49 protein-coding genes, 1 pseudogene and 1 CRISPR repeat array (2 of these 51 cut by a window edge) are annotated in these 57296 nt (G+C 71.3%); of the genes and pseudogenes, 27 read left to right on the forward strand and 23 right to left on the reverse strand.

Annotation, left to right across the window (positions count from 1 at the left end; translation table 11 throughout):
* Both ACZ4LX_RS12920 and ACZ4LX_RS12925 read left to right on the forward strand, forming a co-directional pair.
* Nucleotides 1-495, forward strand: the 3' portion of a protein-coding gene (locus ACZ4LX_RS12920; protein WP_467643168.1) for a lasso peptide biosynthesis B2 protein. The gene continues 237 nt to the left of window position 1, outside the view; 495 of the gene's 732 nt are visible here — the last part of the coding sequence; the start codon falls outside the window, past its left edge; the stop codon is at nt 493-495.
* Nucleotides 496-502: 7 nt separating this feature from the next.
* On the forward strand, nt 503-1063 hold the full coding sequence (locus ACZ4LX_RS12925) for a GNAT family N-acetyltransferase (RefSeq protein ID WP_467643474.1): 561 nt from the start codon (nt 503-505) through the stop codon (nt 1061-1063).
* Between the two features lie 15 nt (nt 1064-1078).
* On the opposite strand, the gene ACZ4LX_RS12930 is transcribed toward ACZ4LX_RS12925, so the two are convergent.
* The 4 genes from ACZ4LX_RS12930 to ACZ4LX_RS12945 form a co-directional block, all read right to left on the reverse strand.
* Nucleotides 1079-1285, reverse strand: coding sequence for a hypothetical protein (locus ACZ4LX_RS12930; RefSeq protein ID WP_467643165.1), 207 nt, complete (start codon nt 1283-1285; stop codon nt 1079-1081).
* A gap of 30 nt (nt 1286-1315) precedes the next feature.
* The gene (locus ACZ4LX_RS12935) at nt 1316-1540 is read right to left on the reverse strand and encodes a hypothetical protein (protein ID WP_467643162.1); all 225 of its coding nucleotides are present in this window, start codon (nt 1538-1540) and stop codon (nt 1316-1318) included.
* A 215-nt stretch (nt 1541-1755) separates the two neighbouring features.
* Entirely contained in the window at nt 1756-3132 is a 1377-nt protein-coding gene (gene gdhA, locus ACZ4LX_RS12940; RefSeq protein WP_467643159.1) for an NADP-specific glutamate dehydrogenase, read from the reverse strand.
* Between the two features lie 347 nt (nt 3133-3479).
* Nucleotides 3480-3650, reverse strand: a complete 171-nt coding sequence (locus tag ACZ4LX_RS12945; protein ID WP_467643156.1) for a hypothetical protein — start codon at nt 3648-3650, stop codon at nt 3480-3482.
* Between the two features lie 240 nt (nt 3651-3890).
* Here ACZ4LX_RS12945 and ACZ4LX_RS12950 point away from each other — a divergent pair, with 240 nt between their 5' ends.
* On the forward strand, nt 3891-4535 hold the full coding sequence (locus ACZ4LX_RS12950; RefSeq protein ID WP_467643153.1) for an RDD family protein: 645 nt from the start codon (nt 3891-3893) through the stop codon (nt 4533-4535).
* A gap of 185 nt (nt 4536-4720) precedes the next feature.
* On the opposite strand, the gene ACZ4LX_RS12955 is transcribed toward ACZ4LX_RS12950, so the two are convergent.
* The 4 genes from ACZ4LX_RS12955 to ACZ4LX_RS12970 form a co-directional block, all read right to left on the reverse strand.
* Nucleotides 4721-5404 (reverse strand): ABC transporter ATP-binding protein, encoded by a 684-nt coding sequence (locus ACZ4LX_RS12955; protein WP_467643150.1) that lies wholly within the window; start codon nt 5402-5404, stop codon nt 4721-4723.
* Nucleotides 5405-5515: 111 nt separating this feature from the next.
* On the reverse strand, nt 5516-6976 hold the full coding sequence (locus tag ACZ4LX_RS12960) for an ABC transporter permease (RefSeq protein ID WP_467643147.1): 1461 nt from the start codon (nt 6974-6976) through the stop codon (nt 5516-5518).
* A 158-nt stretch (nt 6977-7134) separates the two neighbouring features.
* Nucleotides 7135-8406, reverse strand: coding sequence for a L,D-transpeptidase (locus ACZ4LX_RS12965; protein WP_467643145.1), 1272 nt, complete (start codon nt 8404-8406; stop codon nt 7135-7137).
* A 289-nt stretch (nt 8407-8695) separates the two neighbouring features.
* Nucleotides 8696-9133 (reverse strand): hypothetical protein, encoded by a 438-nt coding sequence (locus tag ACZ4LX_RS12970; RefSeq protein WP_467643142.1) that lies wholly within the window; start codon nt 9131-9133, stop codon nt 8696-8698.
* 138 nt (nt 9134-9271) lie between these two features.
* Here ACZ4LX_RS12970 and ACZ4LX_RS12975 point away from each other — a divergent pair, with 138 nt between their 5' ends.
* Nucleotides 9272-9559 carry an LPXTG cell wall anchor domain-containing protein gene (locus tag ACZ4LX_RS12975; protein WP_467643139.1) on the forward strand — a complete coding sequence of 96 codons (288 nt, stop codon included), beginning with the start codon at nt 9272-9274 and terminating at the stop codon, nt 9557-9559.
* Between the two features lie 106 nt (nt 9560-9665).
* On the opposite strand, the gene hutH is transcribed toward ACZ4LX_RS12975, so the two are convergent.
* The 5 genes from hutH to ACZ4LX_RS13000 all read right to left on the reverse strand — a co-directional run bounded on the left by hutH (nt 9666) and on the right by ACZ4LX_RS13000 (nt 15827).
* A complete protein-coding gene (gene hutH, locus ACZ4LX_RS12980) occupies nt 9666-11216 on the reverse strand; it encodes a histidine ammonia-lyase (RefSeq protein WP_467643136.1) in 1551 nt (516 codons plus the stop codon).
* Nucleotides 11217-11251: 35 nt separating this feature from the next.
* On the reverse strand, nt 11252-12481 hold the full coding sequence (locus ACZ4LX_RS12985) for a GGDEF domain-containing protein (protein ID WP_467643134.1): 1230 nt from the start codon (nt 12479-12481) through the stop codon (nt 11252-11254).
* 132 nt (nt 12482-12613) lie between these two features.
* Nucleotides 12614-13426, reverse strand: a complete 813-nt coding sequence (locus ACZ4LX_RS12990; protein ID WP_467643131.1) for an enoyl-CoA hydratase/isomerase family protein — start codon at nt 13424-13426, stop codon at nt 12614-12616.
* Nucleotides 13427-13639: 213 nt separating this feature from the next.
* The gene (locus ACZ4LX_RS12995) at nt 13640-14824 is read right to left on the reverse strand and encodes an adenylate/guanylate cyclase domain-containing protein (RefSeq protein WP_467643128.1); all 1185 of its coding nucleotides are present in this window, start codon (nt 14822-14824) and stop codon (nt 13640-13642) included.
* 139 nt (nt 14825-14963) lie between these two features.
* Nucleotides 14964-15827: a biotin--[acetyl-CoA-carboxylase] ligase gene (locus ACZ4LX_RS13000; protein ID WP_467643126.1), complete on the reverse strand. Its 864-nt coding sequence runs from the start codon at nt 15825-15827 to the stop codon at nt 14964-14966.
* 157 nt (nt 15828-15984) lie between these two features.
* Between ACZ4LX_RS13000 and ACZ4LX_RS13005 the strand changes: the two genes are divergently transcribed.
* The 4 genes from ACZ4LX_RS13005 (at nt 15985) to ACZ4LX_RS13020 (ending at nt 18804) form a co-directional block, all read left to right on the forward strand.
* Nucleotides 15985-17568, forward strand: coding sequence for an acyl-CoA carboxylase subunit beta (locus ACZ4LX_RS13005; protein WP_467643123.1), 1584 nt, complete (start codon nt 15985-15987; stop codon nt 17566-17568).
* A 14-nt stretch (nt 17569-17582) separates the two neighbouring features.
* Entirely contained in the window at nt 17583-17789 is a 207-nt protein-coding gene (locus tag ACZ4LX_RS13010; protein WP_467643120.1) for an acyl-CoA carboxylase epsilon subunit, read from the forward strand.
* Nucleotides 17790-17990: 201 nt separating this feature from the next.
* Complete coding sequence (gene mmpB / locus ACZ4LX_RS13015) at nt 17991-18119, forward strand: morphogenic membrane protein MmpB (protein ID WP_359078709.1); 129 nt, start codon at nt 17991-17993, stop codon at nt 18117-18119.
* Nucleotides 18120-18186: 67 nt separating this feature from the next.
* The gene (locus tag ACZ4LX_RS13020; protein ID WP_467643117.1) at nt 18187-18804 is read left to right on the forward strand and encodes a Maf family protein; all 618 of its coding nucleotides are present in this window, start codon (nt 18187-18189) and stop codon (nt 18802-18804) included.
* Between the two features lie 70 nt (nt 18805-18874).
* Here the strand turns inward: ACZ4LX_RS13020 and ACZ4LX_RS13025 are convergent, their stop codons facing one another.
* The gene (locus ACZ4LX_RS13025; RefSeq protein ID WP_467643114.1) at nt 18875-19339 is read right to left on the reverse strand and encodes a hypothetical protein; all 465 of its coding nucleotides are present in this window, start codon (nt 19337-19339) and stop codon (nt 18875-18877) included.
* Nucleotides 19340-19747: 408 nt separating this feature from the next.
* Between ACZ4LX_RS13025 and ACZ4LX_RS13030 the strand changes: the two genes are divergently transcribed.
* Entirely contained in the window at nt 19748-21502 is a 1755-nt protein-coding gene (locus ACZ4LX_RS13030; protein ID WP_467643111.1) for an acetyl/propionyl/methylcrotonyl-CoA carboxylase subunit alpha, read from the forward strand.
* Nucleotides 21503-21675: 173 nt separating this feature from the next.
* Nucleotides 21676-22290: a TetR/AcrR family transcriptional regulator gene (locus tag ACZ4LX_RS13035; RefSeq protein ID WP_467643108.1), complete on the forward strand. Its 615-nt coding sequence runs from the start codon at nt 21676-21678 to the stop codon at nt 22288-22290.
* 359 nt (nt 22291-22649) lie between these two features.
* Here the strand turns inward: ACZ4LX_RS13035 and ACZ4LX_RS13040 are convergent, their stop codons facing one another.
* Nucleotides 22650-23600, reverse strand: coding sequence for a DeoR/GlpR family DNA-binding transcription regulator (locus tag ACZ4LX_RS13040; RefSeq protein ID WP_467643104.1), 951 nt, complete (start codon nt 23598-23600; stop codon nt 22650-22652).
* A 206-nt stretch (nt 23601-23806) separates the two neighbouring features.
* Nucleotides 23807-25246, reverse strand: a complete 1440-nt coding sequence (locus ACZ4LX_RS13045) for an NAD(P)H-quinone dehydrogenase (protein ID WP_467643100.1) — start codon at nt 25244-25246, stop codon at nt 23807-23809.
* A gap of 295 nt (nt 25247-25541) precedes the next feature.
* Between ACZ4LX_RS13045 and ACZ4LX_RS13050 the strand changes: the two genes are divergently transcribed.
* From ACZ4LX_RS13050 to ACZ4LX_RS13065, 4 genes are all read left to right on the forward strand, one after another.
* The gene (locus ACZ4LX_RS13050; RefSeq protein WP_024490113.1) at nt 25542-25979 is read left to right on the forward strand and encodes a gamma-glutamylcyclotransferase family protein; all 438 of its coding nucleotides are present in this window, start codon (nt 25542-25544) and stop codon (nt 25977-25979) included.
* Nucleotides 25980-26114: 135 nt separating this feature from the next.
* Entirely contained in the window at nt 26115-26939 is an 825-nt protein-coding gene (locus ACZ4LX_RS13055) for a purine-nucleoside phosphorylase (protein WP_467643096.1), read from the forward strand.
* Between the two features lie 185 nt (nt 26940-27124).
* A complete protein-coding gene (locus ACZ4LX_RS13060; protein WP_467643092.1) occupies nt 27125-28768 on the forward strand; it encodes a phospho-sugar mutase in 1644 nt (547 codons plus the stop codon).
* Between the two features lie 646 nt (nt 28769-29414).
* Entirely contained in the window at nt 29415-30311 is an 897-nt protein-coding gene (locus tag ACZ4LX_RS13065; RefSeq protein ID WP_467643089.1) for a choice-of-anchor K domain-containing protein, read from the forward strand.
* A 360-nt stretch (nt 30312-30671) separates the two neighbouring features.
* Here ACZ4LX_RS13065 and ACZ4LX_RS13070 read toward each other — a convergent pair whose 3' ends face one another.
* Nucleotides 30672-30950 carry a hypothetical protein gene (locus ACZ4LX_RS13070; RefSeq protein ID WP_467643086.1) on the reverse strand — a complete coding sequence of 93 codons (279 nt, stop codon included), beginning with the start codon at nt 30948-30950 and terminating at the stop codon, nt 30672-30674.
* 1260 nt (nt 30951-32210) lie between these two features.
* Here ACZ4LX_RS13070 and ACZ4LX_RS13075 point away from each other — a divergent pair.
* Complete coding sequence (locus ACZ4LX_RS13075) at nt 32211-33284, forward strand: (+)-(1(10)E,4E,6S,7R)-germacradien-6-ol synthase (RefSeq protein ID WP_467643083.1); 1074 nt, start codon at nt 32211-32213, stop codon at nt 33282-33284.
* Nucleotides 33285-33463: 179 nt separating this feature from the next.
* Here the strand turns inward: ACZ4LX_RS13075 and ACZ4LX_RS13080 are convergent, their stop codons facing one another.
* Nucleotides 33464-34102, reverse strand: a complete 639-nt coding sequence (locus tag ACZ4LX_RS13080) for a PH domain-containing protein (protein WP_467643081.1) — start codon at nt 34100-34102, stop codon at nt 33464-33466.
* Nucleotides 34103-34349: 247 nt separating this feature from the next.
* Between ACZ4LX_RS13080 and deoC the strand changes: the two genes are divergently transcribed.
* The 3 genes from deoC to ACZ4LX_RS13095 are packed head-to-tail and all read left to right on the forward strand — an operon-like array spanning nt 34350 to nt 37631.
* Entirely contained in the window at nt 34350-35297 is a 948-nt protein-coding gene (gene deoC / locus ACZ4LX_RS13085) for a deoxyribose-phosphate aldolase (protein ID WP_467643471.1), read from the forward strand.
* A 5-nt stretch (nt 35298-35302) separates the two neighbouring features.
* Nucleotides 35303-36739, forward strand: a complete 1437-nt coding sequence (locus tag ACZ4LX_RS13090; protein ID WP_467643078.1) for an aldehyde dehydrogenase family protein — start codon at nt 35303-35305, stop codon at nt 36737-36739.
* Nucleotides 36732-37631, forward strand: coding sequence for an aldehyde dehydrogenase family protein (locus ACZ4LX_RS13095; protein WP_467643075.1), 900 nt, complete (start codon nt 36732-36734; stop codon nt 37629-37631). Before ACZ4LX_RS13090 ends, ACZ4LX_RS13095 begins: the two co-directional genes overlap by 8 nt.
* 153 nt (nt 37632-37784) lie before the next feature.
* Here ACZ4LX_RS13095 and ACZ4LX_RS13100 read toward each other — a convergent pair whose 3' ends face one another.
* A complete protein-coding gene (locus tag ACZ4LX_RS13100; protein WP_467643072.1) occupies nt 37785-38201 on the reverse strand; it encodes a hypothetical protein in 417 nt (138 codons plus the stop codon).
* A 141-nt stretch (nt 38202-38342) separates the two neighbouring features.
* Here ACZ4LX_RS13100 and ACZ4LX_RS13105 point away from each other — a divergent pair, with 141 nt between their 5' ends.
* Nucleotides 38343-39005: a uridine kinase family protein gene (locus ACZ4LX_RS13105; RefSeq protein ID WP_467643069.1), complete on the forward strand. Its 663-nt coding sequence runs from the start codon at nt 38343-38345 to the stop codon at nt 39003-39005.
* Between the two features lie 254 nt (nt 39006-39259).
* On the opposite strand, the gene ACZ4LX_RS13110 is transcribed toward ACZ4LX_RS13105, so the two are convergent.
* Entirely contained in the window at nt 39260-40021 is a 762-nt protein-coding gene (locus ACZ4LX_RS13110; RefSeq protein WP_467643066.1) for a SigE family RNA polymerase sigma factor, read from the reverse strand.
* 192 nt (nt 40022-40213) lie between these two features.
* Between ACZ4LX_RS13110 and afsQ1 the strand changes: the two genes are divergently transcribed.
* The 5 genes from afsQ1 to ACZ4LX_RS13135 all read left to right on the forward strand — a co-directional run bounded on the left by afsQ1 (nt 40214) and on the right by ACZ4LX_RS13135 (nt 44185).
* On the forward strand, nt 40214-40891 hold the full coding sequence (gene afsQ1, locus ACZ4LX_RS13115; RefSeq protein WP_199884271.1) for a two-component system response regulator AfsQ1: 678 nt from the start codon (nt 40214-40216) through the stop codon (nt 40889-40891).
* A complete protein-coding gene (locus ACZ4LX_RS13120) occupies nt 40888-42426 on the forward strand; it encodes an ATP-binding protein (RefSeq protein ID WP_467643062.1) in 1539 nt (512 codons plus the stop codon). Before afsQ1 ends, ACZ4LX_RS13120 begins: the two co-directional genes overlap by 4 nt.
* The gene (locus tag ACZ4LX_RS13125) at nt 42423-43040 is read left to right on the forward strand and encodes a hypothetical protein (RefSeq protein ID WP_467643060.1); all 618 of its coding nucleotides are present in this window, start codon (nt 42423-42425) and stop codon (nt 43038-43040) included. Before ACZ4LX_RS13120 ends, ACZ4LX_RS13125 begins: the two co-directional genes overlap by 4 nt.
* Before the next feature lie 297 nt (nt 43041-43337).
* The gene (locus tag ACZ4LX_RS13130; RefSeq protein WP_467643057.1) at nt 43338-43886 is read left to right on the forward strand and encodes a VanZ family protein; all 549 of its coding nucleotides are present in this window, start codon (nt 43338-43340) and stop codon (nt 43884-43886) included.
* 92 nt (nt 43887-43978) lie between these two features.
* On the forward strand, nt 43979-44185 hold the full coding sequence (locus tag ACZ4LX_RS13135; RefSeq protein WP_467643054.1) for a PspC domain-containing protein: 207 nt from the start codon (nt 43979-43981) through the stop codon (nt 44183-44185).
* 73 nt (nt 44186-44258) lie between these two features.
* Here ACZ4LX_RS13135 and ACZ4LX_RS13140 read toward each other — a convergent pair whose 3' ends face one another.
* Complete coding sequence (locus ACZ4LX_RS13140) at nt 44259-44573, reverse strand: hypothetical protein (protein ID WP_467643051.1); 315 nt, start codon at nt 44571-44573, stop codon at nt 44259-44261.
* Nucleotides 44574-44708: 135 nt separating this feature from the next.
* Nucleotides 44709-45863 (reverse strand): adenosine deaminase, encoded by a 1155-nt coding sequence (locus tag ACZ4LX_RS13145; protein WP_467643048.1) that lies wholly within the window; start codon nt 45861-45863, stop codon nt 44709-44711.
* Between the two features lie 113 nt (nt 45864-45976).
* On the opposite strand from ACZ4LX_RS13145, the gene ACZ4LX_RS13150 reads away from it, so the two are divergent.
* A complete protein-coding gene (locus tag ACZ4LX_RS13150) occupies nt 45977-46738 on the forward strand; it encodes an alpha/beta hydrolase (protein ID WP_467643045.1) in 762 nt (253 codons plus the stop codon).
* Between the two features lie 66 nt (nt 46739-46804).
* Here ACZ4LX_RS13150 and ACZ4LX_RS13155 read toward each other — a convergent pair whose 3' ends face one another.
* A complete protein-coding gene (locus ACZ4LX_RS13155; RefSeq protein WP_467643041.1) occupies nt 46805-47587 on the reverse strand; it encodes a GbsR/MarR family transcriptional regulator in 783 nt (260 codons plus the stop codon).
* Between the two features lie 226 nt (nt 47588-47813).
* Between ACZ4LX_RS13155 and ACZ4LX_RS13160 the strand changes: the two genes are divergently transcribed.
* Both ACZ4LX_RS13160 and ACZ4LX_RS13165 read left to right on the forward strand, forming a co-directional pair.
* Complete coding sequence (locus ACZ4LX_RS13160; protein WP_467643038.1) at nt 47814-48485, forward strand: DUF4097 family beta strand repeat-containing protein; 672 nt, start codon at nt 47814-47816, stop codon at nt 48483-48485.
* A 267-nt stretch (nt 48486-48752) separates the two neighbouring features.
* Nucleotides 48753-49133 (forward strand): annotated as a pseudogene (locus tag ACZ4LX_RS13165) (alpha/beta fold hydrolase); the annotation flags it as partial.
* A gap of 502 nt (nt 49134-49635) precedes the next feature.
* Nucleotides 49636-57296: direct repeats of the CRISPR family, unit length 29 nt; unit sequence GGGACCATCCCCGCAGGCGCGGGGAGCAC (it continues 1517 nt past the right edge of the window).

Here is a 57296-nt window from a genome sequence, read left to right on the forward strand (position 1 = left end):
CCCGTCCCCGTCATTGCCCCGCCGTCGCCGCCGAGCTGGGGAGGAGCCGAGCACCCCGCCGGGACCAGCCGCCCCCAGGCGCCACGCGGCCACGGCACCGCCGCAGCCGCAGCTCTGGCGTCCGTCCTGGCGATCAAGACCGTGGGACCCGCCAGGCACGCGATGCAGCGCATCACCACCGCGCTGAACACCACCGCGTCAAGGTGCCGCCGCCCAGCCACCCCAGCTCAGGCGACGGCCGCAGTCCTCGCCGTGCGCCACGCCTGCTGGTACTCCCCGGCCCGAACGGCCTGTCTGGAGGAGTCCGCCGCCACTGTGGTCCTCCTGGCGGCGCGGCGGCTGTCCGTCACCTGGTGCCACGGCGTCGCGCCGGATCCCGTGCGGCTGCACGCCTGGGTGGAAACTGAGGACGGCACCCCCGTCGCCGAACCGCCCTCGACGCTTGCCTACACGCCCGCCCTCACCATCGGAGGCCATCATCAGCACCAGCCCTGAGCCGCCCCTGTGGCTCAGCACCGACACCTGCGCTCTCGGCCCCTACCACTCCGACCTGGTCGAAACGTACTGGCGCTGGGAGCAGGACCCCGCCCTCCTCGTCGGCTACGGCCGCCAGAGCCCCGAGTCCCTCGAAGCCCGCACCGAGGGCATGACCCACCAGCTCCGCGGCGAGAACATCCGCTTCACCATCTACGACCTGAGTACCGGGATCCCCACGCCCGCCGGCGTCGCCACGCTCCTGCCGGACCACTCCGTACGGACCGCCGAGTACGTGATCATGCTCGCCGCTGAAGTCCGCGGCCACGGCCTCGGCACCGCGGCGACCCAGCTCGCCCTCGACTACGCTTTCCACATCACCAACCTGCGGATGGTCTGGCTCAAGGTCCTCGCCCCGAACACCGCCGGCATCCGCGCCTACGAGAAGGCCGGATTCCGCACAGTCGGGGTGATGCGCGAGGCCGGATACTGGCTCGGCCAGGTCTGCGACGAGGTCATCATGGACGCCCTCGCCAAGGACTTCACCGGCCTGTCCACCGTCCGGGCGGCACTGGGCGATAGCCACTGACCGGCAGGCCAGACTTCAGACCACGACGGCCAGGATGCCCGTGAACGTGTCGTCGCTGTCACGGACGCCGTCCGGATTGCCGAATCGGTGACGCTTGAGGCGGATGGCGCCGAGGTGCCGGGCTTCGTAGATCTTCGAGCGCCGGACTGCGGCTTCGGACTGGTCCAAGGAGCAGTAAGTCTCCCAGAACGCCGTGCGTTCGTCAGGCTTGGCCGTGACCATACGGATGGTCCAATCGGCTGCCGGATCGCCCTACAAGGTCCGGTCGAAGTCGTACGCGCCGGTGATCACGGGCTCCGGGGCCTGATGATCAAGCTGTGTGTTGGGGAGCCACAGATCCCCAGCCAGCATCCGGTGCTCGGTGATCTCGTCGAGGACGGCGTGGTGGCGGCGTGCCGCCGTGATGACCTTGCGTACATCGGATGTGTCGAGGCCGAGGCCCTCCAGGTCCGTGGCGATGGTCTCCAAGGAAGCCATGACCGCCTCGCTCCAACTGTCGTACGCGGGCCCGGTGATGGGGCCGAAGGCAGGACCGCGGACGTCGTGGATGCGCCGTGCGATATCGCCGAGCTGCCGGCAGTACACAGCGACCGCGATCAGGCTGCGCAGCCCCGGACCCCGAGGAGTAGCACGGACACGGGCCCGGGACGCTTTGCGCGTCCCGGGCCCGTGTCAGCACACCGGGGACCCGGTCAGATCAGCCCCTGGGCCAGCATCGCGTCCGCGACCAGCTCGAAGCCGGCGATGTTCGCGCCGACCACGTAGTTGCCGGGGCTGCCGTAGCGCTCCGCCGTCGTGTAGCAGGAGTCGTGGATGTGGCGCATGATCTCCGCGAGCCGCTCCTCCGTGTGAGCGAAGGTCCAGGAGTCGCGCGAGGCGTTCTGCTGCATCTCCAGGGCGCTGGTGGCCACACCGCCCGCGTTGGCCGCCTTGCCGGGAGCGAAGGCCACACCGGCCTCCTGGAACACCCGGACGGCCTCGGGGGTGGTGGGCATGTTGGCGCCCTCGGCGACGGCCTTGACGCCGTTGCGTACGAGCGTCAGCGCGTCGGCCTCGTGGAGTTCGTTCTGCGTGGCGCAGGGCAGGGCCACGTCCACGGGGACGTTCCACACGCCCGGGCCCTCGACGTACTTCACGTGCGTGCCGCGCCGCTCGGCGTACTCGGAGATACGGCCGCGGCCCTGCTCCTTGATCTCCTTGAGCAGGTCGAGGTCGATGCCCTTGTCGTCCACGACATAGCCGCCGGAGTCCGAGCAGGTCACGACGGTCGCCCCGAGCTGCTGCGCCTTCTCGATCGCGTAGATCGCGACGTTGCCCGAGCCCGAGACCGCGATGCGCCGGCCGTCGAGGCTGTCGCCCTGGCTGCGCAGCATCTCGGCGGTGAACATGACGCAGCCGTAGCCGGTCGCCTCCGTACGCACCAGGGCACCGCCCCAGCCGAGGCCCTTGCCGGTGAGGACTCCGGACTCGTAGCGGTTGGTGATCCGCTTGTACTGGCCGAAGAGGTAGCCGATCTCGCGGCCGCCCACGCCGATGTCACCGGCGGGCACGTCGGTGTACTCGCCGAGATGGCGGTGGAGCTCGGTCATGAAGGACTGACAGAACCGCATGATCTCGGCGTCCGAGCGGCCCTTCGGGTCGAAGTCGGAGCCGCCCTTGCCGCCGCCGATGGGCATGCCGGTGAGGGCGTTCTTGAAGATCTGCTCGAAGCCGAGGAACTTCACGATGCCGAGGTTGACCGAGGGGTGGAAGCGCAGCCCGCCCTTGTACGGGCCCAGCGAGCTGGAGAACTCGACCCGGAAGCCGCGGTTGACGTGGATGTCGCCGGAGTCGTCCGACCACGGCACCCGGAAGATCAGCTGGCGCTCCGGCTCGCATATGCGCTCGATGACCCGGGCGTCCACGAACTCCGGCCGCTGGGCCAGCACCGGGCCGAGCGTCTCCAGGACTTCCCGTACGGCTTGGTGGAACTCCTTCTCGCCCTGGTTGCGGCGGAGGATCTCCGCGTACAGCGGCTCGATGACGCGGTCGGCGGCGTGCGGAGTTGCGGAGTCAGGGGTGGCCGTCATCTGATCAAGACCTTCCATGGTTCGGCTCATGCGCGAAGGCGCCCCCGTCCCGAGGGGCACCAGGTCCCCCCTCGCCGTTGAGGGCGTCGCCCGACATCACGCATACCGTGCTCACGAAAGCGACGTACAGGACCGTTGTGGCGTATCGAGTGTCCCAGCGGGACGGCTCGATGCTCCACGGGCATCCACATGGTGATCCCTCCTCGCCCCGCACGGGAAGGGCACAACCGCCCGGCCCCTGGCGGGTTCCGGGGAGGATTGGGCCGGTTGCGGACAGGTCGCACATCATTCGAAGTGGTGAACCTCACAAGGGCATACGGGTGGGTGTGAGGTCCGTCCGGCCGCTCTCAGTCCTCGCGCGGGCTTCTGCGCATCCACAGACCCGCCGCCGACCCGAGCAGGACCACGCCCGACACGACGCTGAGGGCGATGTGCAGCCCTTCCTGCCCCACCATGAAGTTGAGCGAGAGGTTCGCGACGAGGGCGACGAGTGCGACGGTCCACAGCAGCGGCTTCACGGGTTCCTCCAGGGTGCGGGGCGGCGCCGGGCCCTTGCCCGGCCGCGTCCCCCATGCTTCCCGCCGCCGGACCCCGGCACGAGGGACCGGCCTCCCGGACCGATGGTGGAGCGGGCTGCACCATGGCGCGCGAACGGACGGGCGCGCGAACGGACGGGCCCACGGCCGGCCGGAAGAGTGCGCGGCGGGGAGGCGCGTCGGAAGGGGCTCCGTCGACAGGCGATCAGACATGATTCAGTCATGACAACTTCACAGGGCAACCGCAGGGTCCGTGCTCCTCGAACTCCTGACGCGTCGAGGCCGTTGACCCCGGGCCCCCAGTACGGCCACCGGCGGCCGGGACCCTCGTGCGTCCCCGGCCGCACCGAGCGGCCCGCACCGCGCACACCGCCCCGGGCAGGCGAGACCCGCTGCTACCTCGCCGTGGGGCTCGACTGCTATCTCTGTCTGGTCACCGGCGGCTTACTCGTCCGGCCCTACACCGATTCGGCGACCGCTCCCCAGGTCGTCGGGCTGCTGATGGGGCCGGTGATCGTCTTGTCGTTCCTCAATCAGGTGGTGCTCACCGCGGTCGTCGGCGCGGGCGTGGGGAAGCTGATCATGGGGATACGGGTGGTGAGCCTGCCGGACGCGGGGCGCCCCGGCCCCGGGCGGCTGGCGCGGCGCTGGCTGTACGGGCTGGGCCGGCTGCCGCTCGGGCCCTGGCACGGGCTCCGCGCCCGCCCGTCGGGGCCCGGCGGCCCGGCGGGCGCTCCCGGCCCCCGGAGGGGCTGCGAGGAGGGCATCGCGCACACGGACCCGCTCGGCCTGCGCCAGGTCCGCCGCACCGACCTCACGGCACACCGCAGGGCGATGGCCGGGCAGGCGGGCGGGCGTGGGTGGTGAGTGCCTGAGTGCGTGAGTCCGTGAGCCCGGACGGGTACGTACACCCATGGGCGTGCGTACCCGTCCGGAAGCCCCGGCCCGGTCGTCGGCGGCCCCGGCCCGGAAGCCCCGGCGGCCCCGGTCCGAGAGCCGGCGGGTCCGTCGGCGCGGGCCCGCCGGCTCTCGGCGGCGAGGTGCTTGCCGGGTCAGGCCGCGGCGTTCTCCGTGATGGTGACCTTGCCCTTGCGGATGGTGGCCAGCCGGGGCGCCCGGCGGGCGATCGCGCTGTCGTGGGTGACCATGATGAAGGTGAGCCCGTGCTCCTTCCACATGGTCTCCAGCACCTCCATGATCTCGTCGCGCATGGACTCGTCGAGGTTGCCGGTGGGCTCGTCGGCGAGCAGCACCTTGGGCTGCTTGACCAGGGCCCTGGCGATCGCCACCCGCTGCTGCTGGCCGCCGGACATCTCGCTGGGGAGGTGGCCGAGCCGTTCGCCGAGGCCGACCGAGTCGAGCGCCTCGGCGGCTCTTCTGCGCCGTTCGGACGCCTTGACGCCGAGCGGGACCAGGGCGGTCTCGACGTTCTCCTGGGCGGTGAGCGTGGGGATGAGGTTGAAGCTCTGGAAGACGAAGCCGATGTTCTCGGCACGCACCTTGGTGAGCTTGGCCTCGCCGAGCTTCGCGAGGTCCACGCCGTCGAGTTCGACGCTGCCGGCCGTGGGGCGGTCCAGGCCGCCGAGCATCTGGAGCAGCGTGGACTTGCCTCCGCCGGTGGGGCCCTGGATGACCAGGCGGCCGCCGTCCTCGATGGTCAGGTCGACGCCGGCGAGCGCGTGGACGGTGGACTTGCCGCGCGTGTACTGCTTGGTGACGCCTTGAAGGGTGTACATGGGTCAGCTCCTGCTGGAGGGTGATCGCGGATCCCGGGCGCCCGCCCCTGGGGGCACGGATCGCTGGGGACGGGGAGCGGGAGGCCCGTGTGCCGGGCCTCCCCCGGCGGGCTACTCGACGCGGCGCAGCGCGTCCGCGGGGCGCAGCCGGGAGGCGCGCCAGCCGCCGAAGGCGCCCGCGATCAGCCCGCCCGCCACGGCCAGGCCGACGGCGATCAGGATGATCGAGAGGGAGACGGGGGCGGTCAGCGCGATGTCGAGCGACTTGGACGCGCTCTGCCGGCCCGGGCCGCCCATCATGCCGCCGCGCATCCCGCCGCCGCCACCGCCGGAGGAGCCGAGCTGGGCGGTGAGGGTGGGGCTGACGGCGGTCACGACGTACGCGCCGGCGAGGCCGATCGCGATGCCGAGGACGCCGCCCATCAGGCCGTTGACGAGTGCCTCGCCGATGACCTGGCGGGTGACCCGGCCGCTCTTCCAGCCGAGCGCCTTGAGGGTGCCGAACTCCCGTACGCGGCGGCTGACCGCGGAGGAGGTGAGGAGTCCCGCCACCAGGAAGGCTGCGATGAGCACGGCGATGGAGAGCCACTTGCCGACGCTGGAGGCCAGGTCGGACGCGGTGGACAGGGAGCCGGACACGGTGTCCGCGAGATCGGCGGATGTGGTGACCGTGGTGCCCGAGATGTTCTTCTGGATGGTCGCCTTGACGCTGTCGATCGCCTGCGAGTCCACGGCCTTGACGTAGACCGTGGTGACCTTGTCCTTCGCGTCGGCGAGGGTCTGCGCCTGCTTCAGCGGGATGTAGAGATTGGCGGCCGCGTCGCCGCTGTCGGCCGTCGAGACACCGATGATCGTGAACGTGGTGCCGTGGATGGTCACCGTCTTGCCGGTGGCGAGCTTCTTCTCCTTGGCGTACGCGGCGTCGACGACGGCCACCTTGCCGTTGGTCTCGGTCGCCTTGAACGTACGCCCGGCGGTGATCTTCGACGAGGTGAGCGGGCCGAGGTCCTGCTTGGTGACGTCGGTTCCGTACACCGTGTAGGAGTTGACGTCGAAGGAGGCGCCGCCGCCCTGGACCTCACCCTGGGGCTGGCCGCTGCCGCCGCCGGGACCACCGCGGCCGCCGCCCTGGGACGTACCGCCGTCCTGCTTGAACTCACCGCGCTTGAACTGGCCGTCGACCTTCATGACGGTCATGCTCAGTCCGCCGACGGCGTCGGCTACGCCGGTCTGCTTGTCCACCTTGTCGACGGTGGTGGAGGCGAGCGTCTGGAAGCCCTGGACCATGACCCGGTCCGTGCTCTGTGTCGAGTCGTCGTCGCTGCCCTTGGCGTCGAACTCGAACCGGGGGCGTTCCGTGTTGGATCCCGGCGCCGCGGCGGCCTTGGTGACGGTCATGTCCGTGCCGAGACCGTACAGCGATTCCAGGACCTTGTCCTGGGCCTTGCTCATGCCCGAGGAGACCGAGCTCACGATGATGACCAGCGCAATACCGAGGGCGAGCCCCGAGGCGACGACGAGCGCCGCCTTTCTGCGGCGGCGCAGCTCGCGCCGGAGGTAGGTGAAGAACATGGCGCGAGGCTAGGTGCCGCTTGTGATGGTGGGTTAAGGCCAGGATGAGAGCGGGATGAGAACAGCCCCGTACGCCGAAGGCGGCGGCACCGGGAACCTTGCGGATCCGGTGCCGCCGCCTTCGGCCTACGGGGCTGTGGGGAGAGCGGCCGGCCCGGTCAGGCCTGCGAGCCCGCCGTCCACTGGGCCCAGCTCATGTTCCAGCCGTTGAGGCCGTTGTCGGGCTTGATGGTCGCGTCCGGGGAGTTCTTGACGATGACCACGTCGCCGATCATGGAGTTGTCGTAGAACCACGCGGCGGGCGCGTTGGGGTCACCGGCGCCCTTGACGTCGGCGAGGCCGACACAGCCGTGGCTGGTGTTGGCGCCGCCGAAGATCGACTTGGCGCCCCAGTAGTTGCCGTGGATGAAGGTGCCCGACGTGGACAGCCGCATGGCGTGCGGCACGTCCTTGATGTCGTACTCGCCCTTGCCGTCGTCGTCGGTGAAGCCGACCGTCGAACCGTCCATCCGGGTCTCCTTGAACTTCTCGGAGATCACCATCTGGCCGTTGTACGTCGGGTTCTCCGACGAGCCGGCCGAGATCGGGATGGTCTTGATCGTCTTTCCGTTCTGGGTGACGGTCATCGTGTGCGTCTTGGCGTCCACGGTCGAGACCTGGTTGCGCCCGACCTTGAAGGTGACCGTCTTCTGCTGCACGCCGTAGACGCCGTCCGCGCCCTCGACGCCGTCCAGCGCCAGCTTCAGCGTGACGGTGGAGCCGCCCGTCCAGTAGTCCTCGGGGCGCAGGTCCAGGCGCTGGGAGTTGAACCAGTGGCCGACGACCTGCTGGCCGCTGCTGGAGGTCACGGTGATGCCGTCCTGGACGGCCTTCTGGTCCGTGATCGGCTTGTTGAAGTTGATCGAGACGGGCATGCCGACGCCGACGGTGGAGCCGTCCTCGGGGGTGAAGTTCCCGATGAAGCTGTTGGCGGGCGACACGGTGGTGAAGGAGGAGTTCTCGTGTGCCACGCGGCCCTTGGAGTCCTGTGCCGCCGCGTTGATCTTGTACGTGGTCGAGCGCTCCAGCTGGCCGTCCGGCTGCCAGCTCGTGCCGTCGGCGGACAGCGTGCCCTTGACGCTCTCCCCGGCGGCCGTGGTCATCGTGACGACCGTCAGCTTGCCCTTGGTGACGGTGACCTTGGCCGCGTTGTTGATGCTCGCGTTGGTCGCGCCATTCTTCGGGGAGATCGCTATCTGCGCCTCCGAGGCCTCCTCGGCAGCCGCCTTGTCGACCTCGGCCGCCTGTGACTGCTTCGAGCTGTCGGGGCTGGGGCCGCCCTTGTCCCCGCCGTCGTTGCAGGCCGAAAGCACCAGCACGCCGCCGAGCAGTGCGGACGCGGCCATCAGGCCCCTGCGCCGTTTGCTGTCCGTCATCACACGCTTCTCCATCGTTGCCGAAATCCCCAAAAAAACCGGAGCAAGGCCGTCGCCGGGCGGTACCCCTTCAATGTTCCAAGAACACCCTGGACGGGTGGCCCGTTCCATTTCCGTCTCAGATGTGGGGAACACCACTCATCGACGCGGTACCGACAGCCGTGGTTCCCGCTGTTCATCATCCGGAGGGGCCGCCGGTGCGCGGCCCGGTCGTACAGCACGTCCGCGATCCGTACCCACCGGCGGCTCACACATTCCCGGCACCGGTCCGCCGGAAGCGGGCCGGAGCCGGTGTCGCCACCCGCTAGACCCGCCGTTCCGTGCTGCCGTCCCTGTCGCTCTCCTCCCCATTGTGCGGGACGCCGGAAGCGCTCCCGTCGCCGTCGCCCTCGTCGTCGTATCCCTCGTCGTCCTCGTCCTGGCCGTCATCGAGGTCCCATCCGTCCGGGTCCTCCGGGTCGTAGTCGATCGTCTCGCTGCTCCAGGAAGCCTGGGTCAGCTCGACCCCGGGGACCTCGCCGACCAGGTCGAACGGGTCGATCAGCGAGGCGAGGGCCTCCGCACCGTCTTCCCGTACCGCGGTCTCGGCATGCGTGCGCTCCTCGGCGAACTCACCGCCGGGCTCCCCGTACTCCGCCGCGAGGCTTTCCAGCGCCGTCCCGCTCAGGGCTTCGGCGTCCGTGATCTCCACCACCATTTCGACACGAAGGCGAACGAATCGTGATGTCTCAGAAGTGCTCATGAGGGGGAGCGTAGGCGGACCGGCCGCCATGGCTTTCCCGCGACCCGCTGCGTTCATTAGCATCGGCGCAACAGGCCCGAGGGAACCCGGTATTCGGGGAGCCCTCTCTCTTACGGCTGCCCCGAGGGGATCGATTCCGTGGCCATCACCCGCCGCCCGCTTTTGACCGCCACCGCCGCGGGAACACTGCTGTGCGCACTGTGGTTCGTCCCGTCCGCCAACGCGGGCGACGCGTCCACCGCGCCGGGCACGACCGGCCGGAGCGCCGGTACCCCCGGCCCCGACCTGGGCTCCACCACGCTCGCCGAGACCGGGACCGGGATCGACACGACGCCGTATCTCGTCGGCGGCATGGCGCTCCTGGGCGCCGGTGCGGGCTTCGTCACGTACGCCGGCCGTCGCGGAGGTCCGCAGCCGGCCCTGTGAGCGGTACGCGCGAGCGGCCACCGGGGCCCCGGTGGCCGCTCGCGCGTGTGCGGGGCGGTACGTCGCCTCCCGGCGGCGGTGCGGCCGCTCGCGCGTGTGGCGGCGGTCAGGCCAGCGGGCCGGTGACAGGCTCGACCGCCTCGACGAGCCTGCCCGACCTGACGAAGGCGTCCGCGGCGGCCAGGTCCGGCGACAGGAAGCGGTCCGGGCCGGGGCCCTCCACGCCAGCCGCCCGCAGCGCCTCGATGACGGCGAGCGAGGCGGGGCCCGGGGTCAGGCCCCGCGCGGCACGCAGTTCGACGGCGCGGGTCGCCGCGTACAGCTCGACGGCGACGATCCGGGCGAGGTTGTCGACGGCGGTACGGAGCTTGCGCGCGGCCGACCAGCCCATCGAGACATGGTCCTCCTGCATGGCGGACGACGGGATCGAGTCGGCGGAGGCGGGGACGGCGAGCCGCTTCATCTCGCTGACCAGGGCGGCCTGGGTGTACTGGGCGATCATCAGGCCGGAGTCGACCCCGGGGTCGTCGGCGAGGAACGGCGGCAGCCCGTGCGAACGGTTCTTGTCCAGCAGCCGGTCGGTGCGGCGCTCGGTGATCGAGCCGAGGTCGGCGGCGACGATCGCCAGGAAGTCCAGGACGTAGGCGACCGGCGCCCCGTGGAAGTTGCCGTTGGACTCGACCCGGCCGTCGGGAAGGACGACCGGGTTGTCGACGGATGACGCCAGTTCGCGGTCCGCGACGGTCGCCGCGTACGCGAGGGTGTCGCGGCCGGCTCCGTTGACCTGGGGCGCGCAGCGCACGGAGTAGGCGTCCTGGACGCGCGGCGCGTCGTCCTGGTGGTGACCGGTCAGCCCCGAACCGGCAAGCACCCGCAGCATGTTGTCGGCGCTGGCACCCTGGCCGGGGTGCGGGCGGATGGCATGCAGCTCGGGGGCGAGGACCTTGTCCGTGCCGAGCAGGGCCTCCAGCGAGAGGGCGGCGGTGATGTCGGCCGAGGTGTAGAGGCCGCGCAGGTCGGCGAGGGCCATCACGAGCATGCCGAGCATGCCGTCGGTGCCGTTGAGGAGCGCCAGGCCCTCCTTCTCGCGCAGCTCGACCGGGGTGATGCCGTGGGCCGCGAGGAGTTCACCGGCCGGGCGCACGGTCCCGTCGGGGCCCTCCGCTTCGCCTTCGCCCATCAGGGTCAGCGCGCAGTGCGAGAGCGGTGCCAGATCTCCGGAGCAGCCGAGGGAACCGTACTCGTGAACGACGGGTGTGATCCCGGCGTTGAGTACGTCCGCCATGGTCTGCGCGACCTCGGGCCGCACACCCGTGTGACCGGAGGCGACCGTCTTCAGCCGGAGGAACATCAGCGCCCTGACGACCTCGCGCTCGACCCTCGGCCCCATGCCGGCGGCGTGCGAGCGGACGATGTTGCGCTGGAGCTGCGCGCGCAGCTCCGGGCTGATGTGGCGGCTGGCCAGAGCGCCGAATCCGGTGGAGACGCCGTAGACCGGCTCGGGCTTGGCGGCGAGCGCGTCCACGATCTCGCGGGCGGCGGCCAGGGCGGCCACCGCGGCGGCGGAGAGCTCGACACGGGCGTTGCCCCGGGCCACGGCGATGACGTCCCGAGCGGTGGTGCCGGACGTCCCCACCACGACTGATTGCATATCCATATTCAGAAGCGTACGGATTGAAACCGTACATGTCACTAGTGGTCCCCGGGGTGGCCCCTTACCGAATCCGTCACCTCGGGGGCGGCTCCGCGCAGCCGGCGGCGGTCGTGGGCGGATTTCGGCGGGGAGTCGGCCAGCCGGACGACCTCGTCGTCCCGCCCCGCCACCACGGGCCTGCTGGAACGGGCCGCCTTCGCCCGGTACTGGGCCGCGTCCGCGAGTCGGAAGAGGCGCCGCGCGGAGACCACCGGACCGACCGGATCCCCCGTGGAGGCGATCCCGCAGGCGACCCCGTTGCCGAACTCCAGCCCGGCCGCCCGCTCACAGAGCTCCGTGGCCGCCGCGATCACCTCGTCCGTCCCCGGCCCCAGGGTCAGCAGACAGAACTCGTCCCCGCCGAGCCGGGCCACCAGCGCTCCGGGCAGCATGGCCCCGCAGCGGGACAGCACCGAGCCGAAACGTTCCAGCAGCCGGTCACCGACGGCATGCCCATGGGTGTCGTTGACCCGTTTGAGGCCATTGAGATCGCAGACGACCAGGCTCACCACCGAGCCGTCCTCCCGGTGCCGCTCCACCGCCTCGTCCAGCCGCATGTCGACGGCCCGCCGGTTGGCGAGGCCGGTCAGCGGATCGGTGAAGGCGAGCTTGCGCACCTCCTCCAGGCGCTCGGTCTGGGCGATCCCGGCGGCCACGACGGCGGCCAGCACGGTGGCGAAGTCCGCGTCCCTGCGGCCGAACACCGGCTCCCCCACCCGTCGCGCCACATAGAGCTCGCCCCAGGCCCGCCCGTGCAGCACGATCGGCGCGACCACACAGCAGCCGCGCCCGCGCCGACGCAGCGCCGCCACCCGCTGATGGCAGTAGCCACGCCCGTAACCATGGGCACCCGACACATCCGCACCCCCGGCACCGGCAGCCCCGGACTCCGGCTCCACCGGCCCGTCGGCGGTCTCCACCCAGGCGTCCGGCTCCCCGCCCCCGGCCCACCGCTCGTGAAGGAACTCGGTGATCTCCGGGAACTGGTGCACCGGGTACGTCTCCGCATCGGGGAACTCCTCCTCCCCGTCGACCCGCTCGCCCGCGTTGACCAGGACCCGCAGCCGCCCGCGCCCGCGCTCCCAGGCCGACAGCGCGGCGAAACTGCCGCCCAGCGCCTCGCACGCCCCCAGCGCGGCCGCTCGCCAGCACCCCCGCGGGGTGTGCGCCGCCGCCATCGCCTGTGCCAGCGAAACCACGGCCCGCAGCCGCGCATCATCACCACCCATTGCCCCAGCTTATGTAGATTTGTGTGGATTTGATCAGTTTGTGACTCCAGATATGTGCGATGCGTCGCCTCCGCACACGCGGAGTCGCGGAGTCGCGGAGTCGCGATCGGATTCGGTGGAGTCACATCGGATTCACTCGCCGGGCCAGTTCGCCTTCCGCTTCTCGTTGAACGCCGCCACGCCCTCCGCCCGGTCGCCGGAGAAGGCCACCGACCGCCATGCGGAGTCCTCGACCTCCAGGCCGGCCCGCAGATCGAGCCCGTGTCCGAGCCGCAGCGCCCGCTTGGCCGCCCGCAGCCCCACCGGGGAGTTCGCCGCGATCCGGCCGGCCAGCGCAAGCGCCTCGGCCCGGTCCTCGCCCTCCGCGACCAGCTCGTCGACCAGCCCCAGCTCCCGCGCCTCGGCCGCCGCCACCCGGCGGGCGGTGAAGATCAGCTCGGCGGCCCTCGCCGCCCCGATCCGGCGCGGCAGCAGCTGGGTACCGCCGCCGCCCGGGATCACCCCGACCGACACCTCGGGCAGGCCGACCAGGGCGGTCGCGTCGGCGACGATCAGGTCGCAGGACAGCGCCAGCTCGAACCCGCCGCCCAGCGCGAACCCGTGCACGGCGGCGATCGTCGGCATCGGAAGTTCGAGCACTCCCGTATAGGCGGCGCGTGCCGTGGGCCGCTGGCGCACCAGATCCGCGTCGGTGAAGGAGTTGCGCTCCTTGAGGTCCGCGCCCACGCAGAAGGCACGCTCATGGCTGGAGGTGAGGACGGTGACCCGGACGTCCGGGTCGGCGGCGAGCGCGGCGCAGGCGGCACCGATCGACCGGGCCATGTCCGTGGACACGGCGTTCATGGCCTTGGGCCGGTCGAGCACCAGCTCGGCGACATGCTCCAGGCCCTCGTGACCCCGTACGACGACGAACTCCCCGAACCGCTGCTCGGACGTGACGGTCATGGCTGCACCCCTGTCGGTTAACGAGCGTTACCGGAGGGATCCTAGAGCTCTCCCTGGAGGGGAGGTCAGGGGGCGGTCAGGACGGGCCGGCCGGACGAGCGGGCAACGGCGAGCGGCGCGACAGGCCGGGCCCGGCAACCAGGCAGCGGTCCGCGCCCAGCAGCCTCGCGAGTCCAGCGGCCCGGCGGCCGGCGGCCGGTCAGCAGACGGCCGTCAGGACGTGCCGCGACGGGCCAGCAGCCACGGTTCGACGATGCCGAGGCCACGCACCGGGCGCTGCCACATCGGCTGGAGCCCGTAGCGGTACCTGGGGGCGGGGGCCGGCTCCCCGCCGTCCGCGCCCTCCTTGGCGGCCCGCTCGGCGGCGGCCGCGGCCTCCTCCGAGGCCCTCGCCTCGGAGACGGGGGCGTCGCCGGTACGGGTCAGTTCCTTCGCGAACGCCCCGTCCACCAGCACGGCGTCCTTCGGCGCTATCGAGGTCAGCCGGCTGGCGAGGTTCACCGTGGTGCCGAAGACATCGCCCATCCGGGTGGTGACCGTGCCGAACGCGATGCCGACGCGCAGGGCGGGCATCGTCTCGTCCAGGGTCATCGCCTCGATGAGGCGCAGCGCGATCTCGGACGCGGTGCCCGCGTCGTCGGCCGCGAAAAGGACCTCGTCACCGAGGGTCTTGATGAGCCGGCCGCCGTGCGCGGCGACGAGGTCGGCACAGGTGGTCTCGAAGGACTCGACGAGTTCGCCCAGCTCCTCCTCCTCCAGGCGGCGGGTCAGCCGGGTGAACCCGACGAGGTCGGCGAAGCCGACGGCCAGGCGGCGGTCGACCATCTCCTCGTCGTCGGCCGCCTGCACGACCCGGCCGGTGGCGGCGGCGAGCTGGCGCCGCCACACGTACACCAGGAACTCCTCCAGCTCGGGCAGGAGCAGTTCGATCAGCGGGTACGTGACCTCGGTGCGGGTCATTCCCGGCTCGGGCGGCTCGGTGAGGCCCTCCAGGAAGGAATCGATCTGCCATTCCGCCAGCCGGGCGGTGGTCTGCCCGGTCGACCGGGCCACCTGGATCGCCATCGGCTCGCTGAGCAGCCCGGCCTCGACCAGGCCGGACAGCCGCCGCAGCGCCAGTACGTCGGCCTCGGTCAGCGCCTTGGCCTGGCCGATGTCGGCGAAGCCCATGGCCCGCCAGAACCGGGAGGCCAGGTCCATGGAGACCCCGGCGGTCCGGGCGGCCTGGAACGGGGTGTAGCGCCGGTCGGCCCCCAGGATCAGCTGTTCCAGCCGGATCGCCAGGGGATCGTCGGTCGGTTCGGCCGTGTGGTCGACTTCGTGATGCGGTGTCGCGTGGACCGAGGAGTCCGACGGGGGCTCCGCGCCCGCGCCGGAGGTCGTGTCGTCGACGGTCACCAGCCGCCTCCTGCCCGTTCCCTGCGCACTGCCCTGCCGATCTGTCGGTGGATCGCCTCAACGATACGGCAGGTGTGCCCTGGCTCACGTCGTCGAGGCGTTACCGGACGGGTCGGCGCGTACGACAAGCGGGCGCCGTTCAGGTCAGTCCGCCCGCCGCGCCGCGCAGGTGCACGATGTCGCCCGCCGAGACCGGTTCCCGCAGGCCGTCGTCCGACGACAGGACCAGCCGGCCGTCCCCGTCGATCGCCACCGCCTCACCGGTGAGCGAGCGGTCGCCGGGCAGCTGGGCCCGTACCGTCCGGCCGAGCGTCGCGCAGCCCGCCGCGTACGCCTCCTGGAGCCCGCTGGCCGCCGCGTCGCCGTCGGCCTCGCGCCACTGCCCGTACCACTGCTCCAGCGAGCGCAGCACACCCCGCAGCAGCGTCTCTCGGTCGGTGGAGACCGCTCCGGCCAGGGCGAGCGAGGCGGCGGTGGGGGCGGGCAGTTCGTCGGCGCGCAGGGAGACGTTGAGGCCGATGCCGATGACGACGCCGTCACCGGCCCGCTCGGCGAGGATGCCGCCGGCCTTGCGCTCCTGGCCGTCGACGGTGACCAGCAGGTCGTTGGGCCACTTCAGGGCCGTGTCGACGCCGGCCGACCGGGCCAGCCCGGTCGCCACGGCGACCCCGGTCAGGAGCGGCAGCCAGCCCCACCGCCGCACCGGCACGGCACCCGGCGTCAGGTAGACGGAGAAGAACAGTCCGGAGCGGGCCGGCGCCGTCCAGGTACGGTCCAGGCGGCCCCGGCCCGCGGTCTGCTCCTCGGCGACCAGGACGGCGCCCTCGGCGAGCGAGGCCGCGCGCCCCGCGAGATCGGAATTGGTGGAACCGGTGGCGCCGACGACGTCGAGAGAGGTCCACAGACCGCCCGGCCGCAGCAGCCCGCGGCGCAGCGCGGGGACGTTCAGGGGCGGCCGGTCCAGGTCCGACCAACGGTTCTGTGGCGCATCCGAAGGTGTCATGCAAGCCACCCTAGGTGTGTCAAACGACGCACTGCCGAACCGTATCCGCGCCGATACGCTACGGATCAGTAGCCGTTCAGCGCTGCGGACCGTCAGCCGTTCATCCGCTGATCAGCAGCACAGCCGTCCCCGTGACCAGGCAGGGAGCCGCCACCCGATGTCCGAGCCGGAAGAGATCGACATCCACACCACCGCGGGCAAGCTCGCGGACCTGCAGCGCCGTATCGACGAGGCGACCCACGCGGGTTCCGCGCGCGCGGTGGAAAAGCAGCACGCGAAGGGCAAGCTGACCGCGCGCGAGCGCGTCGGTCTCCTGCTCGACGAGGGTTCCTTCGTGGAGCTGGACGAGTTCGCCCGGCACCGTTCGACGAACTTCGGCATCGAGAAGAACCGGCCGTACGGGGACGGCGTCGTCACCGGGTACGGCACGGTCGACGGCCGCCCCGTCTGCGTGTACTCGCAGGACTTCACCATCTTCGGCGGCTCGCTCGGCGAGGTCTACGGTGAGAAGATCGTCAAGGTGATGGACTTCGCGCTGAAGACCGGCTGTCCGGTCATCGGCATCAACGACGGTGGCGGCGCACGCATCCAGGAGGGTGTCGCGGCGCTCGGCCTCTTCGCGGAGATCTTCCGCCGCAATGTGCACGCCTCGGGTGTCGTCCCGCAGATCTCGCTGATCGTCGGACCGTGCGCGGGCGGCGCGGTCTACTCCCCCGCGATCACCGACTTCACGGTCATGGTCGACCAGACCTCGCACATGTTCATCACCGGCCCCGACGTCATCAAGACGGTCACCGGCGAGGACGTCGGCTTCGAGGAACTCGGTGGCGCCCGTACGCACAACACCACCTCGGGTGTCGCGCACCACATGGCGGGCGACGAGAAGGACGCCATCGAGTACGTCAAGTCGCTGCTGTCGTACCTGCCGTCGAACAACCTCTCCGAGGCCCCGGCCTTCCCGGAGGAGGCGGACGTGGAGGTGAGCGACGAGGACCGCGAACTCGACACGCTGATCCCGGACTCGGCGAACCAGCCGTACGACATGCACACCGCGATCGAGCATGTGCTGGACGACGGTGAATTCCTGGAGACCCAGGCCCTGTTCGCACCGAACATCCTCACCGGCTTCGGCCGGGTGGAGGGCTATCCGGTCGGCATCGTCGCCAACCAGCCGATGCAGTTCGCCGGCTGCCTGGACATCAACGCCAGCGAGAAGGCCGCCCGTTTCGTCCGGACGTGCGACGCGTTCAACGTGCCCGTGCTGACCTTCGTAGACGTGCCGGGCTTCCTGCCGGGTGTCGACCAGGAGTACGGCGGCATCATCCGCCGGGGCGCCAAGCTGATCTACGCGTACGCGGAGGCCACCGTCCCGCTGATCACGGTGATCACCCGCAAGGCGTTCGGCGGCGCGTACGACGTCATGGGCTCCAAGCACCTCGGCGCCGACATGAACCTCGCCTGGCCGACCGCGCAGATCGCGGTCATGGGCGCGCAGGGCGCGGTCAACATCCTGCACCGCCGCACGATCGCCGCCGCCGAGGACCAGGACGCCACCCGCGCCGAGCTGATGGCGGACTACGAGGACGCGCTCCTCAACCCGTACGTGGCGGCCGAGCGCGGCTACGTCGACGCGGTGATCATGCCGCACGAGACCCGGGCCCAGGTGGTCAAGGGGCTGCGTCAGCTGCGGACCAAGCGCGAGTCGCTGCCCCCGAAGAAGCACGGCAACATCCCCCTCTAGAAAGGGTCCTGACCATGATCAAGGTCATACGGGGCAACCCGACCCCGGAGGAGCTGGCCGCCGCACTGGCGGTGGTCCGGGCCCGCGCGGCGGCGGCGTCCGCCGCGCCGTCCGGCACACCGGAGCTGCCCGCCCAGTGGTCCGACCCCGCCCGGCCGGCCCGGCACGGCCGCCACACGCCAGGACCGCGCGCCTGGGCGCGTACGTACTGGCCCGGATAGTCCCGGACGGTCGCGATCCGGACTGCCGCGGGCCGGACGGTCGCGATGCGGACGGTCGTGGAAGGCCCGTACCCCTGGAACGGAAGCGCCGCCGGGGTACGGGCCTTCCACGCGTACCGGAGGGATCTGGTCCGTTCGCACCAGAGCGGCTGAGTACGGGTACTCAGGCGCGGCCGAGGCCCCGGCGGCAAGGATCGGATCATGTTGTGGTCCGACCCCGAGAACAAGCCGCCGAAGGAACTGCGCGACGCCCAGGACATGATGCGGCGCGCGGGGCTGGTGCTCGCGCTCGCCATGGTGGTCGCGATGATCGTGCTCGGGACGCGGTGACCGCACCCGCCGCGGTGCTCGCGGAGACCGTGCTCGGGGCGCGGTGCGGGTCCGGCCTGTTTGTACGATGGCGCCCATGACTGATCCCGTTCGCCGCCGTCTCGTGCTCGCCTCGCAATCACCCGCCCGTCTGGGTCTGCTGCGGCAGGCCGGGTTCGCGCCCGAGGTGATCGTCAGCGGGGTCGACGAGGACGCGCTGAGCGCCCCGACCCCGGCCGAGCTCGCGCTCGTCCTGGCCCGCGCCAAGGCCGCCGTCGTGGCCGGACTGCCGCAGACCGCGGGGGCCCTGGTCATCGGCTGCGACTCGGTGCTCGAACTGGACGGCGAGGCGCTCGGCAAGCCGGCCGACGCCGAGGAGGCCACGGCCCGCTGGAAGTCCATGCGCGGGCGCTCCGGGGTCCTGCGGACCGGTCACAGCCTGATCGACACGGCGAACGGACGCACCGCCTCCGCGACCGCGTCCACCACCGTGCGCTTCGGTGAGCCCTCGGACGCCGAGATCGCCGCCTACGTGGCCTCCGGCGAACCGCTCCATGTCGCGGGCGCCTTCACCCTCGACGGGCGCTCGGCTCCGTTCGTGGACTCCATCGACGGCGATCCGGGCAATGTCATCGGGCTCTCACTGCCCCTGCTGAGGCGGCTGCTGGGCGAGCTGGGTGTACAGGTCACCGACCTCTGGGTCTGACGCGCCGGCTGCGGGGCCGGGGTCGGACAGGGGTTGGGGTCGGACGGGGCTGGGTCGGACAGGGGTTGGATCAGGCGGGGGCCGGGGCCGCCGGCTTCTCGGGCTCGGGCTCGGTGACGGTGGTGGGCGCCTGGCCGTCGGAGCCGTACGCGACCAGCGTCAGCACGATCAGGCCGAGCACCACCATCATGGTGACGAACGCCGTCCAGCCCACCAGACCGACCGTCAGCGCGCCCAGCACCCCGTGGATGACGGCGCAGCAGATGAGCACGGTCCGGGCGGCGCGGCCCGGGGCCCGGTCACGGATGCCGGCCAGCAGGAGCAGCACGCCGCACACCAGCAGGAACAGCCCCGAGACGCCGCCCAGTACCCAGGCCCCCTTGGACATGACGCCGGGGTCGGTGCCCGCCAGGGACATGTCCTGGTTCTTCACGACGGTCCCCAGGACCACGTTGATGATCACGATGCCCACGGCTTCCGCGAACAGCACGAGCGCGGCTATGAAAGCCACCGGCCTGCGCACCACGGTGCTCACCCCTGTTCCCTGCGGTCCCTGCGTCCCTGCGTCCCTGCGATAGCGCGGACCCTACTAACGGGTAATGCTCCGGACAAGAGGTTCGGCACCCCTGTCGTACCCCCGCCCGCACCGGCTTCACGCCTTCCTTGTGCGCGCCTTCGTGCGTCGGGCAAAGAATCACGCGCCGCTTAGTAGGAATTCCACAAAGAAACACAGGAAGTCGCTGCCCGTGCGGACAGAGACCTGGACCACACCTCGTGGCTACTGTGCGGTTATGAATCCCGGCGTACCGTGGTGCCACAAGGGATTTCGCGACTGGAGCAAGCCACAAATCACACTCCGTGTGGGCAAGCTCACCATTGGGGACGGGTCGTAGGACCGTGTCGGTTGTCCCTAAACTCAGCTTGTTTCAAGGAGGGAGCCATCGTGCGCAAGGTGCTCATCGCCAACCGTGGCGAAATTGCTGTCCGTGTTGCTCGGGCGTGCCGGGACGCGGGAATCGGGAGCGTGGCCGTCTACGCAGACCCGGACCGCGACGCTCTGCATGTGCGTGCGGCCGACGAGGCATTCGCTCTGGGCGGTGACACCCCGGCCGCCAGTTATCTGGACATGGCCAAGGTGCTCCAGGCGGCCAAGGACTCCGGGGCGGACGCGATCCACCCGGGATACGGCTTCCTCTCGGAGAACGCCGAGTTCGCCCAGGCCGTGCTCGACGCCGGTCTCACGTGGATCGGCCCGCCGCCGCAGGCGATCCGGGACCTCGGTGACAAGGTCGCCGCCCGGCACATCGCCCAGCGCGCCGGTGCCCCGCTCGTCGCGGGCACCCCGGACCCGGTCGAGGGCTCCGCCGAGGTCGTCGCCTTCGCCGAGGAGCACGGGCTGCCGATCGCGATCAAGGCCGCGTTCGGCGGTGGCGGGCGCGGACTGAAGGTCGCGCGCACGCTGGAGGAGATCCCGGAGCTCTACGACTCCGCGGTGCGCGAGGCCGTGGCCGCGTTCGGACGCGGGGAGTGCTTCGTGGAGCGCTACCTCGACAAGCCCCGGCACGTGGAGACCCAGTGCCTGGCGGACACCCACGGCAACGTGGTCGTCGTCTCCACCCGTGACTGCTCGCTCCAGCGCCGCCACCAGAAGCTGGTCGAGGAGGCCCCGGCCCCCTTCCTGTCCGAGGCGCAGAACGCGGAGCTGTACGCCGCCTCCAAGGCGATCCTGAAGGAGGCCGGCTACGTCGGCGCCGGCACGGTCGAGTTCCTGGTCGGCCTGGACGGCACGATCTCCTTCCTGGAGGTCAACACCCGCCTCCAGGTGGAGCACCCGGTCACCGAGGAGGTCACCGGCCTCGACCTCGTCCGCGAGATGTTCCGCATCGCCGACGGCGAGGAGCTCGGGTACGACGACCCGGAGATGCGCGGTCACTCGTTCGAGTTCCGGATCAACGGCGAGGACCCGGGACGGGGCTTCCTGCCCGCCCCCGGCACCGTCACCGTGTTCGCCCCGCCGACCGGCCCCGGCGTCCGCCTCGACGCGGGTGTGGAGTCCGGCTCGGTCATCGGCCCGGCCTGGGACTCCCTGCTCGCCAAGCTGATCGTGACCGGCGCGACGCGTGAGCAGGCGCTCCAGCGCGCGGCCCGTGCGCTGGCGGAGTTCAACGTCGAGGGCATGGCCACCGCCATCCCCTTCCACCGTGCGGTCGTCGTCGATCCCGCGTTCACCAGCGACCCGTTCCGCATCCACACCCGCTGGATCGAGACGGAGTTCGTCAACGAGATCAAGCCGTTCGCCGCTCCGGCCGACGCCGAAACGGACGAGGAGTCCGGCCGCGAGACGGTCGTCGTCGAGGTCGGCGGCAAGCGTCTGGAGGTCTCGCTGCCCTCGTCGCTGGGCATGAGCCTGGCCCGTACGGGACTCGCGGCGGGCGCCAAGCCCAAGCGCCGCGCGGCCAAGAAGTCCAGCTCCGCGGCGTCCGGCGACACCCTCGCCTCCCCGATGCAGGGCACGATCGTGAAGATCGCGGTGGAAGAGGGCCAGGAGGTCAAGGAGGGCGATCTGATCGTCGTCCTGGAGGCCATGAAGATGGAGCAGCCGCTCAACGCCCACCGCGCCGGCACGGTCAAGGGACTCGCCGCCGCGGTCGGCAGCTCGGTCTCCTCCGGTGCTGTCATCTGCGAGATCAAGGACTGATCCTCGCGGCATCTGTTCCCATCCTTTCCGCCGGCGCCCCGGTCACGTCAGAGGACGTGACCGGGGCGCCGGTTCATCGCGGGGCACACTTCGGCCGTCCGGCGTTACGGAGGGCACCTCCGGTTGCACGATGGCATCCTGGACCCCAGGGCGGACACAGGGAGGACTGCGCCATGGCAATGAGTACGGCACGGACACCGGTCCGCACGCCGGACCGGCCCATGCGCGCCGACGCGCGCCGCAACTACGACCGGCTGCTGACCGAGGCCCGTCATTCCTTCGCCGAGCACGGCACCGACGCGTCCCTGGAGGACGTCGCACGACGTGCGGGCGTGGGCATCGGCACGCTGTACCGGCACTTCCCGACGCGGCACGCGTTGATGAGTGCGGTCTTCCAGGAGGCGGTGGCCTCGCTGATCGGCCGCTCCCGCGAACTGACCGGGGCGGAACAGCCGTGCACGGGGCTGGTGGAGTGGCTGGGCGCGCTCATCACTCATGCGGGTGAGTACCGGGGGCTGGCCCAGGCACTCATGTCGACGTGCCGGGACGAGACCTCGGCCCTGTCGCCGTGCAATGTGCCGTTGCGCGAAGCCGGTTCGGTGCTGCTCGGCCGGGCGCAGGCGAGCGGGGCGGTGCGGGCCGATGTGTCCATCGACGATCTGATGCAGCTGACGAACGCGATCGCGCTGGCCGCCGAGCAGTCCCCGGACGATCCGGGGCTGGCGGATCGGCTGCTGACGCTGACGCTGCGGGGCTTGAAGGGTGAGCCGAGCTTCTCCGGCGCCTGAGAAGCGGGAGGACGCGGGGCCGGAGCGCGCGGAGAAGGCGGGCTGACGGGGCAGGGAGCGGCGGGGCCGAAGCGCATTGACACGAGGAGATTGAGCCCCCCGGAACCGCCCGTTACCGATGGCGAGCAACGGGAACCCGTCACCCGCACAGAACCACCGGGACCCAAGAGCGGCACGGAGCCACGCAACGCTGCGTCACCGGCACGGAGCCACGCAACACCACGTCACCCGCGGCACCACGCAACGCCGCGTCACCGGTGCAGAGCCACCGGAAGCCATGACGGGCGCGGAGCCGCCGGAAGCCATGACGGGCGTGGAGCCGCCGGAAGCCATGACGGGCGTGGAGCCGACGGAAGCCGTCACCGGCGGCGCAGGTCCGCCACTCTGGCCCGGTCCCCCTGCCCGCCCTGGTCGGGCGCCACCGACCCCCGTACCTGCTGTCCATGCGTACGGCGCTGCCCCGGCAGGGGCATGTCGTGGCGGACCCCCCGGGCCTGCGGCGCGGTGTCGGCCGAGGCCGGTGCGCCTCCGCTGCCCGCCACCGCGATCTGCACCCCCTGGTCCGCCAGGGCCTGTAGCTCCGCTGCCGCCCGGTCGTCGTGCGCGGCCGGTTCGTCCGTCACCAGATGGGTGATGAGATCCGTCGGCACGGTCTGGAACATGGTGTCGGAGCCGAGCTTGGTGTGGTCGGCGAGGACCACCACCTCTCCCGCGGCCTGCACCAGCGCCCGGTCCACGCTCGCGGAGAGCATGTTGGACGTGGAGAGTCCGCGTTCGGCGGTCAGGCCGCTCCCGGACAGGAAGGCGCGCGAGACCCGCAGCCCCTGGAGCGACTGCTCGGCACCACTGCCCACCAGGGCGTAGTTGGAACCGCGCAGGGTGCCCCCGGTCATCACCACTTCCACCCGGTTGGCATGGGCCAACGCCTGGGCGACCAGCAGGGAGTTGGTGACCACGGTCAGCCCGGGGACCCGCGCGAGCCGGCGGGCCAGCTCCTGCGTGGTCGTGCCGGCGCCGACCACGATGGCCTCGCCCTCCTCGACGAGGCCGGCGGCCAGGTCGGCGATGGCCGTTTTCTCAGCGGTGGCGAGATGGGATTTCTGCGGAAAGCCGGACTCCCGCGTAAAACCACCCGGCAAGACCGCACCGCCGTGCCGGCGGTCGAGGAGTCCTTCTGCCTCCAGCGCCCGCACGTCCCGCCGTACGGTCACTTCGGAGGTCTGGACGACGCGGGCGAGCTCACGGAGCGATACCGCCCCATTGGCGCGCACCATTTCGAGGATCAACTGACGACGTTCTGCAGCGAACACAGAACTGACAGTAACGTGACCGCCCGAGCGTTTTCAGCTGTTTGCGCCGAATACCGGAAGTTGTACACACAACGGGCCGTCAAGTGGTATAGGCGACACCGTTGTTGTTCTGTACTGACCGAGAGGCGGTCACCGGGGAGCCCGAGTTGCCGGGGGTTGCCGGGGATTGACTGGTTCCCGGCTCCGTACAGCCGCCCCCGGACGCCCTAACCCTCGCCCGCCTGCTTCCGCGTGTGCAACTGCCGGGCCACTTCCGCGATCGATCCCGACAGGGACGGATACACGGTGAAGGCGTTCGCGATCTGTTCCACGGTCAGGTTGTTGTCGACCGCGATCGAGATGGGGTGGATCAGCTCGCTCGCCTTCGGCGCGACGACACAGCCGCCGACCACGATGCCGGTGCCGGGCCGGCAGAAGATCTTGACGAAGCCGTCACGGATGCCCTGCATCTTGGCGCGCGGGTTGCGCAGCAGCGGGAGCTTGACCACGCGGGCGTCGATCTTGCCGGCGTCGACGTCGGCCTGGCTGTAGCCGACCGTGGCGATCTCGGGGTCGGTGAAGACGTTCGAGGAGACCGTCTTCAGGTTCAGCGGGGCCACCGCGTCGCCGAGGAAGTGGTACATCGCGATCCGGCCCTGCATGGCGGCGACGGAGGCGAGAGCGAAGATCCCGGTGACGTCACCGGCCGCGTAGACGCCGGGCGCGCTCGTGCGGGAGACCTTGTCGGTCCAGATGTGGCCCGAGTCCTTGAGCCGTACCCCGGCCTCCTCCAGACCCATGCCGGCGCTGTTCGGGATCGCGCCGACCGCCATCAGGCAGTGGGAGCCGCTGATGACCCGGCCGTCGGCGAGGGTCACCTCGACCCGGTCGCCCACCCGCTTGGCGGACTGGGCGCGGGAGCGCGCCATGACGTTCATGCCGCGCCGCCGGAAGACGTCCTCCAGGACGGCCGCCGCGTCGGGGTCCTCGCCCGGCAGCACCCGGTCCCGGGACGAGACGAGGGTGACACGCGAGCCGAGGGCCTGGTAGGCGCCGGCGAACTCGGCGCCGGTGACACCCGAGCCGACCACGATGAGCTCCTCGGGGAGTTCGTCGAGGTCGTAGACCTGGGTCCAGTTGAGGATCCGCTCGCCGTCGGGGAGCGCGTCCGGGATCTCCCGGGGGTGACCGCCGGTGGCGATCAGCACGGCGTCCGCGGTGAGCGTCTCCTCCGTGCCGTCGGCAGCGGTGACGACGACCTGACGGGAGCCGTCGGCCGCCTGGAGGCCTTCCAGCCGCCCGCGCCCGCGCATCACCCGCGCGCCGGCACGGGTGACGGACGCGGTGATGTCGTGGGACTGGGCGAGCGCGAGGCGCTTGACCCGTCGGTTGACCTTGCCCAGGTCGACGCCGACCACCCGGGCGGCCTGCTCCATGTGCGGCGTGTCGTCCGCGACGATGATGCCGAGTTCCTCGTACGAGGAGTCGAAGGTGGTCATCACCTCCGCCGTCGCGATCAGGGTCTTCGAGGGCACGCAGTCGGTGAGTACGGACGCGCCGCCAAGGCCGTCACAGTCGACGACGGTCACCTCCGCGCCGAGCTGGGCGCCCACCAATGCCGCCTCGTACCCGCCGGGTCCGCCGCCGATGATCACGATCCGGGTCACGAAAAGTCCGCCTCGCGTTTCTCGTCCCGCGGCCGTCTGCTGTCCCGGCCGGGGGTCCGGGGGGCCGCCCCGGGGGAATGCAGTACGTACTTCATTGTCCCGCACGCGCCAAGGTGCTTCGCCCCGGGGCCCTCCATACGTGCGCGGGGGCGCGCCGGACACGGGGAGCAGCCGGCCGGACCGGCCCCGTGACGCCACGCCCCCGCGCCCGCCGGTCCGGATCGGGCACGCTCGGACAGGGCTGTTCCGCTCAGGAATCGACGCTCCAGCTGTCACCTCCCGTACCCTCGGTCCCATGTCGCTCTACGCCGCGTACGCCGGCAACCTCGACGCGCGGCTGATGACGCGCCGCGCACCGCACTCGCCGCTGCGCGGCACCGGCTGGCTGAACGGCTGGCGGCTGACGTTCGGCGGCGAGCAGATGGGCTGGGAGGGCGCGCTGGCCACCGTGGTCGAGGCGCCCCGCTCCCAGGTCTTCGTGGCGCTGTACGACCTGGCGCCGATGGACGAGGACTCCATGGACCGCTGGGAGGGCGTCGGCCTGGACATCTACCGCCGCATGCGGGTCCGGGTGCATACGCTGGACGGCGAGGAGCCGGCCTGGATGTATGTGCTGAACGGATACGAGGGCGGGCTGCCCTCCGCCCGCTACCTGGGCGAGATCGCCGACGCCGCCGACTCCGCGGGCGCACCGCACGACTATGTGATGGAACTCCGCAAGCGCCCCTGCTGAGCGCGGCGGGGCCGCCCTGATCTGCTTTTTCGCATGATCACCGCGGGATGACCGCGGGAACGCGCGAACGGACCGGGTGAGACTCTGCGGAGGAGCATCTACGCGCGTAGGGCTTCAGCGGTTACGCTCATCCGCGTGAACGCATCAGTTATTCCGGACCACATCCAGGGCGACCCGTACGCCGCCGCCGCCGACGCCGCTGCCCGCCTGCGCGAGCTGACCGGTGCCGAGACCCACGACGTCGCCCTCGTGATGGGCTCCGGCTGGGCGCCCGCCGGCGATGCGCTCGGCACGCCGGAGGCCGAGTTCCCGGTGACGGACCTGCCCGGATTCCCGGCCCCGGCCGTCGAGGGTCACGGCGGCACGATCCGCTCGTACCGCATCGGCGAGAAGCGCGTCCTGGTCTTCCTGGGCCGTACGCACTTCTACGAGGGCCGAGGCGTCGCCGCCGTGGCGCACGGGGTGCGTACCGCCGTCGCCGCGGGCTGCGGAACCGTCGTGCTGACGAACGGCTGCGGCGGACTGCGCGAGGGCATGCGCCCCGGACAGCCGGTCCTCATCAGCGACCACATCAACCTCACGGCGGCGTCGCCGATCATCGGCGCCAACTTCGTCGACCTGACCGACCTGTACTCCCCCCGGCTGCGGGCGCTGTGCAAGGAGGTCGACGAGACCCTCGAAGAGGGCGTGTACGTGCAGTTCCCCGGCCCGCACTACGAGACCCCGGCCGAGATCAGCATGGTCCGGGTGATGGGCGGCGACCTCGTCGGCATGTCCACCGTGCTGGAGGCCATCGCGGCCCGCGAGGCCGGCGCGGAGGTGCTGGGCATCTCGCTGGTGACGAACCTCGCGGCCGGTCTGAGCGGAGAGCCGCTGAACCACGAAGAGGTGCTGCGGGCGGGCCGCGACTCCGCGACCCGGATGGGCTCGCTGCTGGCGCGGGTCCTGGACCGGATCTGATCCGGCCCGGGGCGGGTCCTGGACCGGATCGGATCCGGCCGGGGGCCGAGCCCCGGGGCACGGCAGGGCGCGGGGCGCGGAACGGGCCTGCTCAGGCACCGCTCCCCGCCCCGCACCCTGCCCACGCACCACCCAGCCACCCACCGAGACCCTTCACGCACCCCGGAACCGGAAAGGCGGACACCGTGACGACGCAGGACCTCATCACCCGGGCCAGGACCTGGCTCGCCGAGGACCCCGACCCCGAGACCCGCGACGAACTCGCGAAGCTCATCGAAGCCGAGGACCTCGACGAACTCGGCGCACGGTTCGCCGGCACGCTCCAGTTCGGCACCGCCGGACTCCGGGGTGAGATCGGCGCCGGGCCCATGCGGATGAACCGCGCCGTCGTCATCCGCGCCGCCGCCGGGCTCGCCGCGTATCTGAAGGACCGGGGCCAGGACGGCGGCCTCGTCGTCATCGGCTACGACGCCCGCTACAAGTCCACCGACTTCGCCCGCGACACCGCCGCCGTGATGACCGGCGCCGGACTGCGGGCCGCGGTACTCCCCCGCCCGCTCCCCACCCCCGTACTCGCGTACGCCATAAGGCATCTGGGGGCCGTCGCCGGGGTCGAGGTCACCGCCAGCCACAACCCGCCGCGCGACAACGGCTACAAGGTCTACCTCGGCGACGGCTCGCAGATCGTGCCGCCCGCCGACGGCGAGATCGCCGCCGCGATCGCGGCGGTCGGCCCGCTGGACACCGTGCCCCGCCCCGGCAGCGGCTGGCAGACCCTCGGCGACGAGGTCCTGGACGCCTATCTGGCGCGTACCGACGCGGTACTGGCCGACGGCTCGCCGCGCACCGCCCGCACCGTCTACACGGCCATGCACGGCGTCGGCACCTCGGTGCTCACCGCCGCCTTCGACCGGGCCGGTTTCCCCGCCCCGGTCCTCGTCGCCGAACAGGCCGAGCCCGACCCCGCGTTCCCCACCGTCGCCTTCCCCAATCCGGAGGAGCCCGGCGCGATGGATCTCGCCTTCGCCACCGCGCGCCGCGCGGACCCCGACCTCGTGATCGCCAACGACCCGGACGCCGACCGCTGCGCCGTCGCCGTCCCGGACCCCGCCGTCGACGGCGGCTGGCGGATGCTGCGCGGCGACGAGGTCGGCGCGCTGCTCGCCGCTCATCTCGTCGGCCGAGGTGTCAACGGCGTGTTCGCCGAGTCGATCGTGTCGTCGTCCCTCCTCGGCCGGATCGCCGCGAAGGCGGGTCTCGGTTACGAGGAGACGCTGACCGGCTTCAAGTGGATCGCCCGGGTGGAGGGGCTGCGGTACGGGTACGAGGAGGCGCTCGGCTACTGCGTCGACCCGGACGGCGTCCGTGACAAGGACGGCATCACGGCCGCGCTCCTGGTCGCCGAACTCGCCTCCGTACTCAAGGAGCGGGGCCGCACCCTGCTCGACCTGCTGGACGATCTCGCGGTCGAGCACGGCCTGCACGCCACCGACCAGCTGTCGGTCCGGGTCGAGGACCTGTCCGTCATCGCGGACGCCATGCGCCGTCTGCGCGAGCGGCCCCCTACGGCCCTCGCGGGCCTGGCCGTCACGTCCGCCGAGGATCTGTCGCACGGTACGGAGCTGCTGCCGCCCACCGACGGGCTCCGCTACCACCTGGAGGGCGCCCGGGTGATCGTCCGCCCGAGCGGCACCGAGCCCAAGCTCAAGTGCTACCTGGAGGTCGTGGTGCCGGTCGCCTCGGCGGACGGGCTGCCGGCTGCCCGCGCGAAGGGCGCGGAGCTGCTGGCCGGCATCAAGCGGGACCTGGCGGCTGCGGCCGGGATCTGACCCCGGGGAACCGGCCTCTCTCCGGCGCCGCACGGCCGGGGGGAGGGCTCCGGGCGGCCGGTGCCGCACCCGCCGGCGGTGAGGGCGAGTACCGCGTTCCGGCCGCCGAAGCCGAAGGCGGCGGCCGCGCCGTCGCCGCGGGGGTGGGGCGCGGTGAAGTGGTACCCGTCGCAGTTCGCCCCGCACCCGGCGGCGTGGCCGTGACCGTGCGGCCCGGCGCTGGCGTCCCCGGGGCGTTCCAGGACGAGGACGGCGGTTCCTTGAGGTGGGACGGCCCAAGGGTGCCACTGCCCCCCTGGGCGGGCGCGTGGGGCCCGCTGCTCAGGGCGGCCGCACCGGTACGGCGGCGGGCCCGGCCGCGAGGTCGGCCCGCTGGACCTGGACATCGAATATTTGCTCGCACAAATGACCGGTTGAGTGAGTGTCAGTTCGACTCGGAAGTGCCTTCGACGACGGGGCTCATCTGCCCTGGCGGGTCGGCAAGGGGGAGCCTCCGGCCATCGGCCGCTGTTTCGCGCCCAGTTGACCGCCGATGCCGGTGCTCTCGTTTCCGGATGCGACGAGATGGCCAAAAGCACCGGGAAGGGTCGGCGGCCACTCCTGGCCCCGGCCCGCGAGCGTATCCCGCGCGAACGAGGGAGAACGTATGACAGCGGTGACGACAACGGGGACCTGGAACGTGAAGAAGGCCTACGGAGGGTCGTTCCTCCGGGCCTACCCCGCCCCCCGGGGCGAAGGCACTGACCGGTTCACCTGGGGCAGTCCCGACGGGCAGGGCCGGGAGACCGGCATCACCTTCACCGGAGGCGGCGACGAAGCCCCGCTGAACGGTGCGGAGTTCACCCTCGGCACGCTCACCTACGACAACTACCCCCAGGAGAACCTCAAGCAGCGCTACTTCTACGGCGGCGCCCTCGAACTGCGGGTGCAGTTGGTGGTGGCGGGAGGGCCCGCGGCGGAAGTGGTGATCACCTGCCAGCTGGAACTGACGGGAGACGAGGCCGGCAACGATCCCGACGCGCTGAGCTTCTCCTGGCTCGGAGACGGCACCGTCACGGTCGAAGGTGAGCAGTACGCGGTGGCCGTGGTGGGCTTCGAGCAGGAGACCGGCCCGCACTCCCGGGAGTTCACCGGGCCCGAGCAGGAGACGACCGTCAAGGCGCTGCGCGCGATGCTGGTACGCGCCGACGGTCCGGATGTGGCAATCCGCTCGGTCCACTTCAAGGGCGTGACCGGACGGGCCCAGGACGACGAGTACGCGGAGATCGTCAACCGCGGCGCCGCGATGGCACCGGTCGGCGGCTGGGTCCTCAACGCCGGTGACAAGGGGCAGGACTTCGCGTTCCCGCCCGGCTCCATGATGATGCCCGGCATGACGGCCCGCATCTACACCTCCGACCAGGTGCAGCCGGCCGGCTGGTACGGACTGACCTTCCACAGCAAGGCGTCGATCTGGAGGGACGCCGGCGATGTCGGCGAACTCCGTGACGCCACGGGAACGGTCCGCGATCGCTACGCCTACGGTGACGCGTCCGGATCCTGACACCCCACCGCTACGGCCGCCATCGTGTTCCGCCGTCGCCGGCTGAGCACGATGGCGGCCATGTGCCGAGGGTGCGTACGGGCCCGGGATGCGGCCGGGTCCCGTCGCCCCTGCGGAATGCCACGAGCCGCCCCGCCTGTCGGTCACGGTGATGGCCGGCCCCTCACGGTCCCGCAGCCCCTGGCACCAGGAGCGGTACGAGGGTGACGGCTGCCGGCGCGACTCGGCGGTCCTGTCACGGTGAGGCCGCTGCGGGCTGCGGGACGACACCGGCCGGGCAGCGCCGGCCACCTTCCCGGCGGACCACCCGCCGTCGCGGCGGGAGGCACGGCGGGCAAGGGGTCACTCCGGTCACTCCGGTCACTCCGGCACCAGAGCGAGGGCCGGAAGCGCGACGGTGACGGGCACGGTCGCCCTGTCGCTGTCGTACAGCTTGTACTCGAAGTCGGCCGACATCGCCCCCAGCGGCTGGGCGGAGACGTACGGCCACAGCGTGAACTTGATCGTGCAGAGGCCGGAGATCCCCGTCGTCAGCATCTTCTGCCGGTACTTCAGCGAGTAGATCCGGCAGAACGCGGGCACCGGTGACGTGCCCGCCGGAAGCAGGTTGTGCAGCATCCTGAACTCGGGCTGATCCATGATCCACAGCTGGTCGGCGGCGGATGTCCCGCCGAAGACGATGGAGTTGTAGTCGTTCTTGACGTCGTCCTCCGGGTAGGCCCAGAAGGCGTCCTGCCAACTGGCGAAGAAGTCCGCGAAGTCGGCGAAGCCGGGCGGCAGGGCGTCACCCAGGCGCCTGACAATGACACTTATTCATATCTCCTTCGTCTCGGACACAGCCGTGCTTGGGACGCCCCGGTACGGGAAGTCCGGCCTGAAGCGGCTACGGGCACCGGGGCGCCCTCCTAGGCGGCGAGGGCTCCGGCCGGGGACGCGGCGGGCCGGGCCCGGTGGGGCCCGCCGGTGGGCGGTGGCGCGACGGAACATGGAGGCCCCCCTCGGGTCGTGCGGGAACTGCGGCAGGCCCGCGCCGAAGCGGGACCCCGGCCCGGATGGATACGCTCTGCACATGGTCAAGTACCCAGGGCACATGCCTTCAGTCCTTGCGCGCCTGTTACCCACCGGGTTTGCGCCACAGCGCTCGGCGGGCCGCCGCCTCCCGAACGCGGCCGGTCCGGTGCCGGCCACGCTCCGGGCCGAGCGGGGCGCACCCGGCAGGACAGCGCTCCCTCCGGCGGACGGGGCAGCCGGCGGCGCCGTCGGCCGCTTCACCGTCGCCCGGCACGACATCGGCCGGAACTCCGCGGCTCCACCCCAGCACGGCGTGACCGGACCGCCGCCCCGCCAGCCCCGCTCGTCGGGTTCGGGGCCCCGTGGCGTGCGGCAAGGAAGTCCCCAGTGACGACCGCCCGGAACGGGAATGGGAAGAAGAGAGCCGGGGTGTGCGCAAGCCGCTCGACGGACGACGCGACACCGAAAGGGCTCGCGCGACCACGCCCCCCGCTCATTCACACACGCGTGCGAGACAGCCGCACGCCGGCGACGCATCCGCACACCCCTGCCCCCCGGGGCGCGGCATGCCGGTGACATGACGGGTGTCGGCAAGTCGGTTACCGGCGGGTCCCGTTCACTCAGCCACGGAGCCATTCGGGCCCAAACGCGCAAGAGTCGCTTTCGGGCCACTTACGCGTCGCGAAGGACCACGGGTGAACGGGGTCCGACCAACCATGTCCGCGGCCCCCCAGGGGGCCGGACCCATGGCCGGAAATACCCGATCCCCTGAGGCAGCGGACACCGCCCCGCAAGCCAACCCGGCCGAAAACGGCCGTACCTGTTCCTCGTACACCTTGATAACTTCCGAAACTCGGCGTATTGAAAAGTGCACCTGAAAGGGTGGTAATGACCTCCCCAGCTCCCGCACCGAAGATCCCTCAGCTATGGGTTCCGCTCCCGTCGGGGATCCACCCGGGCTGGCGACAGATCGACGAACGCTCGGCAGCCTGGCTCGATCGGTTCGGCCTTTACTCCGATCGGGCGCAGCGTGGGCGGCTGACGCGCATCTCGGTCGGGGAGTTAACCAGCCGAGGCGCCCCGTCCGGGCGCGTCGCGGCCCTCCAGTGGACGTCGGACTTCCTGATGTGGCTCTTCGCCTTCGACGACGAGTACTGCGACGAGGGCCCGGTCTCGGCTTCACCGGACGCCACCCTGCTCATCATCACCAAACTTCAGCGCATAGTCGAAGTGCCCTGGACCGCCCCCACCGACGACAGCTACAGCGCCGCACTGCGCGAGCTGCGGCTACGGCTGGAGAACCTGACCACACCCGTGCAGACCGCCCGCTGGGCCGCCGGCTTCCGCGCGTACCTCCAGGGCCAGGTCTGGATGGCGGCCAACAACGCCCACGGCCGGATTCCGACCCTCTCCGACCATCTGGCGGTCCGGCTCGACTCCTCGGCGGTCAAGATCTTCTCGACCCTCAGCGAGATCATCCACGGCTACGACCTCCCCGCGGCCGATTACGAGCGCCGCGATGTCCGGGGCTTCGTCGAGGTCTTCGCCTCGATCATCGGCTGGTCCAACGACCTGGTCTCGTACCACAAGGAGCGTCAGCGCAGTCAGGACGGATACGGAAACATCGTCGACCTGATCGCGTACGAGCGGGGGTGCTCACTCGCCGAAGCGGTCAGCGAGACCGCCATGATGCACACCCGCGCCATGGCCCTCTACCTCCGCCTGCGCGACCAGATCCTGCGCGACGCGGGCCCCGAGCTCCACCGCTGGATCACCGACTGCGACCACTGGATCCGCGCCGACTACGACTGGTCCCTGACCACCAACCGCTACGTCAATCCGGAGAACCCCGCCGACCTGCCCGTCGGCAGCGCCGCCTCCCCCTTCCACGCGCGGGAAGCGGACCAGCCTCTGCCGATCGACAGCATCGCCTGGTGGTGGAGCCTGCTCAAGGACGAGTGACCGGCCCGGGGCCGGATCCGGGCCTGTCAGGGCGACCGGGCCGCCTGCCGTTGCGGAGCGAGCCGCCCCGCAACGGCAGGAGCAGCCCGGCAACGGTGGGAGCCGTCCGGCACCGGCAGGAGCCGTCCGGTAACAGTGGGAGCCCCCCTCAGCCGGCGGCGGGCCCGCTCAGCCACTCCTCAGCCGCTCGCGCCCAGCACCACCAGCAGCACCGCGCCCACCACCGCCGGGGCGATGACCTCGTACGCCCAGCGCACCGACTTGACGGTGCCGCCGGCCACGGGCTGGTCGCCCGCGCGCTCGGACAGCTCCCTCAGATCCACCACCGTCTGGTCCGCGGCCGCCGTCCGCGCCTTCGTGTCGCGCACGTCGGCGGTGACGGACGTCCTGCGGTACGGGTCGTCCATCGACGACCGGCTCTGCTGGCGGGCTGCCTTCTTGCGCTGCCGCAGCGACACGGGGACCGCCCAGAGCTGGAACTTCTCGTTGTCGCGCGTGAAGAGTTCGCTCGAATACCCGGCCCGGACATCGGCCACATCGGTCCACGGCAGCGTGATCGTCCGGAACGGGTTGCGGATCCGGATGCGCTCGTCGTTGGCGAACACCACGGGCCGCAGGGTGAAGGCGACCACCAGCGGCACCGCCGTCAGCAGGCCCGCCAGGGAGAGCCACGGCACCCGTCCCTCGCCGCGGATCGCGGCGTCGCCGCCGATCCAGCAGATCAGCAGGAGCAGCAGGGCACCCCCGACCAGCCCGGCGGGCGACCGGAACGTCCGGTCGGCGTAGGTGGGCTCGGAGGGCGGCTTGGGGCTCGTCATGAGCCCGATTCTGCCTGACGCGCGCGCCGGACGCGGGGGCGGCCGTCCGGACACGCGTACGGAAGCCGGTGAGGCCGGTCCCGTACACGCGTTCGCCTCATGGCGCCGCGCCGGGCGATTCATCACGCCGCGCCGGGCGATTGATCTCGCGGCGCCGGGTGGTTCCCCTCCCGGCATCGGGCGATGCGCGAACGGGCCGGGCCCCTGTACAGGCCGCTACGCGCGTAGATATGCTCATCTGGTGACCATGCCCACCACTGCTCCCGCATTCGCCGACGCGACGGCGTCCGACAGTGCGCTGCGCCGCTTCCTGCACGGGCTGCCCGGCGTCGACGCCGTCGGCCTCGAAGCGCGCGCCGCCTCCCTCGGAACCCGTTCGATCAAGACGACGGCCAAGGCGTACGCCATCGACCTCGCCATTTCGATGATCGACCTGACGACGCTGGAAGGCTCGGACACCCCGGGCAAGGTCCGCGCGCTCGCCGCCAAGGCCCTTCATCCCGATCCCACCGACCGCACGACCCCGCGCACCGCGGCCGTCTGCGTCTATCCCGACATGGCCGCGACGGCGGTCGCCGCGCTGGCCGGTTCGGGCGTGAAGGTGGCGTCCGTCGCGACGGCCTTCCCGGCCGGGCGCGCCGCACTCGACGTGAAGCTCGCGGACGTCCGCGACGCCGTGGCGGCCGGGGCCGACGAGATCGACATGGTGATCGACCGGGGCGCCTTCCTCTCCGGCCGCTATCTGAAGGTGTACGAGGAGATCCTCGCCGTGAAGGCCGAGTGCGGCCGGGCCCGGCTGAAGGTGATCTTCGAGACCGGTGAGCTGTCCACGTACGACAACATCCGCCGCGCCTCCTGGCTCGGGATGCTGGCGGGTGCGGACTTCATCAAGACGTCGACCGGCAAGGTCGGAGTCAACGCCACCCCCGCGAACACCCTGCTGATGCTGGAGGCGGTGCGCGACTTCCGCGCGCAGACCGGAATCCAGATCGGCGTGAAGCCGGCCGGCGGCATCCGCACCTCCAAGGACGCGATCAAGTTCCTGGTGCTGGTGAACGAGACGGCGGGCGAGGACTGGCTGGACAACCACTGGTTCCGCTTCGGCGCCTCCAGCCTGCTGAACGACCTGCTGATGCAGCGCCAGAAGCTCAGCACCGGCCGTTACTCCGGCCCCGATTACGTGACGGTGGACTGATTCCCATGGCATCTGCATTCGAGTACGCACCGGCGCCGGAATCCCGTTCCGTCGTCGACATCGCCCCCTCCTACGGCCTGTTCATCGACGGTGAGTTCACCGACGCGGCGGACGGCAAGGTCTTCAAGACGGTCAGCCCGTCGTCCGAGGAGGCCCTCTCCGAGGTCGCACGGGCCGGTGCCGAGGACGTGGACCGGGCCGTGAAGGCGGCCCGGCGGGCGTTCGAGAAGTGGTCGGCGCTGCCCGGTTCCGAGCGCGCCAAGTACCTGTTCCGGATCGCCCGCATCATCCAGGAGCGCTCGCGCGAGCTCGCCGTCCTGGAGACCCTGGACAACGGCAAGCCGATCAAGGAGACGCGCGACGCGGACCTCCCGCTGGTCGCCGCGCACTTCTTCTACTACGCGGGCTGGGCCGACAAGCTGGACCACGCGGGCTACGGCGCGAACCCGCGCCCGCTGGGTGTCGCCGGCCAGATCATCCCGTGGAACTTCCCGCTCCTGATGCTCGCGTGGAAGATCGCCCCGGCGCTCGCCACCGGCAACACGGTGGTGCTCAAGCCCGCCGAGACGACTCCGCTCTCCGCGCTCTTCTTCGCGGACATCTGCCGCCAGGCCGGTCTGCCCAAGGGTGTCGTCAACATCCTGACGGGTTACGGGGACGCGGGCTCGGCCCTCGTCGAGCACGAGGACATCAACAAGATCGCCTTCACCGGATCGACGGCGGTCGGCAAGGCCATCGCCCGGCAGATCGCCGGCACCGGCAAGAAGGCCACCCTCGAACTGGGCGGCAAGGGCGCCAACATCGTCTTCGACGACGCCCCGGTCGACCAGGCCGTCGAGGGCATCGTCACCGGCATCTTCTTCAACCAGGGCCAGGTCTGCTGCGCCGGCTCGCGGCTCCTCGTACAGGAGTCGGTCGAGGAGGAGCTGCTGGACTCCCTCAAGCGCCGGCTCTCCACGCTGCGCCTGGGCGACCCGCTGGACAAGAACACCGACATCGGCGCGATCAACTCCGAGGAGCAGCTCTCCCGGATCACCGCGCTCGTCGAGACCGGCGAGGCCGAGGGTGCGGCCCGCTGGTCGGCCCCGTGCGAGCTGCCGTCGGCCGGCTACTGGTTCGCGCCGACGCTGTTCACCGGCGTCACGCAGGCGCACACCGTCGCCCGCGACGAGATCTTCGGCCCGGTGCTCTCGGTGCTGACCTTCCGTACGCCCGACGAAGCCGTCGCCAAGGCCAACAACAGCCAGTACGGCCTCTCGGCCGGCATCTGGACGGAGAAGGGCTCCCGCATCCTCGCGGTGGCGAACAAGCTCCGGGCGGGCGTCGTCTGGGCCAACACGTTCAACAAGTTCGACCCGACCTCGCCGTTCGGCGGCTACAAGGAGTCGGGCTTCGGCCGCGAAGGCGGCCGTCACGGTCTGGAGGCCTACCTCGATGTCTGACGGGCGACTGAGCGTCTTCAAGACCTACAAGCTGTACGTCGGGGGCAAGTTCCCCCGCTCCGAGAGCGGCCGGGTGTACGAGGTGACCGACTCCAAGGGCAAGTGGCTGGCGAACGCGCCCCAGTCCTCCCGCAAGGACGCGCGGGACGCCGTGGTGGCCGCCCGCAAGGCGTTCGGCGGCTGGTCGGGCGCGACCGCGTACAACCGGGGCCAGATCCTCTACCGCATCGCGGAGATGCTGGAGGGCCGGCGGGACCAGTTCGTCCGTGAGGTGGCGGAGGCCGAGGGTCTTTCGAAGTCCAAGGCGGCCGCCGTCGTCGACGCGGCGGTCGACCGCTGGGTCTGGTACGCGGGCTGGACGGACAAGATCGCCCAGATCGTGGGCGGGGCGAACCCGGTCGCGGGGCCGTTCTTCAACCTCTCGACCCCGGAGCCGACCGGCGTCGTGACCGTCCTCGCACCGCAGGAGTCGTCGTTCCTCGGCCTGGTCTCGGTGCTCGCGCCCGTGATCGCGGCCGGCAACACGGCGGTCGTCGTGGCCTCGGCCGAGTCGCCGCTGCCCGCTCTGTCGCTCGGTGAGGTGCTGGCCACCTCGGACCTGCCGGGCGGAGTGGTCAACATCCTGTCCGGGAAGACCGCTGAGATCGCGGCGCCGCTCGCCTCCCACCAGGACGTGAACGGCATCGACCTGACGGGGGCGGACACGGAACTGGCGAAGGAGCTGGAGACCGCGGCGGCCGACAACCTGAAGCGGGTCTCCCGCCCACAGGCTGTGGACGGCGGCGGCGACTGGTCGGCCGATCCGGGCACCCGGCGGCTGACGGCGTTCCTGGAGACCAAGACCGTCTGGCACCCGACGGGCGCGCTGGGCGTCTCGGGCTCCTCGTACTGACGCGAACGCGGACAGACGGACAGACGGACAGACGGCCCGTGTCCCGGGGATCCCCGGGACACGGGCCGTCTCCGCGTCCGGCGCGCCACGCGGTGCGGGAAGCGGGTCCTGGTCTGACGTTCCTGGCCGGCGATCCCGGCCGGCTCCCCATGCTCAGCCGTGCAGCGCGCCCACGACCTGGCCCACCAGCGGCAGATCCTTCAGCGCGCCACCGCTGGTCAGCGGGTCCGTGACGGCGGCGGTGGAGACGGGCTTGAAGTCCGCGACCTGCGCCCCCACCGCGTTGTCCAGCGGGTCCACGCCCGTACCGGCCAGCGGGTCGAGCCGCAGATGCGTCACGGGCGCGATGCCGTTGTCGAGCGAGTGGCCGAGCGCCCCGGTGACCGCGCCGCCGGCCGCCTCGCTCGCCTCGCCGAGGCTGGTGTCCGTACCCGACGCCTTGACGAGGGGCAGCGGCGCCGCCTGGGCCGCCGCACCCCCCGCACCGAGCGCGGCACCCACCGCGGTGACGGTCAGACCGGCCCGCAGCAGAGCGCGGCGCCGGGACTTGGAAAGTGCGTGACGTGCCATGAAGTTCCCACCTGATCGGGCCGATTCGAACCAGCAATCGAGTAATCGGTTGAGTGCACAGCGTAGTTGAGGTGTGATGCCGGATACCAACAAGACCTCCGGGGATCCCCTGTGCGGGTCAATGCCTCACACTTGTGTTCTGTGAGTTCCCAAGCGATTTCGACCCGCGTCGTCCTGCTGGCGGGCCCCTCCGGCTCCGGCAAGTCATCCCTGGCCGCCCGTACCGGTCTTCCGGTGCTGCGGCTGGACGACTTCTACAAGGAGGCAGGCGACCCCACGCTGCCCGTCGTCAGCGGCAGTACGGACATCGACTGGGACTCCGCACAGTCCTGGGACGCCGATGCGGCGGTCACCGCGATCACGGAACTGTGCCGCACCGGACGCACCGACGTACCGGTCTACGACATCTCGACCAGCTCCCGGACGGGGCGCGAGGGCCTTCACATCGAGCGCACGCCTCTCTTCGTGGCCGAGGGGATCTTCGCCGCGGACATCGTCGAGCGCTGTCAGTCGCTGGGCCTCCTGGCGGACGCCCTGTGCCTGCGCGGCCGTCCGTCGACGACGTTCCGCCGCCGGCTGCTGCGGGATCTGCGGGAGGGCCGCAAGTCCGTGCCGTTCCTGCTGCGCCGGGGCTGGCGGCTGATGCGCGCCGAACGCCGCATCGTGGCGCGCCAGGCGGAGCTGGGGGCGTACCCCTGCGGCAAGGACGAGGCCCTCGGCCGCCTGGCCGCCGCCGCGGCGGGCCGGTGCCGTACGCCCGCGGCGGCGAAGGTGAGCACGGAGACGGCCCCCTCCGTCGACTGAGGCCGGGGGTACGGGGCAGCGCCCCGTGCGAAGGGGGTACAGGCAGCGTCACCGATGGGCACGCGCGAGACGAGAAGCCCGCGCAGACGCACTGAGGGGCCGGACAAGACCCCCCGGCCCGTCCGACCCCTCAGCTTCCCCCGTGCACCACCGCCTCCCCCGAAGCAGCGGTCCGTTTCCCCGTACACCGCCGCTCCCCCGAAGCGGCGGCCTGTCCCCCGTATCCCCCGTGTTCCCCCGTATCCCCCGCTGCCTCAGGCCACCAGCTCGCCGAAGGACTCCTCCTCGTCACGGCCGAAGCTGAGGACCTCGTCCTCGCGCAGCCGGCGGAGAGACCGCCAGATGCTGGACTTCACCGTGCCGACACTGATGTCGAGGATGGACGCGATCTCGGGGTCCGTACGGCCCTCGTAGTAGCGCAGGACCAGCATCGTGCGCTGTGTCTCGGGCAGTCGCGCCAGCGCCTGCCAGAGGACGGCGCGCAGTTCGGTACCGCGCATCGCGTCCGTGTCGCCCGCCGTCTCCGGCAGCTCCTCGGTCGGGTATTCGTTCAGCTTGCGCCTGCGCCAGGCGCTGATGTGCAGATTGGTCATGGTCCGGCGCAGATAGCCGCCGACCGCCGCCTTGTCACTGATCCGGTCCCAGGCGCGGTACGTCGAGAAGAGGGCGCTCTGCAGCAGGTCCTCCGCCTCGAACCGGTCACCGGTCAGGTGGTAGGCGGTGGCGTACAGGGAGGCGCGGCGCTCCCGGACGTAGGCCGTGAACGCCGCTTCGGCGTCCTCGGTCCGCTCCGGGGCCTTCCGCTCCCCCGTGACCTCCCCGTACGCGCTTCCCCCGTTGCCCGCCCCCGTGGCGGCAGGCGCGTCGACCACCGTCATGTACGACGGGTACTGACGACCGGCGCCTCGAACGCACCCCCGCCCGTTCACAGCGGCGCCGGACTTCTCGGTGCTCCGCCCGACGTCGTGGAGACGCGTGACAACTGCGCTCGTGGTGATGCTGTGCGTTGCGTTCATCTCGCGCCCCCTGTCGGTGGAGTCCGTCCGTTCCTTGTGACAACGAGCTTGCACGGGCGATTTCATGGCGCTGTCCGCCGACTGTCACAGACCTGTCACAGGGCACGGCGCGGACACGATTCGGGGCTGCCGGATGTATGAGGGGGGACCAACTGTCGAACTGAGGCTCCCCCATGGGTCAGAATGACCAGCGTGCCTTTCCTGTTGCTGATCGAGGACGACGACGCCATCCGCACGGCCCTCGAACTCTCGCTGTCACGCCAGGGCCACCGTGTGGCCACCGCGGCGACGGGAGAGGACGGCCTCAACCTGCTGCGTGAGCAGCGGCCCGACCTGGTCGTGCTGGATGTGATGCTGCCCGGGATCGATGGTTTCGAGGTGTGCCGGCGCATCCGGCGCACCGACCAACTGCCGATCATTCTGCTGACCGCGCGAAGCGACGACATCGACGTCGTGGTCGGACTGGAGTCCGGCGCCGACGACTATGTGGTGAAACCCGTGCAGGGCCGGGTGCTCGACGCCCGTATCCGCGCGGTGCTGCGCCGGGGCGAGCGCGAGTCCACGGACTCCGCCACGTTCGGCAGTGTGGTGATCGACCGCTCCGCCATGACCGTGACCAAGGACGGGGAGGATCTCCAGCTCACCCCGACCGAGCTGCGCCTCCTGCTGGAGCTGAGCCGCCGGCCGGGCCAGGCCCTGTCCCGGCAGCAACTGCTGCGCCTGGTCTGGGAGCACGACTACCTCGGCGACTCCCGTCTGGTGGACGCCTGCGTCCAGCGGCTGCGCGCGAAGGTGGAGGACGTTCCTTCCTCGCCGACCCTGATCCGTACCGTGCGGGGCGTGGGATACCGGCTGGACTCGCCCCAGTGAGTACGGCCGTGCGGCGGAGCCTGCTCGCCGGGCTCCGCTGGACCAGCCTGCGGCTGCGGCTCGTCGTCGTGTTCGCGCTGGTCGCGCTGACCGCCGCGGTGTCGGCGTCCGGGATCGCGTACTGGCTGAACCGCGAGGCGGTGCTGACCCGTACGCAGGATTCCGCGCTCGGGGACTTCCGCCAGGAGATGCAGGGCCGGGCGGCCTCGCTGCCGATGCGTCCCACCAAGGAGGACCTTCAGACCGCCGCCGTGCAGATGGCGAGCAGCAGTCCCGGCTACAGCGTGCTGCTGCTCGACGAACGCGATCCCGGCAAGCCGATCGTCGGCAACTCCGACCTGGACACCTTCACCCTCGACAACGTACCCGCGTCGCTGCGCAAGCAGGTCGACAAGAAGCAGCCGGTCAAGGACGGCAACAAGTACGAGTACCACCTGTTCTGGCAGCGGATATCCATCCGCGGCACGCCGTATCTCGTCGCCGGTACGAAGATCATCGGCGGTGGCCCGACCGGCTACATGCTCAAGTCCCTCGACCAGGAACGGCAGGATCTCAACTCCCTCGCCTGGTCCCTGGGGATCGCCACCGCGCTGGCCCTGGTCGGCTCCGCGCTGCTGGCGCAGGCCGCGGCGACGACGGTGCTGCGGCCCGTGCAGCGGCTCGGCGACGCCGCCCGCAAGCTCGGCGAAGGCAAGCTCGACACCAGGCTCGTGGTGTCCGGCACCGATGAACTGGCCGATCTCTCCAGAACGTTCAACAGAACGGCGAGCTCCCTGGAGAAGAAGGTCGCGGACATGAGCGCGCGGGAGGAGTCCAGCCGCCGTTTCGTCGCCGACATGTCGCACGAACTGCGCACCCCGCTCACCGCGATCACCGCCGTCGCCGAGGTGCTGGAGGACGAGGCCGACAGCCTCGACCCGATGATCGCTCCCGCCGTGCACCTGGTGGTCAGCGAGACCCGGCGCCTCAACGACCTGGTGGAGAACCTGATGGAGGTCACCCGCTTCGACGCGGGTACGGCCCGGCTGGTCCTCGACACCGTCGACGTCGCCGACCAGGTGACCGCCTGCATCGACGCCCGCGCCTGGCTGGACGCGGTGGACCTGGACGCCGAGCGCGGCATGATGGTCCGTCTCGATCCGCGCCGGCTGGACGTGATCCTGGCCAACCTGATCGGGAACGCGCTGAAGCACGGAGGTTCGCCGGTACGGGTCGCGGTACGGACCGATGGCGACGACCTCGTCATCGAGGTGCGCGACCACGGCCCCGGCATCCCCGAGGACGTCCTGCCGCACGTCTTCGACCGCTTCTACAAGGCCAGTGCCTCCCGCCCCCGTTCCGAGGGCAGCGGCCTGGGGCTCTCGATCGCCATGGAGAACGCGCACATCCACGGCGGCGACATCACCGCCGCGAACTCGCCGGACGGCGACGGCGCGGTGTTCGTCCTGCGCCTGCCGCGCGACGCCGAGGCACTGAACCGCACCACCGGGGGTCAGGACGCCGAGATCCCGGACGAGGAGGACGACGCGACGTGACGCCCACCGGACGCCGGGGCCGCCGCCCCGCCGCAGCCCTGGCCGGTGCCGCGCTCTGCGCCGTACTGGCGGCGGGCTGCGGGATCAGGACCACCTCGGTTCCCGTCGACGCCGGCCCGGCCCCGTCCCAGGTGCCGTGCACGATGCCGGCGGAGGACATCGCCGCCCAGGCCCAGCAGGGCATCCCCGTACAGGTCTATCTGGTCTGCGCCTCGGAACTGGTCACCGTGGACCGCGCGGTGCAGGTCCAGGAGGCGACATCGGACCGGCTCCGGATCGCCCGCGCCCTCCTGGACGAACTGCGCCAGGAACCGCCGGCCGCCGAGCGCCAGGCGGGTTTCTCCACCCATGTACCGGCGACGCTCCGGATCGACGACCCGCGCAGGGGCGACCCGAAGGGCGCGCTGCGCCTCAGCGAGCAGCCGGAGGACCTGCCGTCCGAGGCGCTGGCGCAGATCGTCTGTACGTACGCCGAGAGCGAGGCACTCGTCCCCGACGGCTCGGTGACGCTCGGCGGTCCGGGCAGCTACGCACCGCGTGCCTACCTGTGCACCACGGAGACGAAGACCCGCCCGCAGGCCGTACCGACGACGGGCGCGGCGCTGCTGCACTGAGCCGGCCGGGGGCGTCGGCGGCCGGCTGCCTTGAGCGGTCATGGGTCCCGGGAGGGGCCGGCACGGCCACGGGCTTCGGTGAGGGCCGGGGCCGCCACGGGCCCGGCGGTGGGCGGGCCCGGCGGTCGACGGTCGGCGGGCCCGACGGTCGGCGGTCGGCGGGCCCGACGGTCGGCGGTCGGCGGGAGTGGTCACGGGCCCCAGCGGTCGCGGGAGCGGCGGGCGCCGGGGCGGGGTGAGCCAGGTCTCCCCCACCCGAGCGGAACCGATCCTGCCGTCGCCCGCGTCCTTGGTGACGTGCGTCAAGGTTCGGACGGCCAAGCCGTCATCCGCTTCCGCGCGGTCGGAGTGTCGCTGCTCCTCGCGCATCTGCTGCTCGTCGGGTGGCTGACTCTGCGCCCGCTGGACGTGCCGTGGATGACCGCCGCCAACCTCCAGCCGTTCGCCGGCATCAAGGCCGATCTCTCGCTCGGCCCGGCCGACGCCACCCGCCGTATCGGCAAGGAACTCCTGCTGCTGGCACCTCTGGGCATACTGCTGCCGCTCGCCGGGGGCCGTCTCTTCGCCTCGCCGTGGGCCTCACTGACCCGTACCGTCGCCGCCGGCGCACTGATCTCGCTGGCCATCGAACTGGGCCAGACCGGGGTGCCCGGCCAGGTCGTCGACGTCGACTCGATGATCCTGAACACCGTCGGTGTCGCGGTCGCCCACATCCTGGTCGTCCCGGTCTGGCGGGCGCGGCTGCGCCGCCGCAAGCAGCGGCGGATCCAAGTGCTTCCCGCCGCCGGCCATGAAGTCCCTCAGGGATCGACCCCGAGGATTTCCAGGGTCGGCATCGCCCCGTAGAGCGACGCTTTGTCCCGTTGCGCGAGCCATCCTGGATACATCGGGAGCGCAACGGACCGCTCCCTCGGCAACGCTTCGCGAAGGAGCCCACCATGGCCGCACTTGCCCGCCCCCGTGACGGACGCATGCTCGGCGGAGTGTGCGCAGCGCTGGCACGGCGCTTCGGCACCTCCGCGAGGACCATGCGCATCGTCTTCGTCGTCTCGTGCCTGCTGCCCGGCCCCCAGTTCCTGCTCTACCTGGCGCTGTGGCTGCTGCTTCCCGAGGAGAAGACCTCGTCCACCGCGGCCGCCTGGTAGTCCTCGTACGCACAGCTGTGGGCGGGCCCCCGGCATCGGGTGCCCGCCCACGGGCATGTGCGGAGCCGGTCCGTCAGCGGCCGAGCGGCAGACCGTTGGCCGACAGACCGCCGGTCTTCAGACCACCGGCGGGCAGACCGCCGAGGAGGCCCTTGGCCGGGGCGGCCACCTCGCCCAGGACCTTCGTCTGGCTGGTGCCGAGGAGCTCGGTGGCGGTGTCCTGGACCGGCAGGGTCGACGTGGCGTTCGCCAGGGCACCGGCGACGGGCAGGGCGCCGGCGGCGGCGTCCACGGGCAGCGCGGAGGCCGAGGCGGTTCCGGCGGCGGCAGCGGCGAAAGCGGCACCGAGAGCGGCGACGCCGAGAGTCCTGGCAGCAGAGTGCTTCATGTGAAATTCATCCTTGGGGAGGGGGGATGTGAGCGGCTCTGCAAACTATTCAGCCCCGCACCCCTCCCGCAAACACCGGAAAACGCGGAAAACGGCCGGGGAAAACACCCCCGGCCGTTCCCTCCATACGCTCGCTCAGCCGGCGACCGACGAAGACACGCTGGTCGCAGCAGTCTGCTCGAAGAGCCATTCGGACTTCAGCTCGGCGTATCCGGGCTTGATGACGTCGTTGATCATCGCCAAACGTTCATCGAAAGGAATGAACGCCGACTTCATTCCATTGACAGCGAACCATTGCATGTCATCGAGCGTGTATCCGAATGCTTCGGTCAGTTTCTCGAATTCCATGCTCATGCTCGTACCGCTCATCAGCCGGTTGTCCGTGTTGACGGTGGCCCGGAAGTGAAGCCGGCGCAGCAGCCCGATCGGGTGCCCGGCGTACGAGGCCGCGGCGCCGGTCTGCAGGTTGGAGGTCGGGCAGAGCTCCAGCGGGATGCGCTTGTCCCGTACGTAGGAAGCCAGGCGGCCGAGCTTCACGGTGCCGTCCTCGGCGACCTCGATGTCGTCGATGATGCGGACACCGTGGCCGAGCCGGTCGGCGCCGCACCACTGGATGGCCTGCCAGATCGACGGCAGCCCGAAGGCCTCGCCCGCGTGGATGGTGAAGTGGTTGTTCTCGCGCTTGAGGTACTCGAAGGCGTCGAGGTGCCGGGTGGGCGGGAAGCCCGCCTCCGCGCCCGCGATGTCGAAGCCGACGACACCCTGCTCGCGGTAGCGGTTGGCCAGCTCCGCGATCTCCAGCGAACGCGCGGCGTGCCGCATCGCGGTGAGCAGAGCGCCCACCCGGATACGGTTGCCGTCCCCACGGGCCCTGCGCTCCCCCTCACGGAAACCCTCGTTGACGGCCTCGACGACCTCTTCGAGGGTCAGACCGGCTTCCAGGTGCTGTTCGGGCGCGTACCGCACCTCGGCGTACACGACACCGTCCGCAGCCAGGTCCTCCGCGCACTCGGCGGCGACCCTGACCAGCGCGTCACGGGTCTGCATGACGGCACAGGTGTGGGCGAACGTCTCCAGATACCGCTCCAGCGAACCGGAGTCGGCGGCCTCCCGGAACCAGATACCGAGCTTGTCGGGATCGGTCTCCGGAAGTCCGTCATAACCGTTGGCGGCGGCGAGTTCGACGATCGTCCCGGGTCGCAGGCCGCCGTCGAGGTGGTCGTGGAGAAGAACCTTGGGGGCACGCCGGATCTGATCCTGGCCGGGCACATTGAGGGTCGGGCTCATCATTCACGCACTCTAGCGCCTACGCGCGTAGAGCGCTGCGGGGAACGGCTCGCCGATACGTAACAGAGACCGCGAATACGGGTGGCGTACACCTGTCCTTCTGACACTGTTGCGTCATGGCACAGCGCGCACTCCCCCTGCCTGCTGCAAGGCTGGGACGGGCCGTCAGATCGGCCGGAGAATCCACCACGGTCAGCGGCGTGGTCCTGCTGCTCCCGGACGGCGAGCCCTACTCCTACCGCCGCCCCTCCTCCCTCTCCTACGCCCTGCGGCTCCCGCTGGCCCGTTCCCTGGCCCGCGCGGGCGGCGACGACGGCCTCGCCGTCCACGTCGTGCACTACCGCTGCCGGGGCTGGAACACCGCGGAGGCCCATCTCGCGGCGGACGCCGAATGGGCGGTGGACGAGGCCGTACGCCGCTACGGCGACATCCCGGTCTGCCTGGCGGGCCACGGCATGGGCGGCCGGGCGGCCCTGCGCGCGGGCGGCCACCGGGCGGTGACCTCGGTCCTCGCGATGGCCCCCTGGCTGCCGGGGGACCCGGCCGCCGAACCGGAACCGGTCAAGCATCTGGTCGGCCGCCAGGTCCTGCTGGTCCATGGCACGAACGACGCCCGCTCGGACCCGGAGCTGTCGTTCCGCCTGGCCGAGCGCGCCAAGAAGTCCAACCGCGACACATGCCGCTTCGAGGTCCACTCGGACGGCCACGCACTGCGCCAGCACCAGTCCGAAGTCGCCGCCCTGGCAGCCGACTTCGTCCGGGGCTCCCTCTTCGGCAAGGGGTACGCCCGCCCGGTCGAGGACGCGCTGGCGGCCCCGCCGCCGCTGGGACTGCGCATGCCGCTGGCGGCGGGGTTCGGCAAGTCGCTGGGGCGGTGAGGGCGGGCACGGCCGGGGAGGGGCTGCGGGGAGGCCGCTGCCGCCTCCCGCCGGACGGGGGACGCCCTAAGCGCGGTCCGCGTCATCCGGTGCGGCAGAAGCAGGGGCAGGGGCAGGGGCAAGGTCGTCCGGGCTCGTTCCGGGCTTCGCGTGGAGGATTTCGCGGACCTGCTCCGCGGCGCGAAGGATGCTCTCGCTGATGAAGTCGCTGAAGCGGGCGATGTTTTCGAGACGGGCGGCGGCGGGGCTGTCGCGCCCCAGGACATCGACGCCCTGCCGCGCGGTCCGCGCTATCAGGGCGCTGCCATGGGCGCTGGCGATCGTCGACCGGTACCAGACGTCGTCGTCGACGAAGTAGCGCTCGCGGCGGCCTTCGTCGCGCTTGCGCAGGACGAGACCCTGGTCCTCGAGGAACCCGATCGCCTTGGAGACGGACGCCGGACTGACCTGGAGGCGCCGCACGAGTTCGGACGCGGTGAGGCTGCCCGCGTCGGCGGTGAAGAGACAGGTCAGCACCCGAGCCGTCATCCTGGGCAGACCCTGCTGCGTCAGGAGGGTGGTGAAGGCCTCCTCGTACTCACGCACGGCCTCGTCGTCGCGCCCGCCGGCCGGCACCGGCGCCCCCTGCGCCCGGGACGGGGCGGGCTTGCGGCGGTGGGCGCGGCGTTCGGTGGCGCGGTGGGCCAGGTCGGCACGGTAGGCGGCGGGGCCGCCGTTGCGCATCACTTCGCGCGTGATGGTCGAGGTGGGGCGGTCGAGACGTCGGGCGATCTCCGCGTAGGCGAGGTCGTCGGCCAGCCCCAGCGCGATCTGCTGACGTTCCTGCTGAGTGAGCCTGCCTCCCGGCATCGCGCTCCCCTTCGTCGTCCGTGTGGGCGCCAGCGTAGCGTTCGCCTTCATCCCAATGCAACGAGCGGTCGCTTCGCCATTGCATTAACTTCAAGCCCATTGCAATGAAATCCCCACACTGGCCTGCAATTATGGGAGTTGCACGCAACAACCTCGTTGCCGAACCTTCGAATGCAACGTAGCTTTTCCGTTGCAGGAAACGAAGAACGCACACGAGGAGACCACCATGCAGAAGTTCGACACCCCCGCCACCATCTCCGCCCTGGTCGACATCACCGCCGGGCGCATCCAGGTCATCGCCGCCGACCGGGCCGACACCACCGTCACGGTCCTGCCGGCCAACGCCTCCAGGAGCCGCGACGTGAAGGCGGCGGAGCAGACCACGGTCGAATATGCCGACGGCGTCCTGCGCATCAAGGCCCCGGCGGAGAAGAACCAGATCCTCGGCGCATCCGGATCCATCGAGGTGACCGTCCAACTGCCCGCCGGCTCCCGCGTCGAGGCGAAGGCGGCCGGCGCCGAGTTCCGCGGCGTCGGACGGCTCGGCGACATCACCTGCGAGGGTGCGCACGGCACGGTCAGGATCGACGAGGCCGCGAGCGTGCACGTCACCGCCCACGCCGCCGATGTCACGGTCGGCCGCCTGGCCGGCGCCGCGGAGATCAGCACCCAGCAGGGCAGCATCCACATCACCGAGGCCACCTCCGGCACGCTCGCGCTGCGTACCCGGAAGGGCGACGTGACGGTCGGCGCCGCCCGAGGAACCTCTGCGGTCCTGGACGCCGGCACCGGTTACGGCCGAGTCCACAACACCCTGCTGAACACCGAGGGCGCCGCGGCCGGCCTGAACATCCGGGCGACCACCGACCACGGCAACATCACCGCCCGCAGCCTGTAACGAATCCGGGCGCAGCCCCCACCTCAACTCCACGGGCTGCGCCGCACCCACGGCACCTTGAGAGACGACGCCGCACAGGACAGGCGCCACACACGCGATACACGTCACGCACACCGCACACACCGCACACACCGCACACACCATGCACGCCACGCACGCCACGCACGCCACGCACGCCACGCACGCCACGCACGCCACGCACGCCACGACCAGGAGAACCGCATGACGAAGAACAGCCCTTCCTCGACCGGTTCGGCATGGACCGGCATGGTGCCGGTCGACGACACGGCCCTGGCCGTGACGGACACCGGCGGCTCCGGAATCCCCGTGATCTACCTCAACGGCCAGTTCGCCACCCAGGGTTACTGGCGGCATGTCACCGCCGAACTGGGCACGCAGTGGAGGCACATCACCTACGACGAGCGGGCCCGCGGCAAGAAGTCGAGGCGTTCGGCGGACTACTCCTTCGAGGCCGCCGTCCGGGACGTCGACGCCGTCCTCGCGGCCAGAAGCGTCGACCGGGCCCTCGTGGTCGGCTGGTCCTACGGAGCGTTCGTCGCGGCGCACTGGGCCGCCCGCAACCCCGAACGCACCCTGGGCGTCGTCATGGTCGAAGGCGCCCAGCCGCACGACTGGCTGGACGACGCGATGGAACAGCGCATCCGCAAGACCTTCGGCCGACTGAACCTCTTCATGCCACTGCTGCACCCGACGGGCCTGACCCCGCGCATGACCGCCGCCCAGATGGCCGACTGCAACATCGAACTCGGCAAGCTCGCCCGCGAGCGCGAACTGGGCCCCGTACTGGACAGCATCACCGTCCCGGCGCGCTACGTGGTCGCGTCGGGGAACTCCCTCGGCAGCAAGGGCGACGAACAGGAACTCATCCGCGCCAGCCTCGACGGAGTGGTCGCCCGCAACGCCAACATCAAGATCAGCGCGAAGGTCGCCAGCAACCACGACGCGATCCTGAAGAAGGACTTCCTGGCCGTCGCCGAAGCCGTACGAGCGGTCACCCCCCCGCGACCACGACCCGCGTTGAAGCAGCTGGGCGCGCCCCGAGCCCGACGCATGGAGGAAGCCGGAGGCGACGCTGCTCGCAAGCGCGCCCAGCGTCGCCTCGACCCGGCCCGGAGCACCCGGGCTCGGGTGGGGCATCCCTGCGGGCGCGGGGAGCACATGACCGGCTACTTCCGGTGGGGTCTGGGGCTGGGACCATCCCCGCAGGCGCGGGGAGCACGCACCGAACGTGGCGACGCCCCGCTGGTACTCGGGACCATCCCCGCAGACGCGGGGAGCACCGGGTCACATCCGAGATGGACGATCTGATCTGGGGACCATCCCCGCAGACGCGGGGAGCACGGGCCGTGTCCAGCGCCGTTGGTCAGCTACCGGGGACCATCCCCGCAGGCGCGGGGAGCACGTCTCCTCCAGCACGATCCGTCGGGCGTACCCGGGACCATCCCCGCAGACGCGGGGAGCACTCGGCGGCGGCGTTCTCGCCCCACTTCCCCAGGGGACCATCCCCGCAGGCGCGGGGAGCACGGTGATATCCGGGGCGTCCGGCGGGGTCGCTCGGGACCATCCCCGCAGGCGCGGGGAGCACCCCCGACCGCCGCCGGGGCACCCTGCGGGGCGGGGACCATCCCCGCAGGCGCGGGGAGCACCGAAGCGCTCCCCCGTGACGGGAGCGGCGACCGGGACCATCCCCGCAGGCGCGGGGAGCACCATCTGGACCCGCGTCACCGAAGGCGAGCCCGAGGACCATCCCCGCAGGCGCGGGGAGCACGCGGAGCGTCGAGGATCCGACACGGGCGTGAGAGGACCATCCCCGCAGGCGCGGGGAGCACAGAGCGCGCTCCACGGCCAACACGTGCGAGCCGGGACCATCCCCGCAGGCGCGGGGAGCACCGCGGACGCCATGATGACGACGTCTTCGGAGCGGGACCATCCCCGCAGGCGCGGGGAGCACCGCACGGTCGGCCAGCTCGATGCGCAGCCACTGGGACCATCCCCGCAGGCGCGGGGAGCACGGCACCGCAAGGGATATAGCCACCTGAGTGCTGGGACCATCCCCGCAGGCGCGGGGAGCACAGCTGACTGCGCACGCGAGGCGGCGGCAGGACGGGACCATCCCCGCAGGCGCGGGGAGCACTCGTCGGTTGGTGTCTTGAGCTGGATTTTCTCGGGACCATCCCCGCAGGCGCGGGGAGCACGTTCCGGTGCCGGTCATCGGGCGGGTCAGGGGGGGACCATCCCCGCAGGCGCGGGGAGCACATCTTGACCATGTTGTTGAGCTTGCGGTGCATGGGACCATCCCCGCAGGCGCGGGGAGCACCAGTGCCGCATCAGCACCGTGGTCACCGCGCCGGGACCATCCCCGCAGGCGCGGGGAGCACTCTGCCCCCGGACAGTGACGCGCCGGCCGCCGGGGACCATCCCCGCAGGCGCGGGGAGCACAGTCCGCTTCTTGGTGCGCGCGGCCGATGGCCGGGACCATCCCCGCAGGCGCGGGGAGCACCGGCCGGGAAGCGGATCGCGCGTACGGCTGCTGGGACCATCCCCGCAGGCGCGGGGAGCACCAGTGCCGCATCAGCACCGTGGTCACCGCGCCGGGACCATCCCCGCAGGCGCGGGGAGCACAATGCGGGTCACTACTGCGGGCGGCAGCCCAGGGGACCATCCCCGCAGGCGCGGGGAGCACGACGCCACTCCCGCCCGCTGCGCCAGCAGCTGGGGACCATCCCCGCAGGCGCGGGGAGCACCCGCTGCGGCGGGCGACCGTGCTGGTGTGCCGGGGACCATCCCCGCAGGCGCGGGGAGCACATCGGAGAGCATTGGCCTTTTGTCGGTGCGCTGGGACCATCCCCGCAGGCGCGGGGAGCACCGAAGCGCTCCCCCGTGACGGGAGCGGCGACCGGGACCATCCCCGCAGGCGCGGGGAGCACGACCATTCGCGCGATGGCCTCACCGAAGGTGAGGGACCATCCCCGCAGGCGCGGGGAGCACAGCCCCCTGGCAGGGGCCCGCGGGTGACGCAAGGGACCATCCCCGCAGGCGCGGGGAGCACGGATCTCGCGCATAACATCACTCATGAGGTATGGGACCATCCCCGCAGGCGCGGGGAGCACACCAGCCCGGCTGCCGCGAGGTGGTAGATCGCGGGACCATCCCCGCAGGCGCGGGGAGCACTCACCACCCTGGACCGTCTCAAGGCGGCCGGGGGGACCATCCCCGCAGGCGCGGGGAGCACTACGGGACGAACCACTCCAGCGTCTCGGACGTGGGACCATCCCCGCAGGCGCGGGGAGCACTTCCGGATCGTGACCAGGTTCGGGACTGCCTTGGGACCATCCCCGCAGGCGCGGGGAGCACCGCCTGTCACCGGCAGCGCGGAAAGCATGACTGGGACCATCCCCGCAGGCGCGGGGAGCACTCGCTGCTCAGGGTCTCCGGGCCGTCTGACTCGGGACCATCCCCGCAGGCGCGGGGAGCACGACTGCTGTTTGAACTGTCGCAGCGCGTATGCGGGACCATCCCCGCAGGCGCGGGGAGCACGAAGGATTTCACCACGCACCAATGCTACGTCTGGGACCATCCCCGCAGGCGCGGGGAGCACTCGGTGCCTGTCACGGTGGCGATCTGATCAACGGGACCATCCCCGCAGGCGCGGGGAGCACGTCTTCCGCAGCAGGCATCGCCTTGTCACGCCGGGACCATCCCCGCAGGCGCGGGGAGCACCGCCCGGTCTCGCACCACAGGACCGCAGCCGCGGGACCATCCCCGCAGGCGCGGGGAGCACCAAGTCCCGCTCCCACCGCCCCTGACCGCGTTGGGACCATCCCCGCAGGCGCGGGGAGCACAACAAGTTCAAGGAGCTGTCCAAGGGCGGGACGGGACCATCCCCGCAGGCGCGGGGAGCACTCTCTGGAGCTCGTCGACCGAGTTGTCGACGAGGGACCATCCCCGCAGGCGCGGGGAGCACCCCTGATCCCGGCCCATAAACTCACCGCACGAAGGACCATCCCCGCAGGCGCGGGGAGCACCAGGCGTCGTACCCGTCGGTCTCGTGCCGCTGGGGACCATCCCCGCAGGCGCGGGGAGCACGGGGTTACGCCGGACGACCAGCCGCATTGGTTGGGACCATCCCCGCAGGCGCGGGGAGCACCGCCTGTCACCGGCAGCGCGGAAAGCATGACTGGGACCATCCCCGCAGGCGCGGGGAGCACCTCCCCGACGGAGTGTTCCTGACCGGGGACGAGGGACCATCCCCGCAGGCGCGGGGAGCACCGCACGGTCGGCCAGCTCGATGCGCAGCCACTGGGACCATCCCCGCAGGCGCGGGGAGCACGCTCATAACCCGAGTCGGTCGCTCAGATTCCAGGGACCATCCCCGCAGGCGCGGGGAGCACGAGAGGATGCGGGAGATGTAGGAGCGGTGAATGGGACCATCCCCGCAGGCGCGGGGAGCACGGCGCGGACGTAGCCGCGCGAGTCCATCGACAGGGACCATCCCCGCAGGCGCGGGGAGCACGTTCGCCGGCAGCGGGTGAAGGTGCCGATGCGGGGACCATCCCCGCAGGCGCGGGGAGCACCCTCCGGTGTCTTTCGCCGGGCGGGCTCCACGGGGACCATCCCCGCAGGCGCGGGGAGCACGAAGCTCTCTAGCTATGTCAATGAACTCTCTAGGGACCATCCCCGCAGGCGCGGGGAGCACTCCAGACGGCGGGACCACGTGGCAACGGTGACGGGACCATCCCCGCAGGCGCGGGGAGCACAGGCCGTGTGTCGAAGCGCGATAGTTGTCACCGGGACCATCCCCGCAGGCGCGGGGAGCACATCACCGGATCCATCATTCTTGGCCCTGTGGGGGGACCATCCCCGCAGGCGCGGGGAGCACCATAAGCAGCAGTACTGGTCGAGGCCCCGGAAGGGACCATCCCCGCAGGCGCGGGGAGCACGAGTGATGCATCAGAGGCAGTCGCTGTGTAGCGGGACCATCCCCGCAGGCGCGGGGAGCACATGCGGGTGAGCGTGCCGCGCCGGCCGGAGGCGGGACCATCCCCGCAGGCGCGGGGAGCACTGGTACGGGCGCAGGGCGCGCGGGCTCACGCTGGGACCATCCCCGCAGGCGCGGGGAGCACCATGCACCCTTCTCGAAGGTAAATCCCTTGTCGGGACCATCCCCGCAGGCGCGGGGAGCACCCTCGCGTCGTTCAGGACCGCGCGGTTGAACTGGGACCATCCCCGCAGGCGCGGGGAGCACTCTCCCTGGTGTGCCCGTCCTGCCGCACGTGGGGGACCATCCCCGCAGGCGCGGGGAGCACTACTCACCAGCCTGACGGCGCTATGGATCACCGGGACCATCCCCGCAGGCGCGGGGAGCACTCGTGCCCGGGATACGTCGCTGGGCCGCACCTGGGACCATCCCCGCAGGCGCGGGGAGCACGGGCGGATGTGGTTGCGACCCGAGGGTGAGCGGGGACCATCCCCGCAGGCGCGGGGAGCACATTGGGCTGCAACTTGGGGTCCTTCCGGATGTGGGACCATCCCCGCAGGCGCGGGGAGCACTCTCTGGAGCTCGTCGACCGAGTTGTCGACGAGGGACCATCCCCGCAGGCGCGGGGAGCACGGCACCGCAAGGGATATAGCCACCTGAGTGCTGGGACCATCCCCGCAGGCGCGGGGAGCACTCCAGACGGCGGGACCACGTGGCAACGGTGACGGGACCATCCCCGCAGGCGCGGGGAGCACGACGGGAGCCCCGGCATGAGCAACGAGACCACGGGACCATCCCCGCAGGCGCGGGGAGCACGAGAGGATGCGGGAGATGTAGGAGCGGTGAATGGGACCATCCCCGCAGGCGCGGGGAGCACTGACCACGCGGTCTTGTACCGGTGCGCATCCGGGGACCATCCCCGCAGGCGCGGGGAGCACCTGCGCCAGCAGCGGGAGAAGCACGGGCTGACGGGACCATCCCCGCAGGCGCGGGGAGCACTCGCTGTCGATCTCCAGGGCGAGGTGCTCCAGGGGACCATCCCCGCAGGCGCGGGGAGCACCTTTTGCCGGTTCCGGGCGACAGGTTCTGGTTGGGACCATCCCCGCAGGCGCGGGGAGCACTGATGAGCCGCGCTGACTTCTGCGGGCCCGCTGGGACCATCCCCGCAGGCGCGGGGAGCACGCCCTAAAGATCGGCCCGTGGCGGAGCTCCGCGGGACCATCCCCGCAGGCGCGGGGAGCACGGAGGCGATAAGCAAGTCTGTATCGCTACTCTGGGACCATCCCCGCAGGCGCGGGGAGCACAGAGCGCGCTCCACGGCCAACACGTGCGAGCCGGGACCATCCCCGCAGGCGCGGGGAGCACCCGATGAGGAGCTGGGAGCGGATGACCGTGGAGGGACCATCCCCGCAGGCGCGGGGAGCACGTTGACCTGGACACGATCGTCGAGGCGAACGAGGGACCATCCCCGCAGGCGCGGGGAGCACAAAAGGCGCCGATCCGGCTTGCGGATCTCCAGGGGACCATCCCCGCAGGCGCGGGGAGCACCGATGCGTCATGCTGGAGTTCTCCTGATCTCGAGGACCATCCCCGCAGGCGCGGGGAGCACCCGCTCGATCGCGTCGTCGATGTCCCCCACCGGGGACCATCCCCGCAGGCGCGGGGAGCACTGCCGGAAGCAGTCACCCGGCCAGTACAGCACGGGACCATCCCCGCAGGCGCGGGGAGCACTGATCCCACGCATGTCCTGGTCGCTGGCCCCTGGGACCATCCCCGCAGGCGCGGGGAGCACGGTGACGCTGCGTACGGAATCGGAATGGCTCTGGGACCATCCCCGCAGGCGCGGGGAGCACTGTTCTCCCCCGTTCCCTCGCCGCTGTCCGGCGGGACCATCCCCGCAGGCGCGGGGAGCACGCGACGGGTCAGCGCTTCTGGAGCGGGTGCACGGGACCATCCCCGCAGGCGCGGGGAGCACCAGTGCGACGAGCCGATGTTGTCCACGGTCGTGGGACCATCCCCGCAGGCGCGGGGAGCACCCCGCCGGGCGCGTCGACATGGCCGCTGCGGCGGGACCATCCCCGCAGGCGCGGGGAGCACGTTCGCCGGCAGCGGGTGAAGGTGCCGATGCGGGGACCATCCCCGCAGGCGCGGGGAGCACGGGTACTTCTTGCGCAGCCGGTCCGCGGTGACGGGACCATCCCCGCAGGCGCGGGGAGCACAGCACGATCCCTGGATTCCACAACCCGCAGCTGGGACCATCCCCGCAGGCGCGGGGAGCACGCCGTGAACGTATCATCCCTGTTCCGCGCCTGGGGACCATCCCCGCAGGCGCGGGGAGCACCACATCGAGCTGGACCCGCGCCTGCCCTCGCCGGGACCATCCCCGCAGGCGCGGGGAGCACCTGCTTCCGGCGATCATCTGAAGGCCGCCGGGGGGACCATCCCCGCAGGCGCGGGGAGCACATGAGCCACGACTACAGGCCCGGTGACGTGCTGGGACCATCCCCGCAGGCGCGGGGAGCACCACATCGAGCTGGACCCGCGCCTGCCCTCGCCGGGACCATCCCCGCAGGCGCGGGGAGCACTCTGTGTGGTTGCGGTCGGTTACCGGTTACCGGGGACCATCCCCGCAGGCGCGGGGAGCACTGCTGCTCCCTGACCTCGAGTTCCCGGATCCGGGGACCATCCCCGCAGGCGCGGGGAGCACAGAGGAGATGCAATGGCATCCGAGGAAGAGCTGGGACCATCCCCGCAGGCGCGGGGAGCACGTTCGGTGAAGTACTGCTGTGCTTGCCGTTTGGGGACCATCCCCGCAGGCGCGGGGAGCACCCGCTGCCTGAACACATCCGGAAGGACCCCAAGGGACCATCCCCGCAGGCGCGGGGAGCACGAGAGGATGCGGGAGATGTAGGAGCGGTGAATGGGACCATCCCCGCAGGCGCGGGGAGCACGATCCGCTTGTACTTCGGGCGCTTGGAGCTGGGGGACCATCCCCGCAGGCGCGGGGAGCACAGGGCCACGCGCGGCCCCCAGGTGTTGACGAAGGGACCATCCCCGCAGGCGCGGGGAGCACACGGCGTCGCCGCCCTTGATGTGGCGGGCCGGGGGACCATCCCCGCAGGCGCGGGGAGCACCCGCACGACGGCCTGTGTCCCGGCCAGCCCGCGGGACCATCCCCGCAGGCGCGGGGAGCACCGCGCGCTGGTCAACGGCTACCCGGCCAACTGGGGACCATCCCCGCAGGCGCGGGGAGCACTGACTCCAAGCTCGCCACCAGTGACCCGGACGGGGACCATCCCCGCAGGCGCGGGGAGCACCCGTTCGCGGTCGGCCTCGACCTGAACACGGCGGGACCATCCCCGCAGGCGCGGGGAGCACAACACGAGAGATCCCTTCGTTTGTGTTCTGGCGGGACCATCCCCGCAGGCGCGGGGAGCACGGGGACGTGGTGGGCCAGAGCTGCGGGGAGCAGGGACCATCCCCGCAGGCGCGGGGAGCACAGGCGCCGCACGGCGTCCGGGCCTGCCGCTTCGGGACCATCCCCGCAGGCGCGGGGAGCACCCGGTGGGCGCCTACGCCCACCACCACTACACGGGACCATCCCCGCAGGCGCGGGGAGCACCCTCCACCGGTGCCAGCCTGCGGCCCGAACACGGGACCATCCCCGCAGGCGCGGGGAGCACGCTTGAGGGCTTCGTAGTAGGGCTGGTGGTCAGGGACCATCCCCGCAGGCGCGGGGAGCACGGGTCCCCTTCGGAGTCCTGTTTCGGGTCCCCGGGACCATCCCCGCAGGCGCGGGGAGCACTACTGCC

This window comes from Streptomyces sp. NPDC026062, from assembly GCF_055568375.1.

Coding starts and splice junctions, on each gene's coding strand:
- ACZ4LX_RS13010 (WP_467643120.1), top strand. CDS start 17,583: ATGATCAAGGTCATACGGGGCAACCCGACCCCGGAGGAGCTGGCCGCC.
- ACZ4LX_RS13070 (WP_467643086.1), bottom strand. CDS start 30,950: ATGGATCAGCCCGAGTTCAGGATGCTGCACAACCTGCTTCCGGCGGGC.
- ACZ4LX_RS13080 (WP_467643081.1), bottom strand. CDS start 34,102: ATGACGAGCCCCAAGCCGCCCTCCGAGCCCACCTACGCCGACCGGACG.
- ACZ4LX_RS13090 (WP_467643078.1), top strand. CDS start 35,303: ATGGCATCTGCATTCGAGTACGCACCGGCGCCGGAATCCCGTTCCGTC.
- deoC (WP_467643471.1), top strand. CDS start 34,350: ATGCCCACCACTGCTCCCGCATTCGCCGACGCGACGGCGTCCGACAGT.
- ACZ4LX_RS13145 (WP_467643048.1), bottom strand. CDS start 45,863: ATGATGAGCCCGACCCTCAATGTGCCCGGCCAGGATCAGATCCGGCGT.
- ACZ4LX_RS13155 (WP_467643041.1), bottom strand. CDS start 47,587: ATGCCGGGAGGCAGGCTCACTCAGCAGGAACGTCAGCAGATCGCGCTG.
- ACZ4LX_RS13075 (WP_467643083.1), top strand. CDS start 32,211: ATGACCTCCCCAGCTCCCGCACCGAAGATCCCTCAGCTATGGGTTCCG.
- ACZ4LX_RS13110 (WP_467643066.1), bottom strand. CDS start 40,021: ATGAACGCAACGCACAGCATCACCACGAGCGCAGTTGTCACGCGTCTC.
- ACZ4LX_RS12955 (WP_467643150.1), bottom strand. CDS start 5,404: ATGTACACCCTTCAAGGCGTCACCAAGCAGTACACGCGCGGCAAGTCC.
- ACZ4LX_RS12960 (WP_467643147.1), bottom strand. CDS start 6,976: ATGTTCTTCACCTACCTCCGGCGCGAGCTGCGCCGCCGCAGAAAGGCG.
- ACZ4LX_RS12950 (WP_467643153.1), top strand. CDS start 3,891: ATGACAACTTCACAGGGCAACCGCAGGGTCCGTGCTCCTCGAACTCCT.
- ACZ4LX_RS12985 (WP_467643134.1), bottom strand. CDS start 12,481: ATGGGTGGTGATGATGCGCGGCTGCGGGCCGTGGTTTCGCTGGCACAG.
- ACZ4LX_RS12930 (WP_467643165.1), bottom strand. CDS start 1,285: ATGGTCACGGCCAAGCCTGACGAACGCACGGCGTTCTGGGAGACTTAC.
- ACZ4LX_RS12970 (WP_467643142.1), bottom strand. CDS start 9,133: ATGAGCACTTCTGAGACATCACGATTCGTTCGCCTTCGTGTCGAAATG.
- ACZ4LX_RS13160 (WP_467643038.1), top strand. CDS start 47,814: ATGCAGAAGTTCGACACCCCCGCCACCATCTCCGCCCTGGTCGACATC.
- ACZ4LX_RS13095 (WP_467643075.1), top strand. CDS start 36,732: ATGTCTGACGGGCGACTGAGCGTCTTCAAGACCTACAAGCTGTACGTC.
- ACZ4LX_RS13150 (WP_467643045.1), top strand. CDS start 45,977: ATGGCACAGCGCGCACTCCCCCTGCCTGCTGCAAGGCTGGGACGGGCC.
- mmpB (WP_359078709.1), top strand. CDS start 17,991: ATGTTGTGGTCCGACCCCGAGAACAAGCCGCCGAAGGAACTGCGCGAC.
- gdhA (WP_467643159.1), bottom strand. CDS start 3,132: ATGACGGCCACCCCTGACTCCGCAACTCCGCACGCCGCCGACCGCGTC.
- ACZ4LX_RS12990 (WP_467643131.1), bottom strand. CDS start 13,426: ATGACCGTCACGTCCGAGCAGCGGTTCGGGGAGTTCGTCGTCGTACGG.
- ACZ4LX_RS13100 (WP_467643072.1), bottom strand. CDS start 38,201: ATGGCACGTCACGCACTTTCCAAGTCCCGGCGCCGCGCTCTGCTGCGG.
- ACZ4LX_RS13000 (WP_467643126.1), bottom strand. CDS start 15,827: ATGACACCTTCGGATGCGCCACAGAACCGTTGGTCGGACCTGGACCGG.
- ACZ4LX_RS13065 (WP_467643089.1), top strand. CDS start 29,415: ATGACAGCGGTGACGACAACGGGGACCTGGAACGTGAAGAAGGCCTAC.
- ACZ4LX_RS13135 (WP_467643054.1), top strand. CDS start 43,979: ATGGCCGCACTTGCCCGCCCCCGTGACGGACGCATGCTCGGCGGAGTG.
- ACZ4LX_RS13005 (WP_467643123.1), top strand. CDS start 15,985: ATGTCCGAGCCGGAAGAGATCGACATCCACACCACCGCGGGCAAGCTC.
- ACZ4LX_RS13020 (WP_467643117.1), top strand. CDS start 18,187: ATGGCGCCCATGACTGATCCCGTTCGCCGCCGTCTCGTGCTCGCCTCG.
- ACZ4LX_RS12935 (WP_467643162.1), bottom strand. CDS start 1,540: ATGGCTTCCTTGGAGACCATCGCCACGGACCTGGAGGGCCTCGGCCTC.
- hutH (WP_467643136.1), bottom strand. CDS start 11,216: ATGGATATGCAATCAGTCGTGGTGGGGACGTCCGGCACCACCGCTCGG.
- ACZ4LX_RS13050 (WP_024490113.1), top strand. CDS start 25,542: ATGTCGCTCTACGCCGCGTACGCCGGCAACCTCGACGCGCGGCTGATG.
- ACZ4LX_RS13140 (WP_467643051.1), bottom strand. CDS start 44,573: ATGAAGCACTCTGCTGCCAGGACTCTCGGCGTCGCCGCTCTCGGTGCC.
- ACZ4LX_RS13035 (WP_467643108.1), top strand. CDS start 21,676: ATGGCAATGAGTACGGCACGGACACCGGTCCGCACGCCGGACCGGCCC.
- ACZ4LX_RS12965 (WP_467643145.1), bottom strand. CDS start 8,406: ATGGAGAAGCGTGTGATGACGGACAGCAAACGGCGCAGGGGCCTGATG.